This is a genomic window from Actinomycetospora succinea (genome assembly GCF_004363095.1).
Taxonomy (GTDB): Bacteria; Actinomycetota; Actinomycetes; order Mycobacteriales; family Pseudonocardiaceae; genus Actinomycetospora; species Actinomycetospora succinea.
Genome location: NZ_SNYO01000002.1, coordinates 786,529 through 841,089, shown reverse-complemented (window position 1 = coordinate 841,089; position 54,561 = coordinate 786,529). Strand labels below are relative to the sequence as shown.

58 protein-coding genes (2 of these 58 cut by a window edge) are annotated in these 54,561 nt (G+C 74.7%); 28 read left to right on the top strand and 30 right to left on the bottom strand.

Going from position 1 to position 54,561, the window contains the following annotated elements; all coding sequences use genetic code 11:
* Positions 1 to 633: the start of a xylulokinase gene (xylB, locus tag EV188_RS10455; RefSeq protein ID WP_133826137.1), read on the bottom strand. It extends 765 nt beyond the left edge of the window; the window shows 633 of its 1,398 coding nt (coding positions 1-633); its start codon is at positions 631 to 633; its stop codon lies beyond the left edge, outside the window.
* 33 nt (positions 634 to 666) lie between these two features.
* Between xylB and EV188_RS10450 the strand changes: the two genes are divergently transcribed.
* Together EV188_RS10450 and EV188_RS10445 are read left to right on the top strand one after the other, a co-directional pair.
* The gene (locus tag EV188_RS10450; RefSeq protein WP_133826136.1) at positions 667 to 2,346 is read left to right on the top strand and encodes an NAD-binding protein; all 1,680 of its coding nucleotides are present in this window, start codon (positions 667 to 669) and stop codon (positions 2,344 to 2,346) included.
* Positions 2,347 to 2,410: 64 nt separating this feature from the next.
* Positions 2,411 to 2,881 carry an SRPBCC family protein gene (locus EV188_RS10445; protein WP_133826135.1) on the top strand — a complete coding sequence of 157 codons (471 nt, stop codon included), beginning with the start codon at positions 2,411 to 2,413 and terminating at the stop codon, positions 2,879 to 2,881.
* On the opposite strand, the gene EV188_RS10440 is transcribed toward EV188_RS10445, so the two are convergent.
* Complete coding sequence (locus EV188_RS10440) at positions 2,878 to 3,876, bottom strand: LacI family DNA-binding transcriptional regulator (protein WP_133826134.1); 999 nt, start codon at positions 3,874 to 3,876, stop codon at positions 2,878 to 2,880. The two genes, EV188_RS10445 and EV188_RS10440, sit on opposite strands and share 4 nt — an antisense overlap.
* A 221-nt stretch (positions 3,877 to 4,097) precedes the next feature.
* Between EV188_RS10440 and EV188_RS10435 the strand changes: the two genes are divergently transcribed.
* From EV188_RS10435 to EV188_RS10420, 4 genes are read left to right on the top strand one after another with little or no spacing between them, the layout of a single operon-like run.
* A complete protein-coding gene (locus tag EV188_RS10435; protein ID WP_133826366.1) occupies positions 4,098 to 5,474 on the top strand; it encodes an ABC transporter substrate-binding protein in 1,377 nt (458 codons plus the stop codon).
* 34 nt (positions 5,475 to 5,508) lie between these two features.
* Positions 5,509 to 6,453 (top strand): carbohydrate ABC transporter permease, encoded by a 945-nt coding sequence (locus EV188_RS10430; protein WP_133826133.1) that lies wholly within the window; start codon positions 5,509 to 5,511, stop codon positions 6,451 to 6,453.
* Positions 6,453 to 7,334: a carbohydrate ABC transporter permease gene (locus tag EV188_RS10425; protein ID WP_133826132.1), complete on the top strand. Its 882-nt coding sequence runs from the start codon at positions 6,453 to 6,455 to the stop codon at positions 7,332 to 7,334. Before EV188_RS10430 ends, EV188_RS10425 begins: the two co-directional genes overlap by 1 nt.
* An 18-nt stretch (positions 7,335 to 7,352) precedes the next feature.
* On the top strand, positions 7,353 to 8,444 hold the full coding sequence (locus EV188_RS10420) for an ABC transporter ATP-binding protein (protein WP_133826131.1): 1,092 nt from the start codon (positions 7,353 to 7,355) through the stop codon (positions 8,442 to 8,444).
* Between the two features lie 6 nt (positions 8,445 to 8,450).
* On the opposite strand, the gene EV188_RS10415 is transcribed toward EV188_RS10420, so the two are convergent.
* Positions 8,451 to 9,584 carry an FAD-dependent monooxygenase gene (locus tag EV188_RS10415; RefSeq protein WP_133826130.1) on the bottom strand — a complete coding sequence of 378 codons (1,134 nt, stop codon included), beginning with the start codon at positions 9,582 to 9,584 and terminating at the stop codon, positions 8,451 to 8,453.
* Positions 9,585 to 9,684: 100 nt separating this feature from the next.
* Between EV188_RS10415 and EV188_RS10410 the strand changes: the two genes are divergently transcribed.
* The 3 genes from EV188_RS10410 to EV188_RS10400 all read left to right on the top strand — a co-directional run bounded on the left by EV188_RS10410 (position 9,685) and on the right by EV188_RS10400 (position 12,139).
* Positions 9,685 to 10,569 carry a GntR family transcriptional regulator gene (locus EV188_RS10410; RefSeq protein WP_208114099.1) on the top strand — a complete coding sequence of 295 codons (885 nt, stop codon included), beginning with the start codon at positions 9,685 to 9,687 and terminating at the stop codon, positions 10,567 to 10,569.
* Positions 10,566 to 10,865 (top strand): Dabb family protein, encoded by a 300-nt coding sequence (locus EV188_RS10405; protein ID WP_133826128.1) that lies wholly within the window; start codon positions 10,566 to 10,568, stop codon positions 10,863 to 10,865. The genes EV188_RS10410 and EV188_RS10405 overlap by 4 nt, the downstream gene beginning before the upstream one ends.
* A 110-nt stretch (positions 10,866 to 10,975) precedes the next feature.
* Positions 10,976 to 12,139 (top strand): macrolide family glycosyltransferase, encoded by a 1,164-nt coding sequence (locus EV188_RS10400; protein WP_133826127.1) that lies wholly within the window; start codon positions 10,976 to 10,978, stop codon positions 12,137 to 12,139.
* 42 nt (positions 12,140 to 12,181) lie between these two features.
* Here EV188_RS10400 and EV188_RS10395 read toward each other — a convergent pair whose 3' ends face one another.
* The 4 genes from EV188_RS10395 to EV188_RS10380 all read right to left on the bottom strand — a co-directional run bounded on the left by EV188_RS10395 (position 12,182) and on the right by EV188_RS10380 (position 15,294).
* Positions 12,182 to 12,565, bottom strand: coding sequence for a VOC family protein (locus EV188_RS10395; protein WP_133826126.1), 384 nt, complete (start codon positions 12,563 to 12,565; stop codon positions 12,182 to 12,184).
* A 105-nt stretch (positions 12,566 to 12,670) separates the two neighbouring features.
* The gene (locus tag EV188_RS10390) at positions 12,671 to 13,645 is read right to left on the bottom strand and encodes an aldo/keto reductase (protein WP_133826125.1); all 975 of its coding nucleotides are present in this window, start codon (positions 13,643 to 13,645) and stop codon (positions 12,671 to 12,673) included.
* Positions 13,646 to 13,687: 42 nt separating this feature from the next.
* Complete coding sequence (locus EV188_RS10385; protein WP_133826124.1) at positions 13,688 to 14,116, bottom strand: CBS domain-containing protein; 429 nt, start codon at positions 14,114 to 14,116, stop codon at positions 13,688 to 13,690.
* A gap of 74 nt (positions 14,117 to 14,190) precedes the next feature.
* Entirely contained in the window at positions 14,191 to 15,294 is a 1,104-nt protein-coding gene (locus tag EV188_RS10380) for an MFS transporter (protein ID WP_133826123.1), read from the bottom strand.
* Between the two features lie 177 nt (positions 15,295 to 15,471).
* On the opposite strand from EV188_RS10380, the gene EV188_RS10375 reads away from it, so the two are divergent.
* Together EV188_RS10375 and EV188_RS10370 are read left to right on the top strand one after the other, a co-directional pair.
* Complete coding sequence (locus tag EV188_RS10375; RefSeq protein ID WP_133826122.1) at positions 15,472 to 16,113, top strand: class I SAM-dependent DNA methyltransferase; 642 nt, start codon at positions 15,472 to 15,474, stop codon at positions 16,111 to 16,113.
* Positions 16,114 to 16,129: 16 nt separating this feature from the next.
* Entirely contained in the window at positions 16,130 to 18,106 is a 1,977-nt protein-coding gene (locus EV188_RS10370) for an acetoacetate--CoA ligase (protein ID WP_133826121.1), read from the top strand.
* Here the strand turns inward: EV188_RS10370 and EV188_RS10365 are convergent.
* The 9 genes from EV188_RS10365 to EV188_RS10325 all read right to left on the bottom strand — a co-directional run bounded on the left by EV188_RS10365 (position 18,103) and on the right by EV188_RS10325 (position 25,507).
* Positions 18,103 to 18,756, bottom strand: a complete 654-nt coding sequence (locus EV188_RS10365) for a PAS domain-containing protein (protein ID WP_133826120.1) — start codon at positions 18,754 to 18,756, stop codon at positions 18,103 to 18,105. The genes EV188_RS10370 and EV188_RS10365 overlap by 4 nt on opposite strands.
* A 138-nt stretch (positions 18,757 to 18,894) precedes the next feature.
* Entirely contained in the window at positions 18,895 to 19,551 is a 657-nt protein-coding gene (locus EV188_RS10360) for a CoA transferase subunit B (RefSeq protein WP_133826119.1), read from the bottom strand.
* Positions 19,548 to 20,327 (bottom strand): CoA transferase subunit A, encoded by a 780-nt coding sequence (locus EV188_RS10355; RefSeq protein ID WP_208114098.1) that lies wholly within the window; start codon positions 20,325 to 20,327, stop codon positions 19,548 to 19,550. Before EV188_RS10355 ends, EV188_RS10360 begins: the two co-directional genes overlap by 4 nt.
* A complete protein-coding gene (gene pcaD / locus EV188_RS10350; RefSeq protein WP_133826118.1) occupies positions 20,324 to 21,088 on the bottom strand; it encodes a 3-oxoadipate enol-lactonase in 765 nt (254 codons plus the stop codon). Before pcaD ends, EV188_RS10355 begins: the two co-directional genes overlap by 4 nt.
* Before the next feature lie 66 nt (positions 21,089 to 21,154).
* Positions 21,155 to 21,436: a muconolactone Delta-isomerase gene (gene catC, locus EV188_RS10345; RefSeq protein WP_133826117.1), complete on the bottom strand. Its 282-nt coding sequence runs from the start codon at positions 21,434 to 21,436 to the stop codon at positions 21,155 to 21,157.
* A gap of 9 nt (positions 21,437 to 21,445) precedes the next feature.
* Positions 21,446 to 22,546 (bottom strand): mandelate racemase/muconate lactonizing enzyme family protein, encoded by a 1,101-nt coding sequence (locus EV188_RS10340; protein WP_133826116.1) that lies wholly within the window; start codon positions 22,544 to 22,546, stop codon positions 21,446 to 21,448.
* The gene (locus tag EV188_RS10335; protein ID WP_133826115.1) at positions 22,543 to 23,457 is read right to left on the bottom strand and encodes a LysR family transcriptional regulator; all 915 of its coding nucleotides are present in this window, start codon (positions 23,455 to 23,457) and stop codon (positions 22,543 to 22,545) included. The genes EV188_RS10340 and EV188_RS10335 overlap by 4 nt, the downstream gene beginning before the upstream one ends.
* Before the next feature lie 5 nt (positions 23,458 to 23,462).
* Positions 23,463 to 24,326, bottom strand: a complete 864-nt coding sequence (locus tag EV188_RS10330) for a dioxygenase family protein (RefSeq protein ID WP_133826114.1) — start codon at positions 24,324 to 24,326, stop codon at positions 23,463 to 23,465.
* Positions 24,323 to 25,507 carry an FAD-dependent monooxygenase gene (locus EV188_RS10325; RefSeq protein ID WP_133826113.1) on the bottom strand — a complete coding sequence of 395 codons (1,185 nt, stop codon included), beginning with the start codon at positions 25,505 to 25,507 and terminating at the stop codon, positions 24,323 to 24,325. The genes EV188_RS10330 and EV188_RS10325 overlap by 4 nt, the downstream gene beginning before the upstream one ends.
* A gap of 190 nt (positions 25,508 to 25,697) precedes the next feature.
* Between EV188_RS10325 and EV188_RS10320 the strand changes: the two genes are divergently transcribed.
* Entirely contained in the window at positions 25,698 to 26,837 is a 1,140-nt protein-coding gene (locus EV188_RS10320) for a cobalamin-independent methionine synthase II family protein (RefSeq protein WP_133826112.1), read from the top strand.
* Here the strand turns inward: EV188_RS10320 and EV188_RS10315 are convergent.
* Positions 26,821 to 27,411 carry a TetR/AcrR family transcriptional regulator gene (locus tag EV188_RS10315; RefSeq protein WP_133826111.1) on the bottom strand — a complete coding sequence of 197 codons (591 nt, stop codon included), beginning with the start codon at positions 27,409 to 27,411 and terminating at the stop codon, positions 26,821 to 26,823. The genes EV188_RS10320 and EV188_RS10315 overlap by 17 nt on opposite strands.
* Before the next feature lie 130 nt (positions 27,412 to 27,541).
* Here EV188_RS10315 and EV188_RS10310 point away from each other — a divergent pair, with 130 nt between their 5' ends.
* Complete coding sequence (locus EV188_RS10310) at positions 27,542 to 28,033, top strand: flavin reductase family protein (protein WP_166659809.1); 492 nt, start codon at positions 27,542 to 27,544, stop codon at positions 28,031 to 28,033.
* On the top strand, positions 28,030 to 29,229 hold the full coding sequence (locus EV188_RS10305) for a CaiB/BaiF CoA transferase family protein (protein ID WP_166659808.1): 1,200 nt from the start codon (positions 28,030 to 28,032) through the stop codon (positions 29,227 to 29,229). Before EV188_RS10310 ends, EV188_RS10305 begins: the two co-directional genes overlap by 4 nt.
* 62 nt (positions 29,230 to 29,291) lie before the next feature.
* Here EV188_RS10305 and EV188_RS10300 read toward each other — a convergent pair whose 3' ends face one another.
* Complete coding sequence (locus tag EV188_RS10300; RefSeq protein ID WP_166659807.1) at positions 29,292 to 29,723, bottom strand: SRPBCC family protein; 432 nt, start codon at positions 29,721 to 29,723, stop codon at positions 29,292 to 29,294.
* A gap of 43 nt (positions 29,724 to 29,766) precedes the next feature.
* Between EV188_RS10300 and EV188_RS10295 the strand changes: the two genes are divergently transcribed.
* Both EV188_RS10295 and EV188_RS10290 read left to right on the top strand, forming a co-directional pair.
* The gene (locus tag EV188_RS10295; RefSeq protein ID WP_133826108.1) at positions 29,767 to 30,021 is read left to right on the top strand and encodes a DUF3253 domain-containing protein; all 255 of its coding nucleotides are present in this window, start codon (positions 29,767 to 29,769) and stop codon (positions 30,019 to 30,021) included.
* A gap of 106 nt (positions 30,022 to 30,127) precedes the next feature.
* Complete coding sequence (locus tag EV188_RS10290) at positions 30,128 to 31,201, top strand: alpha/beta hydrolase (protein WP_243741618.1); 1,074 nt, start codon at positions 30,128 to 30,130, stop codon at positions 31,199 to 31,201.
* 42 nt (positions 31,202 to 31,243) lie between these two features.
* Here the strand turns inward: EV188_RS10290 and EV188_RS10285 are convergent, their stop codons facing one another.
* The gene (locus EV188_RS10285; protein ID WP_133826106.1) at positions 31,244 to 32,236 is read right to left on the bottom strand and encodes an aldo/keto reductase; all 993 of its coding nucleotides are present in this window, start codon (positions 32,234 to 32,236) and stop codon (positions 31,244 to 31,246) included.
* An 87-nt stretch (positions 32,237 to 32,323) separates the two neighbouring features.
* Here EV188_RS10285 and EV188_RS10280 point away from each other — a divergent pair, with 87 nt between their 5' ends.
* The gene (locus EV188_RS10280) at positions 32,324 to 32,764 is read left to right on the top strand and encodes a hypothetical protein (protein WP_133826105.1); all 441 of its coding nucleotides are present in this window, start codon (positions 32,324 to 32,326) and stop codon (positions 32,762 to 32,764) included.
* A 7-nt stretch (positions 32,765 to 32,771) separates the two neighbouring features.
* Here EV188_RS10280 and EV188_RS10275 read toward each other — a convergent pair whose 3' ends face one another.
* The 4 genes from EV188_RS10275 to EV188_RS10260 all read right to left on the bottom strand — a co-directional run bounded on the left by EV188_RS10275 (position 32,772) and on the right by EV188_RS10260 (position 36,650).
* Positions 32,772 to 33,221, bottom strand: a complete 450-nt coding sequence (locus EV188_RS10275) for a hypothetical protein (protein WP_133826104.1) — start codon at positions 33,219 to 33,221, stop codon at positions 32,772 to 32,774.
* Positions 33,222 to 33,480: 259 nt separating this feature from the next.
* The gene (locus tag EV188_RS10270) at positions 33,481 to 35,133 is read right to left on the bottom strand and encodes an FAD-binding dehydrogenase (RefSeq protein WP_133826103.1); all 1,653 of its coding nucleotides are present in this window, start codon (positions 35,131 to 35,133) and stop codon (positions 33,481 to 33,483) included.
* A gap of 27 nt (positions 35,134 to 35,160) precedes the next feature.
* Entirely contained in the window at positions 35,161 to 35,544 is a 384-nt protein-coding gene (locus tag EV188_RS10265) for a transglycosylase family protein (protein WP_133826102.1), read from the bottom strand.
* Between the two features lie 266 nt (positions 35,545 to 35,810).
* The gene (locus EV188_RS10260; RefSeq protein ID WP_208114096.1) at positions 35,811 to 36,650 is read right to left on the bottom strand and encodes an SAM-dependent methyltransferase; all 840 of its coding nucleotides are present in this window, start codon (positions 36,648 to 36,650) and stop codon (positions 35,811 to 35,813) included.
* 343 nt (positions 36,651 to 36,993) lie between these two features.
* Here EV188_RS10260 and EV188_RS10255 point away from each other — a divergent pair, with 343 nt between their 5' ends.
* The 5 genes from EV188_RS10255 to mihF all read left to right on the top strand — a co-directional run bounded on the left by EV188_RS10255 (position 36,994) and on the right by mihF (position 41,360).
* Positions 36,994 to 38,154: a glycosyltransferase family 4 protein gene (locus EV188_RS10255; RefSeq protein WP_208114095.1), complete on the top strand. Its 1,161-nt coding sequence runs from the start codon at positions 36,994 to 36,996 to the stop codon at positions 38,152 to 38,154.
* A gap of 112 nt (positions 38,155 to 38,266) precedes the next feature.
* Positions 38,267 to 39,178, top strand: a complete 912-nt coding sequence (locus EV188_RS10250) for a GNAT family N-acetyltransferase (protein WP_133826100.1) — start codon at positions 38,267 to 38,269, stop codon at positions 39,176 to 39,178.
* Positions 39,175 to 40,098, top strand: a complete 924-nt coding sequence (locus EV188_RS10245; protein WP_133826099.1) for a lysophospholipid acyltransferase family protein — start codon at positions 39,175 to 39,177, stop codon at positions 40,096 to 40,098. Before EV188_RS10250 ends, EV188_RS10245 begins: the two co-directional genes overlap by 4 nt.
* A complete protein-coding gene (locus EV188_RS10240) occupies positions 40,088 to 40,741 on the top strand; it encodes a class I SAM-dependent methyltransferase (protein ID WP_133826098.1) in 654 nt (217 codons plus the stop codon). The genes EV188_RS10245 and EV188_RS10240 overlap by 11 nt, the downstream gene beginning before the upstream one ends.
* 307 nt (positions 40,742 to 41,048) lie before the next feature.
* Entirely contained in the window at positions 41,049 to 41,360 is a 312-nt protein-coding gene (mihF, locus tag EV188_RS10235; protein ID WP_133826097.1) for an integration host factor, actinobacterial type, read from the top strand.
* A gap of 99 nt (positions 41,361 to 41,459) precedes the next feature.
* On the opposite strand, the gene EV188_RS10230 is transcribed toward mihF, so the two are convergent.
* Positions 41,460 to 42,188 carry a hypothetical protein gene (locus tag EV188_RS10230; protein WP_133826096.1) on the bottom strand — a complete coding sequence of 243 codons (729 nt, stop codon included), beginning with the start codon at positions 42,186 to 42,188 and terminating at the stop codon, positions 41,460 to 41,462.
* 565 nt (positions 42,189 to 42,753) lie between these two features.
* Between EV188_RS10230 and EV188_RS10225 the strand changes: the two genes are divergently transcribed.
* The 4 genes from EV188_RS10225 (at position 42,754) to EV188_RS10210 (ending at position 48,743) form a co-directional block, all read left to right on the top strand.
* A complete protein-coding gene (locus EV188_RS10225; protein ID WP_133826095.1) occupies positions 42,754 to 43,479 on the top strand; it encodes a pyridoxamine 5'-phosphate oxidase family protein in 726 nt (241 codons plus the stop codon).
* Entirely contained in the window at positions 43,476 to 44,534 is a 1,059-nt protein-coding gene (locus EV188_RS10220; RefSeq protein ID WP_133826094.1) for an MBL fold metallo-hydrolase, read from the top strand. Before EV188_RS10225 ends, EV188_RS10220 begins: the two co-directional genes overlap by 4 nt.
* Positions 44,535 to 44,788: 254 nt before the next feature.
* Entirely contained in the window at positions 44,789 to 47,152 is a 2,364-nt protein-coding gene (locus EV188_RS10215) for a HelD family protein (RefSeq protein WP_133826363.1), read from the top strand.
* A gap of 193 nt (positions 47,153 to 47,345) precedes the next feature.
* On the top strand, positions 47,346 to 48,743 hold the full coding sequence (locus tag EV188_RS10210) for a serine/threonine-protein kinase (protein WP_133826093.1): 1,398 nt from the start codon (positions 47,346 to 47,348) through the stop codon (positions 48,741 to 48,743).
* A 4-nt stretch (positions 48,744 to 48,747) separates the two neighbouring features.
* Here the strand turns inward: EV188_RS10210 and eccB are convergent, their stop codons facing one another.
* Positions 48,748 to 50,190 carry a type VII secretion protein EccB gene (gene eccB, locus EV188_RS10205; RefSeq protein ID WP_133826092.1) on the bottom strand — a complete coding sequence of 481 codons (1,443 nt, stop codon included), beginning with the start codon at positions 50,188 to 50,190 and terminating at the stop codon, positions 48,748 to 48,750.
* A gap of 49 nt (positions 50,191 to 50,239) precedes the next feature.
* Positions 50,240 to 50,731: a hotdog fold domain-containing protein gene (locus tag EV188_RS10200; protein ID WP_133826091.1), complete on the bottom strand. Its 492-nt coding sequence runs from the start codon at positions 50,729 to 50,731 to the stop codon at positions 50,240 to 50,242.
* Positions 50,732 to 50,879: 148 nt separating this feature from the next.
* On the opposite strand from EV188_RS10200, the gene EV188_RS10195 reads away from it, so the two are divergent.
* On the top strand, positions 50,880 to 51,254 hold the full coding sequence (locus EV188_RS10195) for a DUF2795 domain-containing protein (RefSeq protein ID WP_133826090.1): 375 nt from the start codon (positions 50,880 to 50,882) through the stop codon (positions 51,252 to 51,254).
* A 3-nt stretch (positions 51,255 to 51,257) separates the two neighbouring features.
* Here the strand turns inward: EV188_RS10195 and EV188_RS10190 are convergent, their stop codons facing one another.
* The 4 genes from EV188_RS10190 to EV188_RS10175 all read right to left on the bottom strand — a co-directional run bounded on the left by EV188_RS10190 (position 51,258) and on the right by EV188_RS10175 (position 54,419).
* Complete coding sequence (locus EV188_RS10190; protein ID WP_133826089.1) at positions 51,258 to 51,923, bottom strand: response regulator; 666 nt, start codon at positions 51,921 to 51,923, stop codon at positions 51,258 to 51,260.
* On the bottom strand, positions 51,920 to 53,062 hold the full coding sequence (locus EV188_RS10185; protein ID WP_133826088.1) for a sensor histidine kinase: 1,143 nt from the start codon (positions 53,060 to 53,062) through the stop codon (positions 51,920 to 51,922). Before EV188_RS10185 ends, EV188_RS10190 begins: the two co-directional genes overlap by 4 nt.
* Before the next feature lie 20 nt (positions 53,063 to 53,082).
* The gene (locus tag EV188_RS10180; RefSeq protein ID WP_133826087.1) at positions 53,083 to 54,087 is read right to left on the bottom strand and encodes a DUF418 domain-containing protein; all 1,005 of its coding nucleotides are present in this window, start codon (positions 54,085 to 54,087) and stop codon (positions 53,083 to 53,085) included.
* Positions 54,088 to 54,164: 77 nt separating this feature from the next.
* A complete protein-coding gene (locus EV188_RS10175) occupies positions 54,165 to 54,419 on the bottom strand; it encodes a hypothetical protein (protein WP_133826086.1) in 255 nt (84 codons plus the stop codon).
* 109 nt (positions 54,420 to 54,528) lie between these two features.
* Between EV188_RS10175 and EV188_RS10170 the strand changes: the two genes are divergently transcribed.
* Positions 54,529 to 54,561, top strand: the 5' end (the start) of a protein-coding gene (locus tag EV188_RS10170; protein ID WP_133826085.1) for an MFS transporter. The gene runs 1,257 nt beyond the window's last position; 33 of the gene's 1,290 nt are visible here — the first part of the coding sequence; it begins with the start codon at positions 54,529 to 54,531; its stop codon lies beyond the right edge, outside the window.

Here is a 54,561-nt window from a genome sequence, read left to right as displayed (position 1 = left end):
GACCTCGCCCGGCCCGGCGACCCGCGGCACCGAGAGGCCCCGCCCGAACGCCATCTCGAGCAGGTCGGGGCGGTACTCGCCGGTGACCGTCGACCAGTAGCCAGTGCCCGAGGCGTCGCCGCGGTCGGTGGTCGGCTCGGCGGGCGCGCCGGCGAGGCGCCAGGTCAGCCAGTCGTGCGGCAGCATCACCGTGCGCGCCCGGTCGGCGTTCTCCGGTTCCGCCCGCGACGTCCAGCGCAGCTTGGTGGCGGTGATGCTCGCGACCGGCACGGTGCCGACCGCCTCCGCCCACGCCGCGGCCCCGCCGAGCTCGTCGATCAGGTCCCGCGCGTCGGGCGCCGAGCGCGTGTCGTTCCAGAGCAGGGCGTCGCGCACCGGCTGTCCCGACTCGTCGAGCAGCACCATCCCGTGCTGCTGACCGGCCACGCCGATCGCCGCGACGTCGTCGGTGCCGACCTCGCCGAGCGCGCCCGCGAGCGCGTCCCACCACGCCCGCGGGTCGACCTCCGTGCCGTCGGGATGGGGTCGCCGCGCCTCGCGGACCACGCTCCCGTCCGTGGGATCGACGACGAGGACCTTGGTCGCCTGGGTCGAGGAGTCGACCCCGGCGACGTACGTCGCTGAACGCGCCATGCGCGCAGTATTCCCACGATTAGGGTCCCCCACGTGATCGGCGGGGGGTTCCGGGAGCGGTTCGTCGTCTGCGGCGAGGACATGCTGTCGCTGCGCATGGTCGAGGCGCTGGTCAGCCAGGGACCGCGGGGGACGACGGACGTCGTCGTGCTCACCGCACCGGGCGGGGCGGTCGTCGAGCGTCTGCGCGCCCTGCGCGGGGTCGAGGTCGTCGAGGTCGCCGAGCCGGACGACGAGGCCTTCGAGGCCGCGTCCGTCGGGGAGGCGACCTCGGTCGCGCTCGTGCACCGCGACGACGTCGTCAACATCCACCGCGCGCTGCGCGTCCAGGAGCTCGCCCCGGCCACCCGGCTCGTCGTGCGCCTGCACGCCCCCGCGCTCTCGGGGCGCATCCGGATGCTCCTGCCGACGGCCACCGTGCTCTCCGTGTCGGCGACCGCCGCGCCGGCCTTCGTCACGGCCGCGGTCGGCACCAGCACGCGCCAGTCGGTCGACCTGCCCGGCCAGCCGATGGTCGTCGCCGACCGCGCGGGCGTGCGCCCCGGGCTCGTCGTCTGCGGTCTCGCCCGCCGTCCCGACCGCGGCGTCCCCGAGCTCCTGCCGCCCGACGACGACGCCGCCGACCTCGTGCTCGCCCGCGTCCCCGTGCACCGCGAGGGCCGGATCGTCGGCACGCGCCGCGCCCTGTGGCGCCGGGTGCTGACGCGGTGGTGGCGGCGGGCCCGCGCGAGCATGACCCGCTCGCTGGCCCGCGCGACGCTCGCGCTGGTCGGGCTGCTGGTGCTCGGCACGGTCGGGTTCGCGACGTTCGCCGACCTCTCGTGGGGCGACGCGATCTACCTGACGGTGCTCGACACCGCCGGCGCCGCCGACCCGGACACGCATACCTCGACGATCGCCCGTGTGATCCAGGCGCTGGTCACCGTCGTCGGCATCGCGATCATCCCGCTGGTCACCGCGGTGGTCGTCGACGCCGCGGTCAGCGCCCGGTTCGCCGGCACGCCCCAGCGCTCCCGCCCGCGCCGGGGCCACGTCGTCGTGGTCGGGCTGGGCAACGTCGGCGTGCGGGTCGTCGAGCAGCTCCACGAGCGCGGCGTGCCGGTGGTCGCCGTCGACGACGACGAGAGCGCCGGCGTCACCCAGATCCGCCGGATGGGGCTGCCCGTCATCGTCGGCGACACGACGCGGCGCCAGACGCTCGCCGAGGCGTCGGTCGACGACTGCCGCGCGCTCGTCGCCGTCGGCCGCGACGACGTCGCCAACCTCGAGACCGGCCTCGTCGGCCGGTCCCTGCGCTCGCGGCTGCGCGTGGTGCTGCGGCTGCGCGACGACGACCTGGCCCGCCGCGTCGAGCGCACCCTCGAGGTCGCGGTCTCGCGCAGCGTCTCGTTCCTCGCGGCCCCGGCCTTCGCCGCGGCGATGCGCGACCACCAGGTGGTGGCCACCGTGCCCGTCGGGCGCTCGGTGCTCCTGTTCGCCGACGTCCCGGTCGGCCGCAGCGCCCTGCTCGTCGGCCTGCCCGCGACCACCGCCGAGATCGGCGGCGAGATCCGGGTCGTCGGGGTGTTCCGCGGTTCCGGGGCGGACGCGGTGTTCGAGTGTCCGCCCCGGCCGCAGCGCAAGCTCAAGGTCGGCGACCGCCTCGTCGTCGCCGCCACCCGCACCGGGCTCGTCGACGTGCACGCCCGCTGCGCCGCCCGCATCTCCCTGTGATTGTCCTTCGTTGGTACCGCGCGATATCGTTCGAGGACCAACCGCGAGCGACGGGAGAGCGACCATGAGCACGGAGACCCTGAGCGTCACGCGGCGCATCGACGCGCCGGCCGGGACGGTCTTCGCGGTCCTCGCCGATCCGGCGAGCCACGCCGCGATCGACGGCACGGGCTGGGTCCGCGAGCCCCTCGAGCAGGAGCCGATCACGGGCGTCGGCCAGGTCTTCGGCATGGGCATGTTCCACAGCAACCACCCCGACGGCGACTACCGGATGCACAACCGCGTCGAGGTCTACGAGCCGTCGCGGGCCCTGGCCTGGCAGCCCGGGCAGTACGGCCCGGACGGCGAGATCGGCTACGGCGGCTGGACGTGGCGCTACGACCTGGAGACCGACGGCGCCGGCAGCCGTGTGACGCTGACCTACGACTGGTCGGCGGTCCCCGCGTTCCTCCGCGAGCACATCAGCTTCCCGCCGTTCGGCGACGAGCACCTCGAGAACTCGCTGGCACACCTGGCGGGCCTCGCCGAGGGTTAGGGAGGACAGCCGCACGACTCCCGGATCCGCAGCTGCGGGGCGATCCGCCGGGTGCTCGGCGGCGTGCCGGGGTCGCTGATCCGCGCCAGCAGCAGGCGCACGGCGGTCGTCGCGATCTCGTCGAAGGGCTGGGCGACGACGGTCAGGCGCGGCGAGAGGAGATCCGCCCAGGGGAAGTCGTCGAACGCGGCGACGGCGACGTCGCACGGCACCACCAGGCCCGCCTCGCGCAGCGCCTGCAGCATGCCGATGGCCATGCTGTTGTTGCCGGCGACGATCGCGGTGGGCGGGTCGCGGAGGGCCAGCAGCTGCCGCACCGCCGCCCGGGACGTCTCGGTGACCGACGCGCCGCTGACCTCCAGCTCGGGGTCGATCGGCAGGCCGCGCGCGCTGAGCGCGTCGCGGTGCCCGTCGCGGCGCTCGATGGTGGTGGCGAGCCCGTCGAGGCCGGTGATCAGCGCGATCCGCGTGTGGCCGTGGTCGGCGAGGTGGCCGGTCAGCGCCGCGGTGGCCTCGCGGTTCTCGGTGCCGACCTGGTCGTGCGCCGGGTCGATCAGCCGGTCGAGCAGCACGGTCGGCACCTCGTGGCGCCGGAGGTAGGCGAGCGCCTCGTCCGGCCGCGCCGAGGGTGCGAGCACCATGCCGTCGACGCGGTGGTGGTGCAGGCGCGTGACGACGGTCAGCTCGTAGTCCGGGTCCTCGTGCGGGTCGACCAGCAGCAGCGTGTAGCCGGCCGCCGCGGCCGCGTTCTCGGCGGCGGACAGCAGCTCGCCGAAGTACGGGTTGGAGATGGCCGAGAGGACCAGCCCCATCGTCGTGGTGCGCGCCGTGGCCAGCGACCGGGCCACCGTGTTCGGCGTGTAGTGGGTGGCCGCGACGGCCGAGAGGACCAGCTCACGCGTCCGCGCGCGCACCGGCCGGGTGCCGTTGAGGACGTGCGAGACCGTGGCCGTGGAGACGCCGGCCATGCGCGCGACGTCCGCCATCGTGACCATGCCGACTCCCGTCCTCCGACGACGTCTGCCTGACGGCGCGCGTTCGCTGGGGAGTTTGTACCCCCACCCGGCCCGTCGGCGCTCCTCCCGAAACTGACGCGGTTAAGCGCTTGCACGTCACGGAGCGCAGCTTTACGGTCACCCCACCGCACGTGGCACACATCACGGTCGAGCGCGCGGGACTTCTCGGAACGGGCGGACACGGCGTGGCGGGAGGCGCGATGCGCGGGGCGGCGCGACGGGGACGGACCCGACTGCCGGCGGTGCTCGGAGCGGTGGTGGCGACCCTCGGACTCCTCGCCGGCTGCTCCGGCGCGGGGGCGCTCGGGAGCGCGGAGGGCGTCGAGACCGTCACGGTCGCGATCGTGTCCAACCCGCAGATGGAGGACGCGATCTCGCTCGCGCCGGAGTTCGAGGCGGAGCATCCCGGCATCCGGCTGCGGTTCGTCTCGCTGTCGGAGAACGAGGCCCGCGCCAAGATCACCGCGTCGGTGGCCACGGGCGGCGGCGAGTTCGACATCGTCATGATCTCGAACTACGAGACGCCGCAGTGGGCGCAGAACGGCTGGCTCACGAACCTCGAGCCCTACATGGCCGCGACCCCGGGCTACGACCGCGCCGACTTCATCCCCACCGTGCGCGACTCGCTGTCCTACGAGGGCCAGATGTACTCGGTGCCGTTCTACGGCGAGTCGTCGTTCCTCATGTACCGCAAGGACCTCTTCGAGCAGGCCGGCATCCAGATGCCCGCGCAGCCGACCTGGCAGCAGGTCGCGCAGTACGCGGCGCAGCTCGACAAGGGACCCGGCCAGCAGCGCGGCATCTGCCTGCGCGGCAAGCCGGGCTGGGGCGAGGTCATGGCCCCGCTCGACACGGTCATCAACACCTTCGGCGGGCGCTGGTACGACCCGCAGTGGCAGGCGCAGCTCACCTCGCCCGAGGTGAAGGGCGCGGTGCAGTTCTACGTCGACCTGGTGCGCGAGCACGGCCAGCCCGGTGCCTCGCAGTCCGGCTTCTCGGAGTGCGCCACGCAGTTCGGCCAGGGCGAGGTCGCCATGTGGTACGACGCGACGTCGGCCGCGGGCACGGTCGAGGACCCCGCGGAGTCCACGGTCGCCGGCAAGATCGGCTACGCGCCGGCGCCGACCGTCGCGACGCCGTCCTCGGGCTGGCTCTACACCTGGTCGCTCGGCATCCCGCAGACCTCGCCGCGCAAGGACGCGGCCTGGCAGTTCATGTCCTGGATGACCAGCAAGGAGTACATCCAGCGGGCCGGCAACGACCCCGAGATCGGGTGGACGTCGATCCCGCCCGGGTCGCGCCAGTCGACCTACCAGATCCCCCAGTACCAGCAGGTGGCCAACGCGTACGCGCCGCTGATCCTCGACGGCCTGCAGCGGGCCAACCCGCAGCAGCCGACCGTGCAGCCGGTCCCGTACCAGGGCGTGCAGTTCGTGCGCATCCCGGAGTTCCAGGACCTCGGCACCCGGGTCAGCCAGCAGGTCAGCGCCGCGATCGCCGGACAGATCACCGTCGACGAGGCCCTCGAGCAGTCCCAGAACTACGCGGAGACGGTGGGGGAGAGCTACCAGCGATGAGCGACACGAAGCGAAGCGGAGCTGGAGCCCACCGATGACAGCAACCCTGGAAGAACGCCCCGCCGCGCCGGAGAACGCGGGCGGCAAGCCGGCGATCGACAAGGCCGAGGGGTGGCGGCGGCGCGGTCCGCTGCTCCCGGCGCTGATCTTCACGATCATCGTCACGCAGATCCCGTTCATCCTGACGCTCTACTACTCGCTGCAGTCGTGGAACCTGGTCCGGCCGGGCTCGCAGGAGTTCGTCTGGTTCTCGAACTACGGCGACGTCTTCGCCGACAGCCAGTTCCGGACGGTCGCGCTCAACACCGTGATCATGACGCTCGGCTCGGTGCTGATCGCGGTGGTCCTCGGCCTCCTGCTGGCGCTGCTGCTCAACCGGCAGTTCGCCGGCCGCGGGATCGTGCGCACGCTGCTCATCACGCCGTTCCTCATCACCCCGGTGGCGGCGGCGCTGCTGTGGAAGACGGTGCTGCTCGACCCGACGCTCGGTCTGATCAACTTCGTGCTGACGCCGTTCGGGGGGTCGGGCACGGAGTGGATCAGCCAGTTCCCCCTGGCGTCGGTGATGGCCGCGCTGATCTGGCAGTGGACGCCGTTCATGATGCTGCTGCTGCTCGCGGGCCTGCAGAGCATGCCGACCGACCAGCTGGAGGCGGCGCGCGTCGACGGCGCGAGCGCCTGGTCGACGTTCCGGGAACTGACGCTGCCGCACCTGCGGCGGTTCATCGAGCTGGGCGTCGTGCTCGGCACGATCTACCTGGTCAACATCTTCGACCAGGTCTACATGATGACCCAGGGCGGACCGGGCGTGGCCAGCGCGAACCTGCCGTTCTACATCTACCAGCGGGCGTTCCTGGGCTTCGACATCGGGCAGTCGGCGGCGATGGGCGTGGTCGTGGTGATCCTGACCTTGATCGCGGCGAACTTCGCCCTGCGCCTGATCTTCCGGTCGTTCAGTGGAGAGCAGGAGGCGGCCTGATGGCGGTCACGACGAGCACTCCACCCGACACGCAGGAGCCGGCGGCGCCGCCCGAGCCCCGGCGCCAGAAGCGCAGCGCCGCCAACGTGTGGCTGGGCGTCGTCGCCTGGATCGTGGGCATCGCGTTCTTCTTCCCGGTGTTCTGGATGGTGCTGACCTCCTTCAAGCAGGAGACCGACGCCTACACCACGACACCGAAGATCATCTTCGAGCCGACGCTGGAGCAGTACGAGGGCGTCTTCTCGGCCGGCGTCGGGCCGTACCTCGTGAACTCGGTGATCGCGACGGTGTTCTCGACGCTGCTCGTGCTGCTGCTGGGGATCCCGGCGGCGTTCGCCGTGTCGCTGCGCCCGGTGAAGAAGACGCAGGACGTCCTGTTCTTCTTCATCTCGACCAAGATGCTGCCGGTGGTCGCGGTGATCGTGCCGATCTACGTCGTGGTCAACCAGATCGGCATGCTCGACAACATCTGGACCCTGGTCGTCCTCTACACGGGCATGAACCTGCCGATCGCGGTGTGGATGATGCGCTCGTTCTTCCTCGAGGTCCCCGGGGAGCTGCTCGAGCAGGCCAGCATCGACGGCGCGCCGCTGTGGCGCACGCTGCGCGAGATCGTGCTGCCGATCATCTCGCCGGGCATCTTCGCCACGGCGCTGATCTGCGTGATCTTCGCGTGGAACGAGTTCTTCTTCGCGGTCAACCTGACCGCGGCCAACGCCGGCACCGTGCCGGTCTTCCTGGTCGGGTTCATCACCTCGGAGGGCCTGTACTGGGCCCAGCTCTCCGCGGCGGCCACGATGGCCGCGCTGCCGGTGGTCATCGCCGGCTGGGTGGCGCAGAACAAGCTGGTGCAGGGCCTGTCGTTCGGTGCGGTCAAGTAGGACAAGGGGAGCAGAACAGTGGCCGAAGTGGTGTTCGACCAGGCCTCGCGCATCTACACCCCGGGCGCGAAGCCGGCCGTCGACAGACTGGACCTGACCGTCGCCGACGGCGACCTCGTCGTCCTCGTCGGGCCCTCGGGCTCGGGGAAGTCGACGGCGCTGCGGATGCTGGCCGGGCTCGAGCCGATCGACGCGGGCTCGGTGCGCATCGACGGGCGCGACGTCGTCGACGTGCCGTCGAAGGACCGGGACATCGCGATGGTGTTCCAGAACTACGCGCTCTACCCGTCGAAGACGGTCGCGGAGAACATGGCGTTCCCGCTCAAGATGCGCGGGATGGACAAGGACGAGCGCGCCCAGCGGGTGCGCCAGGCCGCCGAGATGCTGGGGCTCACCGAGTACCTCGACCGCAAGCCCAAGGCGCTCTCCGGCGGTCAGCGCCAGCGCGTCGCCATGGGCCGCGCGATCGTGCGCGAGCCGCAGGTCTTCCTCATGGACGAGCCGCTGTCGAACCTCGACGCGAAGATGCGCGTGCAGACCCGCGCCCAGATCGCCGAGATGCAGAACCGGCTCGAGGTGTCGACCGTCTACGTCACCCACGACCAGGTCGAGGCGATGACGATGGGCGACAAGGTCGCCGTGCTCGCGAACGGGCAGCTGCAGCAGTACGCGACGCCGCCGGAGCTCTACGACCGGCCGAAGAACGCGTTCGTCGCCGGCTTCATCGGCTCGCCCGCGATGAACCTGCTCGACCTGCCGCGCTCGTCGAGCGGGGTGACGCTCGGCGGGGTCGAGATCCCGCTGCCGCGCGACGTCTCGGACGCCGCCGGCTCGCGCGACAAGCTGACGATCGGCATCCGGCCCGAGGACTGGGTGCTCGAGAGCACCGACGCCGACTCGAGCACGGTGGTCAAGGCCGTCGTCGACGTCGTCGAGGAGCTGGGCAGCGAGTCCTACCTCTACGCCCACCTCGCCGACGACACGTCGACCTCGGTCGTCGTGCGCGGCCCGGGCCGGGTGAAGGTGCGCTTCGGCGACCCGATCGCCGTGCGCCCCAACCCGGACGCCCTGCACGTCTTCGACGCCGAGACGGGCGAGCGGCTGCCGTAGCGGGGCTCAGTACTCGGGCAGGTCGATCGCCGTGGCCGCCGAGGCGACCCAGTGCGCGTCGAAGCCCTCGACGGCCTCCTCGGCGCCCGTCAGCTGGCGGGTCTTCTCGGCGTTGACGAGCGCGAGGTGCTGGTTGGCGTCGACGAAGCCCTGCATGCGCTGCTGGTAGGCACCCGCGCCCGTACCGCGGGCGAGCTCGCCGGCCAGGACGTAGGCGCCGACCATCGCGAGGCTCGTGCCCTGCCCGGACACGGCGGTCGCGCAGTAGGCGGCGTCGCCGACGAGGGCGACGCGCCTGCGTGACCACGACGGCATCCGGATCTGGGTCATGGGCGTCAGGTAGAAGTCGTCGGCGCCCGCCATGCCCGCGAGGATCTCGGGGATGCGCCACCCGCCCGCCGCGAAGGCCTCGGTGACGAGCCGGCGCTGCTGCTCGAGGTCACGGTGGTCGTAGCGCACCTCCGCGTCGGCCCAGCCCATGACGGCCCGGACCTCGGTGTTCCGCCGCGCCGTGTACAGCCCGACCATCGCCTCCGGACGCTGGAGGAACACCTGCCAGCGGTCGAGCCCGAAGGTGTTCGGCAGCGTGAACACCGCCATGTGCTGGCCGAGCGGGTACAGCCGGCCGTCGTCGTCCGGGCCGAACGCCAGCCGGCGCACGGTGGAGAACTGGCCGTCGGCGCCGACGACGAGGTCGACGTCGCGGCGGGCGCCGCTCGCGAGCTCGACGCGCACCCGCGCCCCGGTGTCGTCGATGCCGACGACCCGCTCGCCGTAGAGGTACTCCACGTCGCGGGTCGCGCGGAGCAGGACGTCGACGAGGTCGTCGCGCAGGATCTCGACGTCCGGACCGTCGACCGGCCCGCCGGTCAGCGTCAGCTCGGTGGTGCGCATCAGCTCGGTGCCGTCCTCGTCGACGACGGACATGCCGCGCATGTCGGTGCGCGCGGCGCGCAGCTCGTCGGCGACCCCCATGCGCTCGGCGACGGTCAGGGCCGGGCCGCGGACGTCGACGGCCTGACCGCCGTGCCGTGGCCTCGGCGAGGACTCCACGACGACGGGCGTGAAGCCGTGGTGGCGCAGCCAGTAGGCGGTCGTCGCACCGGCGACGCCGCCGCCGGACACCAGGACGTCGGTCATGGGGGCTCCTCCTCGGATACGGTGTACGAGCAGGGAATCTGCCTCCGAGATCAGGGTCCCTACCGATCTGTCCCGGCACAGGCAGCACAGGGAGGGCACGGTGGACGACGACCTCCCGTCCGCGCGGATCGCCGCGGAGCTGCGCTCCCGGATCGTCGACGGCGACCTCGCCCCGGGCGACCGCCTGCCCTCGACGCGCGCGCTGGCCACCGAGCACCGGGTGGCGCCGTCCACCGCGGCGCGCGCCCTGACGCTGCTGCGCGACCACGGCTGGACACGGACGGTGTCGCGCGTGGGGTCGGTGGTGGCCGAGCCGACGTCGCCGACGGCGCCTCACCGGATGGGCCCCGACGCGACCACCGAGGACGTCGTGGCGGTCGCGATCGCGCTCGCCGACGCCGAGGGGCTCGCGGTGCTCTCGATGCGGCGCGTGGCGGCGACGCTCGGGGTGCCGACGATGTCGCTGTACCGGCTGGTGCGCGGCAAGGACGACCTGCTGGTCCGCATGATCGACGCGGTGTTCGCCGCCGCCGCGCTGCCGTCGGCGCCGGGGCCCTGGCGGGCGCGGCTGGAGGCGCTCGCGCGGCGGCAGTGGCGGATCCACGGCCGGCACCCGTGGCTCGCGCGCGCCCTGTCGCTGAGCCGCCCGCAGGCCTCGCCCGCCCTGCTGCGCCTCGCCGACGCCGAGCTGGCGGCGCTCGAGGAGATCGTCGACGACCCCGTGACGCGCTTCGACCTGCACGTCGTCCTGACCAGCTTCGTGCGCGGCATGGCCGTCGACCTCGCCGCCGAGCTCGACGCCGCGGCCGACACCGGGCTCGACGCCGACACGTGGGCCGACCGCGACCCCGCGCTGCGCGAGGCCCTGCGCCGCCACGGCGGCCCGGCGCTGCGCCGCGTCGGCGACTACCCCTACGACCTGCAGCGCATCTTCGACACGGGCCTCACCACCCTGCTCGACGGGTTCGAGAGGATCGGGCGATGATCCGCAACGTGGTGGTGGGCCGTGTCCGCGAGGGTGTGCCGGCCGAGCAGGTGGAGGCCGCGATCCAGGCGCTGCGCGACCTGACCGTCGAGGGCGTCGACTTCCGCCTCGTCGGGGGCCGGGACCGGGGTCTGCGCGAGGGCAACGCGCACTTCGCGCTGACCGCGGACTTCGTCTCCGAGGAGGCCTACCGGATCTACGACGCCGACCCGGAGCACAACCGCATCCGGCGCGAGCTCTTCGCCCCGATCGCGGAGTCGATCGACCGCATCCAGTTCGCGCTGCCGGACCGATGAAAACCGGTCGTCGGGGGCGATAACGTCCCCACCGTGATCCAGCAGCTCTACGGCTGACGAGCCCCGGCTCCGCCCGTCCTCGTCCACCCTCTTTGCTCCTGGAGTCCTCGATGGCCCACGTCCTCATGGTCGGCGTCGCCGCGCACGGCCACACCAACCCCCACCTGCCCGTGATCGCCGAGCTCGTCCGGCGCGGCCACCGGGTCAGCTACGCGATCCCCGCCACGTTCGCCGACACGGTCGCGGCCACCGGCGCGACGCCGCTGGTCCACACGTCGGTCCTGCCCGACCAGAGTCGGGGCGAGCAGTGGCCGACCGACCCGGTCGCCGGCACCGCGCTCTTCCTCGACGAGGCGGTGCAGTCCCTGCCGCAGATCGCCGAGGCGCTGGGTGACGACGTCCCCGACGTCGCGCTCTACGACATCGGCGGCTACCCGGCGATCGTCATCGCGCGCCGCTTCGGCATCCCCGCCGTGCAGCTCTCCCCGGCGCTGGTCGCCTGGGACGGCTTCGAGACCGACCTCGCCGACGACCTCGCGTTCCGGGACACCGCCGAGTACCGGGCGTACCTCGCGCGGTTCGGCACGTGGCTCGCGGGGCTCGGGATCGACGACGAGCCCGAGCAGTTCGTCGGGCGACCGCGGCGCTCGATCGTCGAGATCCCGCGGGCGCTACAGCCGTTCGCGGACAAGGTCGACGAGACGATCTACACGTTCGTCGGCCCGGACCTCGCGCGGCGCGCGGCGCAGGAGGAGTGGCCGGCCTCGGAGCGCCCGCTCGTCCTCGTGTCGTTCGGGTCGGCGTACCACGACCGGCCCGACACGTTCCGCGCCTGCGTCGAGGCGTTCGCGCCGCTGGGCTGGGAGGTGGTGCTGGCGATCGGCCCGCACATCGACCTCGCGGACCTCGGCGAGCTGCCGGCGACCGTCACCGCGCACCGCTGGGTGCCCCAGCTCGGCGTGCTCGGGCGCGCGAGCGCGTTCGTCACCCACGCCGGCATGGGCGGGTGCTCCGAGGGGCTCTACCAGGGCGTCCCGATGATCGCGATCCCGCAGGGCGTCGACCAGTTCGGCAACGCCGCGCTGCTCGAGCAGCTCGGCGTCGCCCGCACGATCGCGACCGAGGACGCCACGCCCGCGGCGCTGCGCGAGGCCCTCCTCGCGCTCACCTCGTCCGACGACGTCGCGGCGCGCCTCGCCGAGCAGCGCGACGCGATCCGTCGCGCGGGCGGGGCGTCGCGAGCCGCCGACGTCGTGGAGGCCGAGCTGGCGTGAGGGCCGGCGGGGTGGCCCGTCACGCGCGGGCCACCCCGCTCCTCACATCTGGACGACGGCGAGGTGGTTGCCGTCGGGGTCGCGCATCATGAACAGCGTCGGGGCGCCCGGCGCGTCCATGACGTCGTCGACGTCGACCCCGGCGGCCAGCAGGCGCGCGTGCTCGGCGCGCACGTCCGGGGTCTCGACGCCGATGCCGCCACCGCCGGGCTCGTTGCCCATGGGCGGGTTGAGCGCGAGCCGCGCGGCGGAGCCCGGCGGGGCGACCTCGACCCAGCGGTCGGCCTGGTCCTCGCCGAAGCGGGTGTCGCCGCGCAGCTCCCACCCGAGGGTGTCGGTGTAGAAGGCGATGGCGGCGTCCTGGTCGGCGACGGTGAACATGGCGACGCCGATGTTGGTGACGGTGGTGGCGGTGGACGCGGTCATCGGGTGCTCCTTCGTCGGGACCCGTCGTACGGTAGAGCGACCACGTGATCCTGAACAAGGACTACGTTGGGTGCTCGTCCGGCTCCGCGCCGTCGCCACCGACCCTCAGGCCACGCCCTCGGGGGCGGCGCCCCCGACCTGCACGCCGTCGGCGGTGATCTTCTCGATCTCGGCGAGGTCGTCGCTGGTCAGCCGCACGTCGACCGCGGCCAGCGAGCGCTCGATGTTGCGCTCCGAGCGGGCGCCGACGATCGCGACGTCGATGCCCTCCTGCGCGAGGACCCAGGCGATCGCGAGCTGGGAGACCTCGCAGCCCTTGTCGGCCGCGAACGACTTCAGCCGCTCGACGACCTCGAGGTTCGTGCGGAGGTCCTCCCCGCGGAACGCCGAGGACTGGGAGCGCCAGTCGTCGTCCTCGAAGGTGGAGTCGGTGGTCAGGGTGCCGGTGAGCAGCCCCGAGCCGAGCGGGCTGTAGACCAGCGTGCCGATGTCGTTCCGGCGCACGTAGGGCAGGACGTCGTCCTCGATGCCCCGGCGGAACAGGTGGTACGGCGGCTGCAGCGTCTCCACCGGCCGCTTCGTGTCGAAGGCGGCCATCTGGTCGGCGTCGTAGTTCGACACCCCGACGTGGCGGATCTTGCCCTCGTCGACCAGCTCCTGGAGGTAGCCGGCGGTGTCGGCGAACGGCGTGTCCGTGTCGGGCCAGTGCACCTGGTAGAGGTCGATGTGGTCGATCTTCATGGCCTTGAGCGAGGACTCGACGCCGCTGCGCAGCCATTCGCGCCGCGAGTCGCGGGGGCGGTCGGTCCCGGGGTTGATGCCGCCCTTGGTGGCGATGACGACCGAGTCCCGGTCGCGGTCCAGCTCGCCGCGCAGCGCGTTGGCGAGGACCTCCTCGGCCTGCCCGAACCCGTAGGCCTGCGCGGTGTCGAAGAAGTTCACGCCCAGGTCCAGCGCGTGGCGGATGGCGCGCTGGGCCTGGTCGGCGTCGTAGGAACCCCACTCGCCCGAGACCTGCCACGTCCCGAACGCGATGCGCGACACCTGCAGATCCGTCTTGCCCAGCCTCGTGGTCTCCATACGGGTCGCGTACCCGGTGCGCCCGCGGCGAACCGGCCGCCGCTAGCCCGAGATGTAGGCCTCGAGCTGGTCGCGGTGCTCCTCGAGCTGGTCGATCCGGCTCTTGACCACGTCGCCGATGCTGACGATCCCGGCCAGGCGGTCCTGGTCGTCGACCACCGGGATGTGCCGGATGCGCCGCTCGGTCATGGTGCGGCTCAGCGCCTGGAGCTCGTCGCCGCGGCGGCACGTCGCCACCACCGTCGTCATGATCTCCGCGATCGGCACCCCGAGGAGCTCGGCGCCGCGGGAGTGCAGGTGGCGCACCACGTCGCGCTCCGAGACGATCCCGGCGATCCGGTCGCCCTCGACGACGACGGCGGCGCCGACGTTGCGCTCGGCGAGCACCGAGAGCAGCTGCGAGATCGGGGCGTCGGGCGGGACGGTGAGCACCGCCGTGCCCTTCCGTGCGAGCAGGTCCGCGATGCGCATGCCGGCCCCCTTCGTCGGGTTCGGATCGTGACGAATATGACAGGCACCGTCCGGGTTCGGCCAGACCCGGACGGTCACTGTCGCCCCACGAGCACCGCGACCACCAGAAGGGGGACGGTCAGGGCGGCGACCAGCACCGGGAGCGCGAATCCGACCGATCCCGCGGCGATCGCGGCGAGCACCCCGAGCGCGACGGCCTCCGAGCCGAGCCCGGCCACCGACGTCACGGTGGCGCGCGCGTCGCCCTCGACGGCGTCCTGCACCCGGGTCTCGACGACGACCAGGAGCATCTGGAGCACGCCCCAGCCGACGGCGATCAGCGCGAACCCCGGACCCAGCGGCAGCAGGGCCCCGGCGCCGACCGCGACGGCCGCGAGCCCCAGGAGCCCGCCCAGCACCGGCCCGCGCGCCCGGGCGACCCGCCCCGCGAGGGCGGCGCACACCGACTCGGCGATGCCGACGCCGGTCAGCGCGAGCGCGGCCACCGCCGGCGTCGCCCCGTGCGCGGCGGCGAGCAGGGGCAGGTACTCGTCGAGCGCCATGAGGCCGGTGAGCAGGGCCGTGGTGATCACGGCCCGGCGCAGCAGGGCGGTCCGCGAGACCTCGCCGACGCCCTCGCGCAGCGTCGCCCACCAGTCGGCGAGCGCGTGCCGGGCCGTGCCGCGGACCCGTCGCGGGCGCTCCTCCTCGGGCAGCGTCAGCGCGAGGGCCGCGCCGGCCAGCGAGGCGCCGGCCCCGACGAGACCGGGCAGCACGTAGCCCCCGACCGGGACCAGCGGCGCGGCGAGCGCGGTCGCCCCGAGCGTGGCGGCGAGGTAGCCGGCGCGGGCGCGGCCCATGAGCGTCGCGTACCGCCCGGTCGCGTCCCACCGGGCGAGCGCGTCGTACGTCAGCGCCTCGAGGGTGCCGGAGCTCATCGCGCCCGCCACGCCCCAGAGCACGAAGCCGACCGCGAACACCGGCGTGCTCGGGACCAGGACCCACAGCGCGAACGCCGCGGCCGACAGGGCGCCCGAGGCCGCGAGCATCCGGGCCCGCGAGCTGACGTCGGCCCAGGCGCCCGAGGGCACCTCGAGGAGCAGCGTGGTCACCGACCACAGCGCGAACAGCGCCGAGATCGCCGCGTCGGACAGGCCGTGGTCGGCGAAGAGCAGGGCGTAGAGCGGGTAGAGCGGCACGAACTGGCCGAGCGCCTCGACGGCGACGACCCGGGCACCGAACCCGCGAGGGACCCGCGTCGGGCGCGGGGTCCCCGGTCAGCGGCGGCGGAAGAGGTTCTGCACGTCCCCGACTCTATGTGAGCGAAATTCCCGGGTATAGCCGGGAATTTCGCTCACGTAGAAGACTGCCGAGCCATGACCGAACCCACCACCCCGTCCGGCGACAACCCCTACGTCGAGCGGGCCTACCGCCTCGGCAGCCCGGACGACGCCCGCGCGCTGTACGACGAGTGGGCGAGCGAGTACGACGCCGACCTCGCCGGGGAGAGCCAGGGCTACGTCGCCCCGGTCCTCGCCGCCGAGACCGTCGTGCGCGTCGCCGGCCCCGACGTCACCGTGCTCGACGCCGGCTGCGGCACGGGTCTGGTCGGGGCGGCGCTCGCCGAGCGCGGGGTCCGGGTGATCGACGGGATGGACGTCTCCGAGGGCATGCTCGAGCAGGCCCGCGCGACCGGTGCGTACCGCTCGCTGGAGCCCGTCGACCTCACGCAGGCGCTGCCCACGGACGCGGACGTCTACGACGTCGTCGTCTGCGTGGGCACGCTCACGCACGGTCACGTCGGCCCGGCGGTGCTCGCCGAGTTCGCGCGCGTCACCCGGCCCGAGGGGTGGATCGTCGCCACGGTGCTCGACGACGTCTGGGAGTCCGGCGGCTACCGCGCCGAGGTCGACCGCCTCGTCGACGCGGGCACCGTGGCGTTCGTGTCGGCGGAGCTCGCGCCCTACCGCAGCGGGGTCGGCGTCGAGGCGCGGATGCTGGTGCTCACCGCCCGCTGAGGGATAGAACGGGGCCATGACCAACGACGAGCCCGAGATCCTCTGGCGACCCGACGAGACGACGGTGCGGGACGCGCGGATCACGGCGTTCGCGCAGCGGGCGGCCTCGGAGCACGGGGTGACGGTCGACACGTACGAGCAGCTCTGGGCATGGTCGACGTCCGATCCGCGCGCCTTCTGGGGGACCGCCGTCGACTTCCTCGGCGTGCGCTTCCACGACGCCCCGCGCGAGGTCCTCGGCGCCGAGACCATGCCGGGCGCGGAATGGTTCCCGGGCTCCACGCTCAACTACGCCGAGCACGCTCTGTGGCCGTCCGAGGGCGGCGCCGACGCCGACCCGGCCATCGTCGCGGTGCGCGAGGACGGGCGCCGGGTCGCGCGGACCTACGGCGAGCTGCGCGCCGACGTCGCCCGCGCGCGGGCCGGCCTCGTCGCGCTCGGCGTGGGCCGCGGCGACCGGGTCGTGGCGCTGTCCCCGAACACCGTGGAGACCCTCGTCGCGTTCCTCGCCGCCGCCTCGCTCGGCGCGACGTGGTCGTCGTGCTCGCCGGACTTCGGGGCGCGCGCCGTCGTCGACCGCTTCGCGCAGATCGAGCCGTCGGTGCTCGTGGCCGTCGACGGCTACCTCTACAACGGCAAGTCCTACGACATCCGCAGGAACGTCGCCGAGCTGCGCGAGCAGCTGCCGACCCTGCGCGCGGTCGTCGGCGTCGACTACGTCGGCGACGGCGCGTGGTCCGACGGCGACGACGTGCTGCGGTGGTCGGAGTTCACGCAGGACGGCGACGCCCCGCTCGCGGTCGACCCGGTGCCCTTCGAGCACCCGCTGTGGATCCTCTACTCCTCGGGCACCACCGGGCTCCCGAAGGGAATCGTGCACTCGCACGGCGGGATCGTCGTCGAGCACCTCAAGTCCCTGGCCCTCCAGCACGACCTCGGTCCCGGCGACCGGTTCACGTGGTTCACCACCACCGGCTGGATGATGTGGAACCTGCTGATCTCCGGGCTCCTCGTGGGCTCGACGGTGATCGCCTACGACGGCAGCCCGGGCCACCCCGACCTCGACGTCCTCTGGAAGATGGCCGCCGACGAGGGCGTGACGCTGTTCGGGACGTCGGCGTCGTTCGTGCAGTCGTGCCTCAAGGCCGGCCTGCGGCCCAAGGACGCGTTCGACCTGTCGGCGATCCGGGCGGTCGGCTCCACGGGCTCGCCCCTCTCGCCGGAGGGCTTCGACTGGATCCTCGACGCGATCGGCCCCGTGCAGATCGCCTCGGTCTCCGGCGGCACCGACGTCTGCGCCGCGTTCGTGGGCGTCGCCCCCACCGTGCCGGTGTGGCGCGGCGAGATCTCCTGCCGCGCGCTCGGGGCGTCGGTCGAGGCCTACGACCCGCAGGGCAACCCGCTGATCGACGAGGTCGGCGAGCTGGTGATCACCCGGCCGACGCCGTCGATGCCCGTGACGCTGTGGAACGACGCCGACGGCAGCCGCATGCGGGAGTCGTACTTCGAGGACTTCCCCGGCATCTGGCGCCACGGCGACTGGATCAGCATCACCCCGCGCGGCTCGTGCGTCATCCGCGGCCGCAGCGACTCGACGCTCAACCGCGGCGGGGTGCGGATGGGCACCGCCGAGTTCTACGAGGTCGTCGAGTCGTTCGACGAGGTGCTCGACTCGCTGGTCATCGACACCACGGGCCTCGAGGGCGCCCGCGACGGCGGCGAGCTGCTGTGCTTCGTGGTGCTCGCCGAGGGCGTGGCGTTCTCCGACGTCGAGTCGCAGCTCAAGAAGGCCCTGCGCGCCCAGCTCTCCCCGCGCCACGTGCCCGACCGGTTCCTCGTCGTCGACGACGTCCCGCGCACGCTGAACGGGAAGAAGTCCGAGGTCCCGGTCAAGCGCATCCTCGCCGGCACCCCCGCCGAGAAGGCCGTCAGCAAGGACGCGCTGCGCAACCCCGAGGCGCTCGAGAACGTGGTGTCGCGGGCCCGGGGCTAGACGGGCCGGGGCTGGACCGGCGCGGCGACGGCCTCCGAGAGCGTCACGGTCGCGCCGAGCACGCGGCCGTGGTCGTCGCGGCGCGACGAGATCAGGACGTCGAAGAAGCGCGGGCGGGTCGGGGCGTGGCACGGCACCTCGACCCGCGTCGGGGCGGGCAGGTCACCCTCGAGCGCCGCCCGGATGGCCGCGGCGACGACGCCGCTGTGGTCGTCGGTGGCCGCCGCCTCGTCACACAGCGCGAGGAACGACCGGCCGACCCCGGTGCGGGCCGGGTCGCCGCCGTTGGCCAGGCAGAACTCCTCCCACGTCTCGTCCACCCAGACGATCACGCCGTCGGCGTCGAGCAGCGCCGTCTCGACGGGCGGGTCGGCGGGCGCCGGGGGCGGCCCCGAGCACGAGAAGATGATGTCGCGCGCGGCCCGGACGGCGGCGTCGAGCTCGTCGGCCTCCGCCCGCAGCGCGACGCGCGTCGCGCGGTCGGACAGGCTCGCGCGCGCCAGGAGCCGCAGCAGCACCCGCTGGACGCGGTCGAGCGAGCCGGCCATGAGCCGGTGGGCCAGGCGTTCGCTCATCTCCGCGCGGGCGGCGTCGAGAGCGGCGCGGGCGACGTGTCCGGGGATGACGGCGAGATCGCGGTTGGTGATCATCGGTCTCCTCGGCGGACCGGATCGGTGGTGGTGGTCTCCCGACGGAAGACGGCAACGATCGCGCGGAGCACCAGGGACGACAAGCCGAGGCCACGAACCGTGCGTTGTGGGTCCGTCGCGCTCGGTTGACGGCCAGTCTCAGGCGGCGATCTCGGTCAGGTCGTCGGCGTCGGCCAGCGGGGCGCCCGTCTGCTCGCGCACCTCCTCGGCGGTGACGCCCGGCGCGAGCTCGCGCAGGACGAAGCCGCTGGGCGTCACGTCGACCACGGCGAGGTCGGTGATGACGCGCGAGACGACGCCGCGCCCGGTCAGGGGCAGCGAGCAGGACTCGACGAGCTTGGCCGCGCCCTTCTTGGTCACGTGCTCCATCACCACGAGGACGCGGCGGGCGCCGTGGACCAGGTCCATCGCGCCGCCCATGCCCTTGACCATCGCGCCGGGCACCGCCCAGTTGGCGATGTCGCCGGTGACGGCGACCTGCATGGCGCCCAGCACCGCGGTGTCGACCTTGCCGCCGCGGATCATCCCGAACGACAGCGCAGAGTCGAAGAACGAGGCGCCGTCGCGGACGGTGACGGTCTCCTTGCCGGCGTTGATGAGGTCGGGGTCGACCTCGTCCTCGGTCGGGTACGGGCCGACGCCGAGCAGCCCGTTCTCCGAGTGCAGCAGCACGTCGACGCCCTCGGGCAGGTGGTTCGGGATCAGCGTCGGGAGCCCGATGCCGAGGTTGACGTAGGTGCCGTGGGTCAGCTCGCGCGCGGCGCGGGCGGCCATCTGCTCGCGGGTGAGGCTCACGAGTTCTCCCGTGTCGTGCGCTTCTCGATGTGCTTGGTGGTGATCTGCTCGCCGGTCAGCTCGACGACGCGGTGCACGAAGATGCCGGGCACGTGGACGTCGTCGGGGTCGATCTCGCCGGGCTCGACGAGCTCCTCGACCTCGGCGATCGTCGTGCGCCCGGCCATCGCCGCGAGCGGGTTGAAGTTCCGCGCCGAGCGGTGGAAGACGAGGTTGCCGTGCCGGTCGCCCTTCGCGGCGCGGACCAGGCCGAAGTCGCAGACCAGGGAGAGCTCGAGGACGAACGGGACGCGCTGACCATCGACGTCGAACTCCCGCACCTCCTTGGGCGGCGAGGTCACCGCGACCGAGCCGTCCGCGGCGTAGCGCCACGGCATCTCGCCGTCGGCGACCCAGGTGCCGACCCCGGCCGGGGTGTAGAACGCCGGGATCCCCGAGCCGGCGGCGCGCAGGCGCTCGGCCAGCGTGCCCTGCGGGGTCAGCTCGACCTCGAGCTCGCCGGCGAGGTACTGCCGGCCGAACTCCTTGTTCTCGCCGATGTAGGACGCGACGACACGGGCGATGCGGTGCTGCTCGAGCAGGATGCCCAGGCCCCAGCCGTCGGTGCCGCAGTTGTTCGACGCGACGTGCAGGTCGGTCGCCGAGCCCCGCGACAGCGCGTCGATGAGCACGATCGGCACGCCGGACAGGCCGAACCCGCCGACCGCCAGCGACGCCCCGTCGGTGATGTCGGCGACGGCCTCGTCGGCCGAGGCGACGGTCTTGTCGATCGTCATGACGCTCCCTTCGCGTGCTCGCGCAGCAGCGGCGTCACGACGTCGGGTCGCTGGAACGAGGCCAGGTGCGCGGCGTTGGTGACGGTCTCGAGGCGCGCGCCCGGGATGCCGTCGGCGAGGATCTGCTGGTTCTCGGGCGGGGTCGCCGGGTCCTCGACGCCGCCGACCACGAGCGTCGGCACGGCGATGCCGCCGAGCTCGTCGACGACGTCCCACGCGGCGACGGCCTCGGCGCACCCGGCGTAGCCCTCGGCCGGGGTGGCGGCGATCTGGTCGCGCATGCGGGCCACGGTGTCGGGCTCGGCCTCGGCGAAGTCCTCGGTGAACCAGCGCGCGACGACCGCGTCGGCGATCGCCGCGGTGCCCTCCGCGCGGACCTTCTGAGCACGGTCGCGGAACGTGTCGGCGTTCGGGAAGCGCGCCGCGGTGCACAGCATCGCCAGCGTCGCGGCGCGCTCGGGGGCGTACAGGCCGATCCACTGGGCGATCGCCCCGCCGAGCGAGACGCCGGCGAACGAGGCGCGCGCGACGCCGAGGTCGTCGAGGGTCTCGAGGACGTCGCGGGCGAGGTCCTCGACGGTGTACGGGCCGTCGGGGACCGGCGAGTCACCGTGGCCCCGGGTGTCGAGGGAGATCACCCGGAACTCGTCGGCCAGCTCGGCGCGCTGCGGCGCCCACATGTCGATCGTGCTGCCCAGCGAGCACAGCAGGACCAGCGGCGGCCCGTCGGCGGGACCCTCGGCGGCGTGGTGGAGCTTCACGCCCTCACCGTGCCCGTCGGCCGGGGGTGGCGAACCGTGTGCTTCCGTTGGACAGGAGGCAGCTCATCAGGACTCGAGCTTCGACGGGTGCACGGTCAGCGCCGTGACCTCGACCTGCATGTACGGGAACAGCGGCAGGCTCGTGAGCAGCTGGTGGAGCTCGTCGCCCGACTCGACGTCGAACCGGCTGACGTTGGCGTACTGCCCGACCACGCGCCAGAGCTCCGGCCACTTGCCCGAGCGCTGGATCTCGTGGGCGCGGGCCTTCTCGCGGCTGCGGAGGTCGTCGGCGACGTCCGGCGGCATGTCGTGGGGGAGACGGACGTCCATGCGGACGAGGAACTGCACGGGGTGCTCCTAGCGATCGGCGCGGTAGTGGGCGAGCTTGTCGGGGTCGATCGTGACACCGAGGCCCGGACCCTGGCGGGCGGCGATGCGGCCGTCGGCGATCGTCGGGGGCTCGGTGAGGACGTCGTCGGTCATCAGCAGGAACGTGGTGACCTCGACGGGGTGGCGGGCGAGCGAGCGCAGGCCGCAGCCGAGCGCGGTGGAGGCGACGGTGCCGAGCATGCCGTCGATCTGGTTGCCGATCGTCGTGGCGACGCCGAGGCCCTCGCACAGCCCGACGATCTTGGCGGAGTCGGTGAACCCGGTCCGCGCGACCTTGACGCTGATCGCCTGCGAGTCGCCGTCGAGCAGGGACCGGGCGACGCCGCCCAGCGAGATCGTCGACTCGTCGCCGACGATCGGGATCGGGCTCTCGCGCACGATCCGGCGCCGGCCGAGCACGTCGTCGGCGGGGTTGGGCTCCTCGAGCATGGTGACGTGGAAGTCGGCGAGCCGGCGGGCGGCGACGACGGCGGTGTCGGCGTCCCACCCACGGTTGGCGTCGGCGTAGAGCTCGATCGAGTCGCCGAGCTCGCGGCGCAGCTCGCGCACCGCGGCGAGGTCGTGCGCGAGGTCCCGGCCGACCTTCACCTTGAACGCCTCGACGCCGTACCGGTCGTTGACCTCGAGTGCGTCGGCGACCATCTCCGACGGCGTGCCGAGCCCGATCATGTGGGCGGCCGCCACGTCGTCGGCGGCGTGCCCGAGCAGCACGTGCACCGGCTGCCCGCAGGCCTGGCCGACGAGGTCCCAGAGGGCGACGTCGACGGCGCCCTTGGCGGCGTTGTTGGCGACCGTGCGGCCGAGGTCGGCGCGGATGCGCTCGCGGGCGAACGGGTCGGCGCCGATGAGCACTGGCGCGAACAGGTCGCGCACCACGGAGACGATCGAGCCCGCCGTCTCGCCGTAGGTGTAGGGCCGGGGCGGCGCCTCGCCGTGCCCGACCAGCCCGTCGTCGGTGGTGATCCGGACGAGGACGTGGTCGGCGGCGGTGGCCTGCCCGCTCGCGAACGCGAACGGCCGGCTGAACGGGACGGCGAGGGGGATGGCCTCGACTTCTATGATCTTCATGCCTGTCGGGTCTCCGGGTGGTCGGGGCGGCACAGCACGGCGAGCGCGCGCGTCAGGGCCGGTTGCGGGTCGTCGCGCCGCCAGGCCAGGGCGACGTCGGTGGTCACGGGTTCGGCTTCGTCGAGCTCGACGTAGCGCACGCCCTCGACGGCCACGGCGAGCACCGACGACGGCAGCAGCGCCACGCCGACGCCGGCCGCGACGAGCGCGAGGACGATCGAGGTCTGGTCGGCGTCGTGGGTGCGCCGCGGCGTGAACCCGGCGGCCCGGCACGCCCGCGCCGCCGCCTCGCCGACCACCGAGCCCGGCGCCGCGTAGACGACGAAGTCGTCGTCGGCGAGCTCCGCGAGGTCGGCCGGGCGCGAGGGCCCCGAGGCCGGTGCCAGCCAGTGGTCCGCCGGGACCGCCAGCACGAGGCGCTCGCGGGCGAGGACGTGCTGGGCGAGCCCGGCGTCGCCCACCGGCGGGCGCAGGACCGCGAGGTCGATGCGGTGGTCGGCGAGCGCGGTCTCGAGCGACGGGGTGAGCATCTCCGTGGTGAACGCCAGCGCCAGACCGGGCAGGTCGGCGGTGAGGCGCCGGACGATCTCCGGGACGTGCCGGTAGGTCGCCAGCCCCGTCGCGCCGATGCGTAGCCGCCCGAGCGCGCCCGCCGCCACGCGGCCCACCTGGTCGCGGGCCGCGTCGAGCGAGGCGAGGATGCGCACGGCCTCGGGCAGCAGCGCCTCGCCGGCGGCGGTCAGGTCGACCCGCCGGGTGGTGCGCTCGAACAGGGGAGCGCCCAGCTGCGCCTCGAGCTGCCGGATCGCCTGGGACAGCGGCGACTGGGCGATGTGCAGCCGCTCGGCGGCCCGCCCGAAGTGCCGCGTCTCGGCGACCGCGACGAAGTAGCGCAGCTGGCGCGTCTCCACCGGTGCTAGTCCTGCCCCGGCTCCAGCACGAAGTCGCGGTCGGAGCGCACCTCATCGCCGTTGCCGGTGGGCTGCGGGTCGAGGGTCAGCTCCGGCTTGTCGGCCGAGGCGACGTCGTTGCCGAGGTAGGGGTCGCCGGTGAAGAACAGCTGGCTGGTCAGCGTCCGGTGCCCGGGGGCGGCGACGAGCAGGTGGATGTGGGCGGGGCGCCACGGGCTCCAGCCGGCGGCCTGGGTCATCTGCCCGGTCGGGCCGTCGAGCGGGATCGTGTACGGCGCGGGCTTGCGGGTGTGGATCTCGAAGCGGCCCTCGTCGTCGCAGGCCACGACGCCGCGCAGGTTGCCGGCCGGCGGCTTCGAGGCGAAGCCGGAGTACCAGCCCTCGTCGTCGGTGTGCCAGATGTCGACGGTGGCCCCGCGCAGCGGCGTGCCGTCGGTGTCGGTGACCTGACCGGCCAGGATCATCGGCGTGCCCGGCTCGTCGTCGCGCATCGGCAGCGTGGCCGGGGTCGTGAGCTGGGCCTGCCCGTCGAGCCAGAACGGCCCGAGGATCGTGCCGACCGAGCCCTGCTGGGTCTGCGCGGCGACCTTCTCGACCTCGAACTCCAGGTAGACGTCGAGGAACAGCGGCCACTCGCCGGTGTCGGAGACCGCGATCAGCCACTGCTTGAACGCGTCGAACTCCTCGTAGGTGACCTTGTTGTCGCGGATCGCCGCGCGGATGCCCTCGAGGGCGGCGCCGACGACGGCGGACACGCGGGCGGGGTCGGCCTGCCCGGTGCCCTGGCCGCGCAGGTTCGAGAGCCCGGCGCGGGCGGAGTCGGTGGCGTTGGCACCGGCGAGGGCGGCGCCGGCTTCGGTGGTGGTCATGCGGGGACTTCTCCTCTGGGGGTGGTGGCGGCGTCGTGGTCGTGGACCCAGGCGTGGTCGGGCAGGTAGCCCGCGAAGCGCTTGTCGCGCTCGGCGATCCGCGGGTGGTCGTCGTCGAGGTGGAGCAGCGTCCCGGTGTCCCAGGCGCTCGCGGCGATCGCGCGGGTGCGGGCGCGGCGCTCGCGCGGGTAGGCGGCGAGCGCGCTGGCGGGGTCGTGCTCGGTGAGCAGGCGGGCGAGCGTGACGGCGTCCTCGATCGCCTGGTTCGCGCCCTGGCCGTGGTGGGGCAGCATCGCGTGGCAGGCGTCGCCGAGCAGGGCGATCCGGCCCCGTGTCCAGCGCGTCATCGGCTCCTGGGCGAGCAGCGGCCAGCGCGCGCTCTGCGGCACCGCGGTGATCATCTCGCGCACCGCCGGGTGCCAGCCCGCGAAGCCGTCGAGGAGCTCCCCGGCGGGGACCTCGTGCTGCGCGCCCTCCCAGGTCGCCGGGCCGCAGAGGACGGCGAGGAAGTTGATGGTGTCGTCGTCGCGGCCCAGCGCGTAGTGCAGCAGGTGCGCGCCGGGGCCCGCCCAGAACTGGATGGCGTGCGGGTCGGGCAGGCTCGGCAGGGCGTCGATCGGCACGAGACCCCGGAACCCGCTCGTCCCCGAGTAGGTCGGGCCGGTGCCCGGTCCGGTCACGGCGTCGCGCAGCAGCGAGCGGACCCCGTCGGCGCCGACGACGACGTCGCCGACCGCCTCGGTGCCGTCCGCGAGCAGCAGCGCACCGCGCTCGGCGTCCACGCCGGTCACCGCGGTGCCGAGGTGCAGGTGCTCGGCGCCCGCGGCGTTCGTGAACGCGGCGGCGAGCGTCTGCTGCAGGTCGACGCGGTGCACGCCCCAGTACGGCGCGCCGTGGCGCTCGCGGTAGCTCGCGCCGCCGGTGTGCGCGGCGATGCGCGCGCCGGTGCGCCCGTCGCGGTAGATCAGCTCGGTGGGCTGGGTGGACACGGCGTCGAGGGCCTCGCCCACCCCGAGGCGGTAGAGGTGGCGCGACCCGTTGGCCGAGAGCGCCACGGCGGCGCCGACCTCGCGCAGCTCGTCGGCGCGCTCGTAGAGGTCGACGGCGACGCCGGCGCGGGCCAGGGCGATGCCGAGCGTCAGGCCACCGATGCCGGCCCCGGCGACGACGACGCGGGTCATGTCGCGTGCACCTCCGCTCCTCCTCGAACGTCCGCGGTCGAGCGTGACACAAGCCATCCCTGACGAGAAAGCGCCGAATACAGAACGATCGAGATGCCTGGAGTCTCAATTGACGAGCCGGTTGACCGTCCGCACCGACCGGGCCACTCTCCACCTGAACCCGTCAGTACAGGAAATACGAGGAGCGGCCGTGACCATCCGCACCACCCACGTCGGCAGCCTGCCCCGCCCGAAGCCCCTGCTCGACCTCCTCGCCGCCCGGCAGCGGGGTGACGACGTCGCCGACGACGTCCTCGCCGACGCCACGCGCACGGCCGTCGCCGACGTCGTCGCCGCGCAGCGCGAGCACGGCGTCGACGTCGTCACCGACGGCGAGATGGGCAAGCTCGGCTTCTTCAGCTACGTCACCGAGCGCCTCGGCGGGCTCGAGCGCCGCCCCGGCGCCGAGACCGTCTACAGCTTCGCGGCCGAGCAGGAGGCGTTCCCGGACTACTACGAGCGCTACTTCGCGCAGGCGATGATGGGCGGGACGGTCGGCACGATCGAGCCGGTCGTGTGCACCGGGCCGCTGGTCTACCAGGGGCAGGCGGCGCTGCAGCGGGACCTCGACAACCTCGCGGCGGCGGTGGATCCGTCCGAGGCGTTCGTGCCGTCGATCGCCCCGAGCGGCGTCGGCGTCAACGAGTACTACGGCTCCGAGGAGGAGTACTACTTCGCGGTCGCCGACGCGATGAACGTCGAGTACCGCGCGATCGTCGACGCCGGCTTCACGCTGCAGGTCGACGACCCGTTCCTCACCGAGATCTACAGCTTCCACCAGTACGACCAGCCCACCCGCGAGCGCCGCGGGCGGATGTACGTGGAGGCGATCAACCACGCGCTGCGCGGGATCCCGACCGAGAAGGTCCGCTTCCACACCTGCTACTCGATCAACGAGGGCCCGCGCGTCTTCGACGTCCCGCTCGCCGACGTCATCGACCTCGTGCTGGCGGTCGACGCGCGGTACTACTCCTTTGAGGCCGCCAACGCGCGCCACGAGCACGAGTACCACCTCTGGGAGACCGTGACCCTGCCCGACGACAAGGTGCTGATCCCGGGCGTGATCACGCACGCCTCCAACATCGTCGAGCACCCCGAGCTCATCGCCGAGCGCCTGGAGCGCTTCGCGCGGCTGGTCGGCCCGGAGCGCGTCATGGCCGGCGCCGACTGCGGGTTCTCGTCGCAGGCCTCGTTCGTGCCCGAGGTCGACCCGACGGTGATGTGGGCGAAGTTCGACGCGATGGCGGCCGGGGCGCGGCTGGCGTCGTCGCGGCTCAACGCAGTCCGGTGAGGGCGAGGTCGACGACGGCGCCGGGCCAGTCCGGCGCCGTCGTGTCCCGGCCCGCGAGGTGGTCGGCGTAGAGGGTGCCGACGACCAGGCTTGTCGCGGCCTCGACGTCGAGGTCGGCGCGCAGCTCGCCGCGTCGCACGCCGGCCTCGAGCACGGCCGCGAACAGCGCCCGGCGCGGCAGCAGCGTCGCCTCGCGGACGATCCCGAGCAGCTCGCCGGAGCCCGGCTCGTCGGCGAGGCACGTGCCGAGGATGCTCATCGCGCCGACCTCGACGTACTGCTCGCGCATCGCCTCGAGCAGGGCGACGAGGTCGTCGCGCACCACGCCGACGGGCTCGGGCACCCGGCCCAGGCGCAGGTGGGCCAGCGCGGCGCCGATCAGGTCGTTCTTGGTCGCCCAGCGGGTGTAGACGGTGACCTTGGAGACCCCGGCGGCGGTCGCGACCCTGTCCATCGAGGTACGCGCGACCCCCTCGCTGGCGAGCAGGCGCACGGTCGCGTCGAGCACGGCGGCGTCCTTGCTGCGGTCGCGGGGCCGTCCCCGGCCGCTACGGCGCTCCGTCTCCGAGTGCATGGGTCGAGCTCCGCTGCGCTCCGTCTCCCGCACGTGTCGAGACTACGGCGGGCGTGGCCGGGCTCATGTCTGCGCGGCACGCCCGGGAGCAATACGGTTCGGGTACCGCCGTCACCTCGGGAGGCCGTGAATGAGCGAGGGCACCGACGCCTCGACGATGCGCCAGGTGCTGGGGCACTTCCCCAGCGGCGTCACGATCGTCACCGGCACCACCCCCGAGGGGCCCGCCGGCTTCACGTGTCAGTCCTTCTCCTCGCTGTCGCTGGACCCGCCGCTGGTGCTCGTGCTGCCCGGCCGCTCGTCGTCGAGCTGGCCGAAGATCGAGGCCACCGGCCGCTTCGTCGTCAACGTCCTCTCCGCCGAGCAGGAAGCGCTGTCGACGACGTTCGCGGTGTCGGGCGGCGACAAGTTCGCGGGCGTCGAGTGGCACGCGTCGGGCCTCGGCTCGCCGATCCTCGGCGGGGCCACGGCATGGATCGACTGCACGCTGCACGCCGTGCACGACGGCGGCGACCACCTCATCGTCGTGGGCGCGGTGCACGACCTCGGCGCGCCCGGTCTCCCGCCGCTCGTCTTCCACCGGGGCGGATACGCGCGGACCAGCCCGGCGGCCGCGGAGTGAGCTCTGGGCCACTGGCGGACCTGCGGGTCATCGAGCTGGGCACGATCGTCGCCGGCCCGTTCGCCGGGCGTCTGCTGGCCGACTACGGCGCGGACGTCGTCAAGATCGAGCCGCCGGGCGGGCAGGACCCGATGCGCGACTGGGGCCAGGAGTCCTACAAGGGGCACCGGCTCTGGTGGACCGTGCACGCCCGCAACAAGCGCTGCATCACCCTCGACCTGCGCTCCGAGCGGGGCCAGGAGGTGTTCCTGCAGCTCGTCGAGGGTGCCGACGTCATCGTCGAGAACTTCCGGCCCGGCACGCTCGAGCGCTGGAACCTCGGCTGGGACCGGCTCTCGGCGGTGAACCCGCGCCTCGTGCTCGCGCGGGTGTCGGGCTACGGGCAGACCGGGCCGTACGCCGATAAGGCCGGCTACGCGTCGGTCGCCGAGGCGCTCTCGGGCCTGCGATACATCAACGGCTACCCGGGCGAGGCGCCGCCGCGGCAGGCGATCTCGCTGGGCGACTCGCTGGCCGGGATGGTCGCCGTGCAGGGGGTGCTCGCCGCGCTGCACCACCGCTCGGTGACGGGCGTGGGCCAGGTCGTCGACGTCGCGCTGACCGAGGCGTGCCTCTCGGTGCTCGAGTCGATCATCCCGGAGTACGACAAGCTCGGCCGCGTGCGCCAGCCCGGCGGCACGAAGCTCGAGGGCATCGCCCCGTCGAACGTCTACCGCACGGCCGACGAGCTGTGGCTGGTCGTCGCGGCCAACCAGGACACGGTGTTCCGCAGGCTCTGCGGGGCGATGGGCCGCCCGGAGCTCGCCGACGACCCGCGCTACGTCGACCACCGCGCCCGCGGCGAGCACCAGGACGAGCTCGACGGGATCGTCGCCGACTGGGTCGGCGCGCGGCCCGCGTCCGAGGTGCGGGCCCTGCTCGACGAGGCCGGCGTGATCTGCGGGCCGATCAACACGGCCGCCGAGGTCGTCGCCGACCCGCAGTTCCGCGCCCGCGGGATGCTCGCGCCGCACTATGACGAGCGGTTCGGCGAGGACGTCCTGGGCCCCGGCGTGGTCCCGGTCTTCTCCGACACCCCGGGCGAGGTGCGGTGGGCCGGGCCGCCGGTCCCGGGGCACCACAACGCCGAGGTCTACGGGGAACTGGGGCTCTCGGACGCGGACGTCACGGCGCTCGCCGACGAGAAGGTGATCTGAGGGGCCTGCGGCCCACGTGAGTGGAACGGGTCGCCAGGGCGACCCATTCCACTCACGTGGCGTCAGCCCTCGGCGTCCTTCTTGATCGAGGCGAGGTTCTTCTCGGCACTGGAGCCCATCGCGCGCTCGAGGCCCCAGCGCGGGACGCCCTTGACGGTGACCTCCATCGTCGACGACATCACCAGCCGCGTGCGCTCGCCCTCGGGGTGGGCGCGGTAGTCGATCGTGCTCTCGCGGATGAGGCGGGCGTCGACGCAGGTCAGCGTGATGGCGCTGTCGCCGTAGGACACGTCGTAGGTGGCGTCGGTGGTGAACTTCAGCGCCCCCAGCGTGACGACGATGCGCGTCGGCCGGCCCTGGTCGTCGTGCGCCTTGACCTTGGCCGACTTCGCCTCGTTCGCCCACCGGTCGGTGTTCTCGAGGTCGGCGACCACCTCGAGCACCCGCGCGACGGGCGCGTCGATCGTCACCTCGCGGACCACCGGATCAGTCACGCACACCCGATACCCCGTGAGGAGGGACGGGTATCCGACTGTCGTGGCCGACACGGACCGGGCGCTCGCCGACGCGATCGTCGACCTGCTCGACCACCGCGCGGCCGGCACGACGATCTGCCCCTCGGAGGCGGCGCGCCGCGTCGACCCGGACGCCTGGCGCGACCTGATGCCCGACGCCCGCCGCGTGGCGAGCGGGCTGGTCGACGACGGGACGATCGAGATGACCCAGCGCGGCGAGGTCGTCGACCCGGCGACCGCCCGCGGCCCGGTCCGTCTGCGGTACCCGGGCGGTTGAGGCGTGTGTCAGCGTGGCGGCCACGCTGACGTTCAACGTCAGGAAATCCCCCACGTGGGGAGCGGTCCCGACCGTCGCCGGTGCCCGCCCCTAGGCTCGCCGGGTGATGTTCGCAGTCCTGCGGCGCATCCTGCGCGCCCTCATCGGCCTCCCCCGACCCCTCCGGCGCCTCCTGGCCGGTCCGACCGTCTCGCGGGACGGGCAGGTCCTCGACATCGACGTCCAGCTCGTGATCCGCATGCTCGGCCTGATCGCCGGCGGCGAGGAGCCGTCGCTGGTCGAGCAGCGCCGCGCCACCGACCGTGCCGCCGGACTGGCCTGGTCGGCGACGCCGGGCGTGGCGACGCTGCCGGTGCGCCTGCCGGTCCCGGCAGGACCCGGACGTGACGAGCCCGGCACCCTCGACGCACGGCTCTACACGCCCGCCGAGGTCAACGGGCACCCGGCGCCGCTGCTCGTGCACTTCCACGGCGGCGGCTTCGCGCTGGGCAGCATCGCGTCGAGCGAGCCGCTGTGCCGGGTGCTCGCGAACCAGGCGAGCGTGCGCGTGCTGTCGGTCGAGTACCGGCTCGCGCCCGAGAACCCGTTCCCGGCCGGCCTGGCCGACGCGGCGGCGGCGCTGCACCACGTGCTGACCCACCGGGACGAGTTCCACGCCACGACCGTCGCGGTCGGCGGCGACTCGGCGGGCGCGAACCTCGCCCTCACCGCCGCGCACCAGCTCGCCCGCCACCGCGACGAGACGGCCGCGTTCGTGCTCGCGCTCTACCCGGTCACCGACGCCGGACGGGCCGGCGGGTCGCGGGAGCTCTTCGCCGAGGGCTTCGGCCTGCGCACCGTCGACATCGAGGTGTTCGAGCGCTACTACCTGCCCGACGGCATCGAGCCGATCCGGCCCACCGGCCTGCTGGAGGTCGACGACCTCGCGATCATGCCGCCCGCCTACATCTCGACGGCGGGCTTCGACCCGCTGCGCGACGAGGGCGAGGAGCTCGTCGCGGCGCTGCGGGCCGTCGATGTCCCGGTCGTCGCCCGCCGCTTCCCCGGGCTGATCCACGGCTACGCGGGGATGGCGGGCGTCGTCCCGACCGCGCGCGACGCCGTCCTCGACGCCGCCTCGGCCCTGCGCGCCGGTCTGGCCCTGACGACCGAGCGGGAATCGGCTGTCCGGGGTACGTGAGCGAACTTCGGGGCTATAGCACCGAAGTTCGCTCACGGACGACTACTGGTGCAACATCCGCATCGCGGCGGCCGGGTAGCGCTCGCCGCTGGCGACGCCGACCGGGGCGACCTTCTCGATCGCCTCGAGCTCCTCGGCGGTGAGGGTGACGTCGGCGGCGCCGGCGTTCTCCTCGAGGTAGCGGCGGCGCTTGGTGCCGGGGATCGGCGCGACGTCCGAGCCCTGCGCCAGCACCCACGCCAGCGCGAGCTGGGTCGGCGTCACGCCCTTGCGCTCGGCGAGGGCGTTCACCTCGTCGAGCACCCGCAGGTTCGCCTGCAGCGCCTCGCCCTGGAACCGCGGTGAGTTGCGGCGCCAGTCGCCCTCGGGCAGGTCCTCGGTGCGCCGGATCGTGCCGGACAGGAAGCCCCGCCCGATCGGGCTGTAGGGCACGAAGCCGATGCCCAGCTCACGGCACGTCGCGAGCACGCCGTTGTCCTCGACGTCGCGGGTGAACAGCGAGTACTCGGTCTGCACCGCGCTCATCGGCGCCGTGGCGTGGGCGCGGCGGATCGTGTCGGGCGCCGCCTCGGAGATGCCGAGGTAGCGCACCTTGCCGGCCTCGACGAGCTCGCCGAGCGCACCCCACGTCTCCTCGATCGGGACGTCCGGGTCGACGCGGTGCTGGTAGTAGAGGTCGACGTGGTCGGTGCCGAGCCGGGCCAGGGAGCCGTCGATCTGGCCGCGCAGGTAGTCGGGACGCCCGTTGACGCGCCCGGTGCCCTGGCCGTCGGGACCGATCTCGTTGCCGAACTTGGTCGCGAGGACGACCTCGTCGCGGCGGCCGGCGAGCACCGACCCGAGCAGCTCCTCGTTCGTGTGGGGTCCGTACATGTCGGCGGTGTCGAGGAACGTGACCCCGAGCTCGATCGCGCGCTCGATCGTCGCGCGCGACTCGGTGTCGTCCTGGCCGCCGTAGGCGAAGGTCATGCCCATGCAGCCGAGGCCGAGCGCGGACACGCGCAGGCCCTGGCCGCCGAGAGTGCGTTGCTCCATGGGCGCTGGCTGCCCGGGGTCAAGGCGCCCTGAACGTGTGCTGTCGGGCTGACCCGTTCCGTGACCGGCAGGTGGCACGGTGAGCCCATGCGCCTGCTGCTGACGACGCTGGTGGCCGCCCTGCTGGCCCTGGGTGCGGGGACGGCCCTGGCCGACCCCGGTCTGGTGATCGGCGACGGGGCGCCGGCCGCGCCCGGCACGTCGCTGCGCGCGCAGATGGGCTGCGAGGAGCCGGCGACGACCCCCGTCACGGGCCCCGGGGTGACCGGCGGGGCGTGGGAGCGCGACGCCGACGGTCACCAGCCGTGGGCGGTGTTCTCCGCGGTGACGATCGCCGCCGACGCCGCGCCCGGCCCGGTCACCGTCACCGCGACCTGCGGCGGACGCCCCATGGAGGCAACGATCACCGTCGCCGCGCCCGACACCGGCGACATGACCTGGCGCATCGTCGGCGGCGCCGCGGTCCTGCTCGTGATCGTCGCCGCGATGGTGCTGCTGCAGCGGCGTCGTCGTGAGCAGAAGGTCTAGAGGCGACTCAGCCGCACTCGTCCTCGGGGATGTAGCCCTGCTCGCAGCCCCACTGCGTCTGGGTCTCGCCGGAGCTCGGTGCCCGGCCGGCGGACGTGCCGGGGTCGAGGTAGCCCTGGTACTCGTCGCACGACGCGTCGAAGCGGCCGGCATCGACGGCGCGCTGGCCGCAGCCGGACGCGCTCGCGCGGGTGCTCCGGGTGCGGGGGCGGTCGTCGTCGTGGGACACCCGCTTGCGGGTCGTGGGCTCGGTGGTGGGCGCCGGACGTGCGGTGACCGGGGCCGCCGCGGCGAGCGGGGCCGGAGCGACCGGGGCGACGACCGCGACGGCGGGCTCGGCGGCGACGGACGCGGCCGGCGCCACCGACGTCAGCACCACCGTCGCCGCGGCCATCACCCCGACGATCGTGCTGCCCAGCGCGTACCGCGCGGCGTTGCGTCCCCCCGACTGCGTCATGCACCGCGCATCGCGGCGGATCGGCCCGGTCGTTAGCGGTCCGGACCGTTGCGGAACGCAGACCACCCGGACGAGCTACCGGCGTTGATCGTGGGGGCTTTCCTGACGTTGAACGCCAGCATGGCCGCCACGCTGACTCACTCCGTGCGTCGCCAAGCTCGGCGTGTCGCGCGAGCGAGCATGTGGCGATCCTGGCGTCAGACGCCAGCGAAGCCGCATCGCTCGCACCGGACGGTGCGCGTCCCCGGGCGTCGAGCACCTAGGACAGGGCGCGGCCGACCTGGCGGCCGGAGAACAGGCAGCCGCCGAGGAACGTGCCTTCCAGCGAGCGGTAGCCGTGGACGCCGCCGCCGCCGAAGCCCGCCGCTTCGCCGGCCGCGTAGAGCCCGGGCAGCGGGGAGCCGTCGGCGCCCAGGACACGGCCGTCGAGGTCGGTCCAGAGCCCGCCGAGCGTCTTGCGCGTGAGCACGTGCAGCTTCACGCCGACCAGCGGGCCCGCGGCGGGGTCGAGGATGCGGTGCGGCGGGGCGACGCGGACCAGGCGGTCGCCGAGGTAGCCGCGCGCCGTACGGATGGCGGCGAGCTGGCCGTCCTTGCCGTACGGGTTGGCCAGCTCGGCGTCGCGGGCGAGGACCTCGCGCTCGACCTTCGCCGCGTCCAGCAGCGGCTCCGGGGTGAGCGCGTTCATCTTCCCGACGAGCTCGCCCAGCGAGTCGGCCGCCACGAAGTCCTCGCCCGAGCGCTGGAAGGCGGCCACCGGCTCGGTGGGCCCGGGGCGGACGCGCTGGAGGGTCAGGCGGATGTCGCGGCCGGTGAAGTCGGGGTTCTGCTCGGAGCCCGAGAGCGCGAACTCCTTCTCGAGGATCCGCTGGTTGAGCACGAACCACGTGTGGTCGTGGCCGGTGCGCCCGATGTGCTCGAGCGTCGCGAGCGTGTCGAACCCGGGCCACAGCGGCGGCGGCAGCCGCCGCCCCTCGGCGTCGAACCACAGCGACGACGGCCCGGGCAGGATGCGGATGCCGTGCAGCGGCCAGACCGGGGAGTGGTTGACGATCCCCTCGGTGTAGTGCCACATGCGGTCGCGGTTGACGACGCGCGCGCCGGCGTCCTCGCTGATCCCGATCATCCGCCCGTCGACGTGGGCGGGCACCCCGGAGATCATCTGGCGCGGGGGAGGGCCGAGGCGGTCCGGCCAGGCGGCGCGCACGGCCTCGTGGTTGCCGCCGATGCCGCCGGAGGTGACGACGACGCTGCCGGCCGCCAGGGTGAAGGAGCCGACGGGCTCCCGGGAGCTCGCCTCGCCGCGGGTCACCGCGGAGGGCTGGAGCACCGTGCCGGACACGCCGGTGACGGCGCCGGCGGTGGTCTCGAGGGCGTCGACGCGGTGGCGGCAGCGGATGGTGACGCGGCCGTCGGCGACCGCGGCGTGCACGCGGCGCAGGAACGGCTCGAGGATGCCGGGGCCGGTGCCCCAGACGATGTGGAAACGGGGCACCGAGTTGCCGTGGCCAGTGGCCGAGGCGCCACCACGCTCGGCCCAGCCGACCACGGGGAAGAAGCGCACGCCCATCGCGTGCAGCCAGGGCCGCTTCTCGCCGGCCGCCCACTCGACGTAGGCGCGGGCCCACTCGCGGCCCCAGCGGTCCTCGTCGGCGCGGTCGAAGCCGGCGCTGGAGGTCCAGTCGGACCAGGCGAGGTCGAACGAGTCGCGGACACGGAGGCGGCGCTGCTCGGGGCTGTCGACGAGGAACAGGCCGCCGAACGACCACCAGGCCTGCCCGCCGAGCGACGCCTCGGGCTCCTGGTCGAGCAGGATCACCCGGCGTCCCGCGTCGGCGAGCTCGGCGGTGGCGACGAGACCGGCGAGACCGGCCCCCACCACGATGACGTCGGCGTCGGACACAACGGGCATCGTGGCAGGAGCGGGGACCCCGCGGGGTTACTGCAGGCCGAGCTTCTCCGAGCAGGTCGGCCAGGCGTTCCAGCCCTGCTCGTCCTGGACCTTCTTGGCGACCTTGATCTGGCTCTCGCGGCTCGCCTCGTCGGGCGAGTCGGCGAACTGCTCGCCACCGAACTCGCTCCAGGTCGAGTCGGTGAACTGCAGGCCGCCCTTGAAGCCGTTGCCGGTGTCGGCGTCCCAGTTCTGCGTGCTCTCGCACATGGCGAGGCGGTCCCACGTCGCGTTCGAGTCCGGCGAGACGGACGGCGCGGCCATGGCGGTGCCGGTGATGGCCAGCGGGCCCGTCACGGCGGCTGCGGCGACGACGCCGACCTTGAGCATCGGACGGGACGGGGCGGACGGCAGGTGGTGGCGACCAGACATCGGGGCTCCGGTTCGTCTCGGGGTGGGTGGGCGGGAACCCGACAGGGTGACCCGGCGTCGCCCGGGGTCGAGCTGGGGAGCGGAACGACGCGGTGGAGGACCGTAACCGAACCGAGACCTTTTGTGACAAGCCGTGACCGAGCATCCGCTCTGCGTCGCGGTGAGTGGTCGACACATCGCGTCGGGCGGCGAACGGCCTAGTGATGAGCTGTCACGGCTGCTCCGTTCGGTGCGACCACGAGGCCGGGGACCGAGGCGAGCGGGGCCTACCCGCGCGCTCCGGCGGGCAAGAACCCGACGGCGGCGCGGTGCCCGCAGCACGGCTCGGCGAGAGGCCCCCGGTGCCGCCGCGCCTCGGGCCGCCACTGCGCGGCGTAGACGAGGCCCGGCTCGACGAGGTCGACGCCCTCGATCAGCGCCGCGAGCTCGGCGGCCGAGCGCGTCGTGGCTCGACCGCTGAGGTAGGCGTCGGTCGGCCCGAGGATGGCGTCCATGTCGATGCGCGGGTCGTCGGCGGTGAGGTGCGAGACGGCCAGCGCGCTGCCCGGCGCGACCCGGGAGAGGAACCCGGCGACCACCGCGGCCGGGTCGTCGGCGGCCGAGACGTGCTGGAGCACCGAGAACATGAGGACGCCGACCGGCCGCGAGAAGTCGAGCACCTCGGTGACGGCCGCCGCGCCGAGCACCTTGTCCGGGTCGCGCATGTCGGCGTGCGTGACCGACACGCCCCGGGCCTCGCCGAGGAGCAGCTCGCCGTGGGACACCGCGACCGGGTCGATGTCGACGTACGCGACCCGCGCGTCGGGGTTCACGCGGCGGGCGACCTCGTGGGTGTTGCCCATCGTCGGGATGCCCGAGCCGAGGTCGAGGAACTGGTCGACGCCGGCGTGGGCGAGGAACGTGACGGCGCGACGCAGGAACGAGCGGTTCTCGCGCACGATCGACACGACCAGCGGCTCGGCGCGGGCGAGGTCCCGTCCCATCACGCGGTCGACGGCGCCGTGCGACGTGCCGCCGAGCAGGAAGTCGTAGACGCGCGCGGAGCTCGGGATGTCGAAGTTCGCCGCCCCGGGCGGACCGAGAGGCCAGCGGAAGTCGTCGCCCACGGTCCTCCCTCCGCCGTGCCGATGACCGGGCTGGTGACCCGGGTTGCGGCAGGTCTGCCACATCTCCGTGGTCCAGTAGCCGCCAGCACCCCGGCGCTGTCAACACGGCAGGTTCCCCCGACTCGCGCAGCGGATACTCCCCTCTCCACCGTCCGTGTCCGACACGCCGACGCCACCCGCCGGGACACGCCGTGACCGGGCCTGTCGTCCGGGCGCGATCTGACGGTGGGTGATCTCCGAAGGGATCTCGGGAAGCGGGGCGTCCACAGTGTTGGGTCGGTGTTAGGACGAGGGACACGTCGTCGTCGGCCGACGGGGCCCCCGGGCCAGCCACCGTGCGGTCGTGCGCGTCGCCGTCGTGACCGAGTCGTTCCTGCCCGCCGTGAACGGCGTCACCAACTCCGTGCTCCAGGTCGTCGCCCACCTGCAGCGGCGCGGCCACTCCGCCATGGTCATCGCCCCCGGGGCGGGGCCGGACGAGGTGCCCGGGGCGCCGCACGTCCCGGTGGTCCGGGTCCCGGCGGTCGACGTGCCCGGGGTCGACTCGCTGCCGGTCGGGGTCCCGACGCCCGCCGTGCGCGCGGCGCTCGAGGAGTTCCGGCCCGACGTGGTGCACCTCGCCTCGCCGTTCGTGCTCGGCGCGCGGGCGCTCACGGTCGCCCGGCGCCTGCGCGTGCCCTCGGTGGCCGTCTACCAGACCGACGTCGCCGGCTTCGCGTCGTCGTACGGGGTCGGCCTGACCGCCCGGGCCGCGTGGCGCTGGATCCGGCGCCTGCACAGCGGTGCGTCGCGCACCCTCGCGCCGTCGCGGTGGGCGGTGGACGCGCTGGAGTCCCACGGCGTGCCCCGCGTGCACCGCTGGGGCCGGGGCGTCGACACCACCCGCTTCCACCCCGACCGCCGCGACGACGCCCTGCGCGCCGAGCTCGCCCCGCACGGCGAGATGCTCGTCGGCTACGTCGGCCGCCTGGCCCCGGAGAAGCAGGTGGAGCGGCTCGCGACCCTCGAGGGCCTGCCCGGCGTGCGCGTCGTCGTGGTCGGCGACGGGCCGTCGCGGGCGCGGCTGGGCGAGCTGCTGCCCTCGGCGCACTTCCTCGGCTTCCGTGGCGGCACCGAGCTGGCCGAGGCGTACGCCTCGTTCGACGCCTTCGTGCACACCGGCCCGCACGAGACCTTCTGCCAGGCCGTCCAGGAGGCCCAGGCCTCGGGGCTGCCGGTGCTCGCCCCCGACGCGGGCGGCGTGGCCGACCTCGTCGACCCGGGCCGCACGGGCTGGCTCTACGACCCGGCGTCGCCGACCGCGGGCGCCGAGATCGTCGGGCGGGTCGCCGCGTGGCGCGACGACCCGGAGTCGCGGCACACCTTCGGTGCCGCCGGGCGCCGCCGCGTCGCGGGGCGCACCTGGCCGTCGGTCTGCGAGGAGCTCCTCGGGCACTACGCGGCCGTCATCGCGGGCGACGACACCGCCGAGGGCACGCCCGACGTCGCGACGCCCGCGGCCTGAGGCGCCGGTGGAGCACCAGGTCACGGTGCCTCCCGCCGAGTTCACCCGGACCACACTCGACCGTCACGCCGGGGTGGGCCTGCGGGCGATCTCGGCCCGTAGACACCGCCCCATGGCCACATCCCAGGTGCTGGCGCGGTCCGCGGGACCCGCCTCCGAGAGCCAGGACGAGCGGGACGCGGCGGCCGCCGCCGTGCCGCCCACCGGGCCCGCTCCCGTCGCGGTCGGCGGCGACGGAGGTGCCGCCTCCGAGGCCGCCGGCCGCTACAGCCTGCTGCTGACGCGCGAGCCCGAGCACGTCGCCGCCGCCCAGCGGCTGCGCCACGAGGTGTTCGCCGGCGAGCAGGGCGCCCTGCCCGCCCCCGACGACGCGGTCGCGGTGGCGGCCGCCGCCGAGGGCCGCGACGCCGACGCCTTCGACGCGCACTGCGACCACCTGGTCGTGCGCGAGGACGCCACCGGGGCGATCGTCGGCACCTACCGGATGCTCACCCCGGAGGGTGCCCGCGCCGCCGGCGGCCTCTACTCCGACACCGAGTTCGACCTCTCCGCCCTCGACGGCCTGCGCGACGAGATCGTCGAGGTCGGGCGCTCCTGCGTGCACCGCGACCACCGCCACGGCGTGGTGCTCTCGCTGGTCTGGGCCGGGATCCTGCGCTACATGGTGCTCACCGGCCGCCGGTGGGTCGTCGGCTGCGCGAGCGTGCCGCTGACGGGCGAGGGCGCGATGCCGGGCGGGGTCTGGTCGCTCGTCGCCTCGAAGCACCTCGCCCCGGCCGCGCGGCGGGTCCGCCCGTGGCGCGAGGCCCCGATCGCCGGCCACGACCCCGAGGCGCCCGGCGCCAGGAAGGCCGCGCGGGCCGGGCTGCCGCCGCTGCTGTGGGGCTACCTGCGCCTCGGCGCCGAGATCGGCGGCGTGCCGGCGCTCGACCCCGACTTCGGCGTCGCCGACCTGTTCATCCTGCTCGACCACACCGCCATCGACCCGCGCTGGCGCCGCTACCTCGCCGGGGAGGGCGGATGAGTCCCTGGGCGCCCACGTCGCCGTGCGACCCCGGCTGCCTGCCGGTGGCCGCGGCCGGCACCGCGCGGGCCCGCGCGGTGCGGGCCGTCCGGCTGGGGGTGCGGGGCACGGCGCTGGTCGTCGTGCTGGTCGCGGGCCTCCTCGCGGCGATCGTGGTGCCCTTGCTCGGCCCGTCGGCGACCGGCTGGGTCCAGCGGCTGTGGGCGGCCGCGGTGCTCTCCGCCTGCGGGGTGCGCGTGCGGCACACGGGCCCGGTCGCCCCGCCCGGCGCGCTCGTCGTCGCCAACCACGTGTCCTGGCTCGACGTGTTCGCCCTGCACGCCGTCGCGCCGGTCCGGATGCTCGCCAAGACCGAGGTGCGGCAGTGGCCGCTGCTGGGCCTCATGGCGGCGCGGGCGGGCACCGTGTTCCTCGACCGCGACCGGCTGCGCGACCTGCCGGGCGCCGTCGCCGGGCTCGCCGACGCGCTGCGCGCCGGCACCCCGATCGGCGTGTTCGCCGAGGGGACGACCCGCTGCGGGCGCGACCTCGGCCCGTTCCGCCCCGCCGCCTTTCAGGCCGCGTTCGACGCGAGCGCCCCGGTGGTGCCGGTGGCGCTGCGCTACCGGCGGCGCGGCGACCGGCCCGGCGCCGCCCCGCTCGACGCCACCGCGGCCTTCGTCGGCGACGACACGCTCGCCTCGTCGCTGCTGCGCGTGCTCACCGTGCGCGGGGTCGACATCGACGTCACCGCGTGCGCGGTCCTCGACAGCCGGGCGGCTCCCGCCGGACCCGCCCGCGCCAGCGCCCGCCGCGCGCTCGCCCGCGCCACCGCCGGCGCGATCGCCGACGCCCTCCCGCCCGACCTCGACGGACATCCCGCCGCCGTGCGCCCCGTCACCGCCCTGCCCGTCGTCCCGGACCTCGACCGTGTCGCCTGAGCCGGGTGCCACGGAGCCGGAGGCGCCCGGACCTCCGCGCGACGCCTCCCTCGCCGACCGGGCCGTGTTCGCCGCGCAGTTCGTCCGCGCGCCCGTCGCCACGGCCTCGGTGTGGCCGAGCGGCACGGCGCTGGCCCGCGGCATGGCCGACGCCGCCCTGAGCACCGACCACGCGGCCCCCGTGGTGGTCGAGCTCGGCGCCGGCAGCGGCGCCTTCACGGGGCTGCTCGCGCACCGCCTGGCGGGGCGCGGACGCCAGCTCGCCGTCGAGATCAACCCGGTGCTCGCCCACCGCCTCGCCGAGCGCTTCCCGTCGGTCGAGGTGGTGCCCGCCGACGTCGCCGAGCTCGGCGCGCTCCTCGCGCTGCGCGGCATCCACGGCGCGCAGGCCGTCGTCAGCGGCCTGGGCTGGTCGGCCACCCGCCCGGGCCGCGAGGACTCCCTGCTCCCGGTCGTGGCGCGTGCCCTGGCCGACGACGGGGTGTTCGTCCAGTTCGCCTACTGCGCGACGGCGTGGGCGGCGCCGGCGCGGGCGCTGCGCGAGGAGCTCGCGGACTGCTTCGCCCGGGTCGAGACGTCGCCGGTCGTCTGGCGCAACCTGCCCCCGGCCGTCGTGTACCGGGCGTCGTCACCGCGCCGATGAGGGTCGGTGAGCATCCGTTCCCCCGGGGTACCGCTGATGCGCACGTGGGTGATGCGGGTCGCCCGGATGTCACCGCCAGCGGTGCTGCGGGGGACGGAGCGGTGATCCGCCCAGGTCAGGGGCAGGGCACCCGTCGGGAGGGTGTACGGTCCCGCAACCATCGGCCCGGGCGTCCGGATCGCGGCACCGTCGCGGCGTGGCGTGCGGTGCCGACCGACCGTCCGTGTGACCGTCTGTTGCGACCGGTCCGACCGACGTCGTGGTCCCTCCGCGACGAACCCGCATCACAGAGAGGGGAGACACCGCGATGGCCCTCCCGACGTTGACCCCCGAGCAGCGCGAGGCCGCCCAGGCCAAGTCCCGCGAGGCCCGACAGGCCCGTTCCGCGCTCCTGGCCGGCATCAAGAGCGGCGAGGAGAACATCCCCGCCGTCCTCGACCGCGGCAAGAGCGACCCGATCGCCGGCAAGACCAAGGTCTCCCAGCTCGTGCGGGCGCTGCCCGGCTACGGCCCGGCGAAGGCCTCGGCGGTGCTCGAGCAGGCCGGGATCCCCGAGGACCGGCGCGTCGCCGGCCTCGGCTCCCGTCAGCGCGAGGCCCTGGTCAGCGCGCTCGGCTGATCTGCGCGCGCCGCACCCGGCACGAACGACGACGGGGCGGTCGGTGATCCGGATCCCCGGACCACCGGCCGCCCCGTCGTCTGTCCGGAGCGCGGTGGCTCAGTAGCCGCCGCTGTCGTACGAGGCGCTGTCCTCGGCACGGTGCCGGCCGCCCTGCTGCTCGCGGGGCTCGTCGGCCGGAGCGGGCAGCTGCGCGGCCGCGGCGCCGCTCTCGGCGGCGTTGGCGACGTCGCCCGTGCGGAACTCGCCGGTCGTGGGCGTCGGGTCGGCCGTCATGACGGCGTTGCCGCCCACCACGGCGACGCCGCCACCCGCGAGCGCGCCGACCAGGGCGAGGGCCCCGGCGGTGCGGGTCGGGAGCGGCACGCGCCGTCCACCGCCGCGCCCGACGGCCGGGACGGCGTGCGACGGCGTGACCGGCGCGAGCGCGCTCGGGACCGCCGCGGGGAACGCCGGGCGGGGGGTGCCGCCGGTGGTGGGGTCGGCGGCCGAGGGCCCGGTGATGGGGCCCGAGGCGGGGTGCGCGGGGCCCGTGGGCAGGCTGCCCGCTGGGCCCGCGCTCGCGGCCGCGAGGGCGATCGCGGCGAGGTCGAGCGCGGCGGTGTCGGCGTCGAGGGCCGCGTCGCGGGGGGCGCGGCGGGCCGGGCGCTCGCGGCCCGCTCGGGGCAGGGGCCCCGACGGGTGGGCCTCGGTGAGGCCCTGGCGGGGCATGGCCGCCGCGAGGTCGGTGGCGCGCTGCCCGCCGGTCAGGACCGCGGTGCCGGCGCGTGCCGTCGGGGCGGGGGTGGGCGTCGCCGCTCGCGCGGACGCCGCACGGTGTCGTGACATGCGAGGTCTCCGTCGCGCCGCCGATCGACCTGGCCGAGGGGGAGCGAACCAGGTGCCGCGTCGCCGGGGGGAGCTCCGGTGCGTGGCGTTCGGCCTGTCGCCGCAGGGTCGGGGGCCGTGCTCGCCGGACAGGCCCGGGCGGGACGAGCGCGGGTCCGGCACCAGCTGCCACGGGTGTCCGGACGCCCCCGAGACTAGGTCGCGGGGGAAGACCCGTCACCGGACGCGGTCCCGGCGGGACGCTCGGTGTCCGCGCGCGTCACGGCAGCTCAGGCCGTCGCCGCCGGGTCACGGCCGCGGCGCGGCCAGGTCTCGGGTCGGTCACGCAGTGACGTAGCTCACACCGAAGTGCGGCTGTTCGGCCCACGGACCCGTGGGGAGGTGCGGATAACGGCTGCGCCGAGCGAGGGTTGCACTACGCAGCGCCTCGACAGCATCTGGACGACAGGGTTCCATCGGACCGGTCCCCCGAACACAGCGGCTCCCGGGGCGGGCGCTTCGCGGCGTTCCGCCCGATTCCACCGCCCCGACACGGCGGCCCCGACCGGGCCGCGGAGAGGCGTCGATGAGCGACCGGGTCACCCCCCAGCCCGATCAGCCCGACCCCCACCCCGAACGTCCCGGTTCCGCCGGCGAGCGCGTCCTGCAGGGCGCGCTCGGGACGTCCGCGCGGGCCGAGCGCTTCTACGGCGACCAGATGTGCGATCGCCTGGTGCCGTCGATGCAGGACTTCGTGGCGAAGATGTCGATGATGTTCGTGGCGACCTCGGACGCCCACGGCGAGTGCGACAACACGCTGCGGGCCGGCCCGCCCGGGTTCCTGCGGGTCCTCGACGACCGGCACGTCGCGTGGCCGGAGTACCGCGGCAACGGCGTCATGGCGAGCCTGGGCAACATCAGCGAGAACCCGCACGTCGGGCTCCTGATGGTCGACTTCACCGACGAGCTCATCGGGCTGCACGTCAACGGCTCGGCGCGCCTCGTCGACGACGCGACGCTGCGCGCGGAGCACCCGGACGTCCCGGAGGAGACGGCGCCCGGCCGGCGGGCCGAGATGTGGGTCGAGGTCACCGTCGAGGAGGCCTACATCCACTGCCGCAAGCACATCCCGCGGATGGTCCCGGTCGACCGCACCGTCGCCTGGGGCACCGACGACGTCAAGCGCAAGGGCGGCGATCACTTCGGCGTCGCCGGGGCGCGACGCGCCGAGGCGGCCGAGCGCGCCGGCGCGCCCTCGGGTGACCCCCGCACGGCGGAGCACGCCGGGGCAGGGGCATCCTCCGGGGAGTGATCTCCGACCGGCACGCGTGGACCAGACCCGAGCTCGAGACCGTCGTCCCGGGCGTCCACCGCCTGCCGCTGCCGCTGCCCAACGACTCGCTCCGGGCGGTCAACGTCTACGCGCTGGCCCCCGACGGTGACGGCCCTTCCGACGGTGCCGAACTGACGCTCATCGACGGCGGCTGGTCGATCGACGAGTCCCGCGACGTCCTGGCGCGCCTGCTCACGGGGATCGGCGCGGAGCCGGGCGACATCCGGCGCTTCCTGGTCACCCACGTCCACCGCGACCACTACAGCCAGGCCGTCGCGCTGCGCCGTGCCCACGGCGCGCGGGTGGCCCTCGGCGCGGGCGAGGCCGACTCGCTCGAGACGGTCCGCGGGCGCGACACCGGCCTCGACGCGCAGATCGTCGGCCTCCGGCGCGCGGGCGCCCCCGAGCTCTCCGCCGAGATCCACTCCTGGGTGGCCGCCGCCGAGGCGCCGCCGGCCGACGACTTCACCGACCCCGACGAGTGGCTCGCCGACGGGCAGGAGCTGCGGGCGGGCGGGCGCTCGCTCGTCGCCCGCGAGACGCCGGGCCACACGCGCGGGCACCTCGTGTTCGTCGACGAGACCAGCGCCGAGGGCCCGATGCTCTACGCCGGCGACCACGTCCTGCCGCACATCACGCCCTCGATCGGCTTCGAGCCCGCGGCGCGGCCCGGGGCGCTGATCCGCTACCTCTCGTCGCTCGCGGCCCTGCGCGCCGAGCCGGACCGCCTGCTGCTGCCCGCGCACGGGCCCGTCGCGCCGAGCGTCCACGAGCGCGTCGACGAGCTGGTCGCCCACCACGACAAGCGCCTCGACGAGATCGCCGCGGCCGTGGAGAAGGGCCTGCCGACCGCGGCCGAGATCGCGGGCGCGCTGCGCTGGACGCGCCGCGAGCACCGTCTCGAGGACATGGAGGCCTTCAACCGGATGCTCGCGGTCCTCGAGACCGACGCCCACCTGGAGGTCCTCGCCGCGCAGGGCCGGGTCACGCGCACGTCCGGCGAGGACGAGGTGTTCCACCACGCGCCGTCGTGACCGGAGACGTCACCTCGCGGTCATGATCCCGACACCTCGGTGCGCCGAGGTGCGCCTCGACGGCGGCGCGCGGTCGGGTGACGGGACTACGGTGGAGGGTCGTCCCGGCACACCCCGCGCCGGACCGTCCGCTGGAGAAGGCCTGCGTGACCCGTACGTCACCGTCCGCCGCCGACACCGACCCCGGCGCGCACGATCCCGACGGCGATCCCGTGGCTGCTGACCCCGTCGTGGCTGAGCAGCCGTACGTGAGCATGCTCTACGGCAAGCTCGACGAGCGCCGGACCGAGACCGCCGCGCTGCTCGCGCGCGTGCTGCGCGACGAGACCACCGGCACGCCGCAGGCGGTCTCCGAGCGGGACGCCGCCGCGCAGATGTACTCCGAGCAGCTCGCCACGCTCTCCGCGGTCGAGCAGGGCCTGTGCTTCGGGCGCCTGGACCTCGACCCGGACCGTCCGCCGCCCCCGCCGATCGACGGTGACCCCGGGCCGATCGAGGGGCTCGACCAGGACGTGCTCTACGTGGGCCGCCTCGGGCTGCTCGACGACCAGCACGACTACGAGCCGCTGCTCGTCGACTGGCGCGCGCCCGCGGCCCGGCCGTACTACACCGCGACCGCCGCGTCTCCCGACGGCGTGCGCCGCCGCCGGCACATCCGCTCGCGCAGCCGCCGGGTCACGGCCGTCGACGACGAGATCCTCGACCTCGAGGAGGCCGCGCGGGTCGGGGCCACCGCCACCCAGCGCACCGGGCTCACCGGCGAGGCGGTGCTCCTCGCGGCCCTGTCGGCCGGTCGCACCGGGCGGATGGGCGACATCGTCGCGACGATCCAGGGCGAGCAGGACCGCGTCATCCGCTCCAGCGCCAACGGCGTCGTCGTGGTCGAGGGCGGGCCCGGGACCGGCAAGACGGCCGTGGCGCTGCACCGCGCGGCGTACCTGCTCTACACCCACCGGCGCCAGCTGGCCCGCCGCGGCGTGCTCGTGGTCGGGCCGAACCCGACGTTCCTGCGCTACATCGAGCAGGTCCTGCCCTCCCTCGGCGAGACGAGCGTGCTGCTCTCCACGGTCGGCGAGCTCTACCCGGGCCTCGCCGCGCACCGGTCCGAGCCGCCGGCCGCCGCCGCGCTCAAGGGCCACCTGGACATGGGCAAGATGCTCGCGACGGCCGTGCGCGACCGCCAGGAGCTGCCGCGGCGCCCGATCCGGCTCCACGTCGACGGCGAACCGGTGGTGATCGACCGCGACGTCGTCAACCAGGCCCGCACCCGCGCCCGGCGCACCCGCCGGCCCCACAACGACGCCAAGCGGACCTTCGTGCGCGAGGTCGTCGACCAGCTCGCGCGCCGCGAGGTCGACCGGGTGGGCCGTGACCCTCTCGACAGCAGGGAGGGCGGCGGCAACCTGCTCGACCGCGGCGACCTCGCCGACGTCCGCGCCGGGCTGCGCGCCGACCCCGACCTGCGGGCCGTGCTCGACGAGCTGTGGCCCACGCTGACGCCCCCGCAGCTGCTCGCCGACCTCTGGACGAACCCCCAGCGCCTCCGGGCGGCCACGCGCGGCTGGTCCGAGGCCGACCGCGAGCTGCTGGCCCGCTCCGGCGGGCGCCCCGACGACCTGCTCGACGGCGCCTGGTGGAGCCCCGCGGACGCGGTGCTGCTCGACGAGGTCGCCGAGCTGCTCGGCGAGGACGACACCGCGGCCCGCGAGGCCGAGGAGCGCAAGCGCGAGGCCGACGAGGCCTACGCCGCCGGGGTGCTGGAGATCCTCGCGATGGAGGAGGACTGGGACCCCGAGCTCCTGCGTCCCACCGACGTCGTCGACGCCAGCGTCCTCGCCGACCGCACCCGCGAGGCCACCTACGCCTCGGCCGCCGAACGCGCCGCCGACGACCGGACGTGGACCTTCGGGCACGTCATCGTCGACGAGGCCCAGGAGCTCTCGCCGATGGCGTGGCGCGTGCTCATGCGGCGCTGCCCCAGCCGATCGATGACGCTCGTCGGCGACGTGGCGCAGACCGGGGCGCGGGGCGGGGCGTCGTCGTGGGCCGAGGTGCTCTCGCCCTACGTCGCCGCGCGCTGGCGCCGCGAGGTGCTGACGGTCAACTACCGCACCCCCGCCGAGATCATGGCGGTCGCCGCCGACGTGCTCGCCGCCATCGACCCCGGCGCCACGCCGCCCGAGTCGGTGCGCGAGTCCGGCGTGGCGCCCGTGGCGGTGGCCGCCGACGAGCCGGGACTGGTCGAGGCGGCCGTGGCGCAGGCCCGGCGGGCGCGCGAGGCGGTCGTCGACGCCGAGGGTGCCGGCCGTGTCGCGGTCCTCGCGCCGGGGGCGCGCGTCGACGGGCTCGCCGCGGCGCTGGGCGTCGCGGCCGGGCCGACCGGTGCCGCCGAGGGCGACCCGGCCGTGGACCTGGCGTCGGAGATCGTCGTGTCCGAGGTCGCCGACGCCAAGGGCCTCGAGTTCGACGCCGTCGTGCTCGTCGACCCCGCGGGCGTGGTGGACGCCTCACCGCGCGGTCTCAACGACCTCTATGTGGCCCTGACCCGTGCCACCCGGTCGTTGGTGGTCGTGCACCCGGACGTCCTACCGCCGGTGCTCGGGCGCCTGATCGGGTAACGCGGGCACGCCCGGCGTCGAACCACCGGGCAGGGGCCGTCCGTGTCTCCGGACGTGTGGCGTCGCCGACCACCGGTCGCGCGCCACGGGCAACCCGCCGTTCGGGCGACGCGCCGCCCGGGACGTCACGCAGACGAGGGACCCTGTCATACGGGATGATCGGGGCGACCGCACACCGGGAGGGGGGCGGACAGTGAGCACCGACACCGGTCCGCCCGCGATGGTGGGCGGTCGCTACACCGTCGGCGACCTCATCGGGCGCGGCGGCGCCGCCGACGTCTTCCGGGCGCGCGACGAGCTGCTTGGCCGCGACGTGGCGATCAAGATGTTCAACGCGGCGGGCTCGGTCACCCCCACCGACGTCGAGCCGGGCGACCCCGCCGACCCCGCCGAGAAGATCGGCGACATCGAGGAGGGCCAGGAGGCCCGCCACCGCCGCGAGGTGCTCACGCTCGCCGGCCTGTCGCACCCCGGGCTCGTCACCGTCTACGACGTCGGCGACGAGGACGGCCGCGCCTACTTCGTCATGCAGCTCATCGAGGGCGACACGCTCGCGCAGCGCGTGCGCGCGGGCCCCCTCCCGGTCGTCGACGTCGTCGCGCTGGGCGCCGCGCTCGCCGACGCGCTGGCCTACGTGCACCGCCGGGGCGTCGTGCACCGCGACGTCAAGCCCGGCAACGTGCTGCTCGACGCCGAGGGCCGCGCCCACCTGTCGGACTTCGGCATCGCCGCGGTCCACGACGCCGCGCCGGTCACGGCCGCCGGCATGGTCATCGGCACCGCGTCGTACCTCAGCCCCGAGCAGGTCCGCGGCGAGCCGATCGACGGCGCCGTCGACATCTACGCGCTGGGCCTCGTGCTCATCGAGTGCCTCACCGGGCGCCGCGAGTACCCGGGCAACGCGCTCGAGGCGGCGGTCGCCCGCCTGCACCGGCGTCCCGTGGTGCCCACCGGCCTCTCGCCCGGGCTCGAGGCCCTGCTCACCGCCATGACCGCCGACGACGCGGTCGACCGCCCGACGGCCGAGGAGGTCGTCGCCGGGCTGCGCGGGGTCTCCCGCGAGGTCGGGATGGACGCCGAGACCGTGCTGTCGCCGGTGCTCATGACCGCGCCGACCAGCATCGTCGCCGGCTCCGGGCCGATGGCCGTCGGGCCGCCGCCCGTCGCCGAGCCGCTGCCGACGGGCGCCTCGCCGCTGGCCCGCCCCGAGGGGCGCCGGCGCCGCCGGCTCGCCGCCGCCGTGGCCGCGGCGGCCGCGACGCTGCTGGTCGCGGGCTCCGCGGTGGCGTACGCGGTGCTCTCCGACGAGCAGCCCCTGCCGCCGGTGCCCTCGGCGACGCTCGCGCCGCCCCCGCCGCCGCTGCCGGTCGCCCCGCAGGTCACCACCACCGACGAGACCGAGGCGGCCACGGCCCCGCGCACCCGGCGCACCACCACCGCGCGCCGCACGACGACCACCACCACGACCACGACGACCACCACGACGACGGTGCGCCCGCCCGTGGTCGTGCCGCCGCCGGTCGAGGAGCCCGACACCACGACGACCACGACGGTCGCGCCGCCGGGAGCGCGCCAGAACGGCGTGCAGTAGCCGCTCAGCCGCCGCCCGGCAACGGGTTGAGCGCCGCGGGCACCGAGAGCACCGGACCCGCCGGCAGCAGGCCGACCACCGCGCCGGGCGCGGGCGGGAACGCCTCGCCCAGCCCGAGCGCCGCCGCGGTCTCCGGGTCGGGCACCGCCGACGCGAGGCCCGAGCCCGAGATCACCGTGGGGCTGCCCGGGGCGTCGTCGCGCCCGATCGGGACCGCGCGGACCGTCACCCCGCCGCCGGGCAGGGCGACGGCGTCGACGCGGTCGCCGGAGCCGTCGGCCTGGGCGAGGGTGGTCGGCGGCGTGGCGGTGGAAGGCGGGTCGGTGCCGACGGTGAGCTGGACCGGGCCGCCGCCCTGCGCGCCGGCGCAGGTGGTGGGCGCCTCGTCCATCGGCACGGCGCGGGGCACCGGGTCCGGGTAGGCGGCGACGGCGATCCCGCGGGCGGTGGCGAGCGCGCGCAGCTGGCCGGGCGAGACGATCGGCACGGGGGCGCCCGCGCGCGCCGGGTCGGGGTCGTCGAGGCGCACGAGCCGGGCGACGACCTCGGGGACCTCCTGCACGCCCTCGCGCGCCACCACGTACCAGCGGTCCGGGGTGCCGGGCCCGACGAGGCGCACGACCCCGCCGACGGGCTCGCCCGCGAGCAGCCCGGACGGCGGCACCTCGCCGCGCCCGGCGATCTGCGGAGCGACGATCGGCGGGCCCTCGGTCAGCGTGTTGAGCAGGCTCGTGCTCACCGGGCGCGGGGTCTGGCCGGCGAGGTCGAAGGCGAGGACCACGGCGGGGTCGCGCAGGTCCAGCCGCGAGCGGATGCCGTCGTGGACGAGCCAGGTGCCGTCGAACCGGTCGCGCAGCAGCAGCCCGCGCCCGGGGTCGAGGGGCCGGGCGGGCGGGGCTGCGCCGGCGAGCACCGTCGTCCAGACCCGCGGCTGCTCCCACGGGCGAGCCGCCCCGGGCTGCGGGCTCCCGGTGTCGCAGACCGACCACACCGGCGGCACCGGCGCGCCCGCGGGCGGCAGCGGCGGGGCGTCGACGATGCCGACGCCGCGCTCGCGGGGTGCCGTGGCGATGTCCTCGTCGGCGACCTCGACGGGCTCCGGGTCGCCCTGACCGCCGGCCGCCGCGAGCGCGAGGCGTGCCGACGCGAGGTTGGGCACGGGCACCAGGCGGTCGGGCTCGTGCACGACGACGTAGAGCGCGCCGGACCCCTCGGCCACGACGATGCCGGCGCTGCGCCAGTCGGCCGGCGTGTCGAGCAGGCCCCACACCGCCGCGACGCCCAGCGCGAGCGCGGCGATCAGCACCCCCGCGACCGTGGCGCGCTGCTGGCTGCGCAGCGGGTCGCTCCCCGGCACGCCCTGCCGCCGGACCAGCGCCGACTGCAGGCGGCGCAGCCCGAAGCGGTACGCGTGGACCTGGTCGGAGGTCGTCGTCGGGGGAGGCATCTCGCCGCGGATCGTGGCACGTCGCGGCGGGCCGAGGGGTCCGTTCCGGTCAGGCGGCGACGGGCAGGCGCGCCGGGCGCGGCGCGATGCGCAGGGTGATCGTCGCGTGCACGACCTCCTGCCCGCGGGCGTCGGTGATCGTGATGTCGGCGTCGGCGTCCTCGCGCTCGGCGGAGAACGCCGGCGGGTGAGGGAAGGTCGCGACGGCGAGGAGGTCGGTGTCGGCCTTCGCGAGGTACTGCACGCTCATGCCGCGCGGGATCCAGCGGTGCGTCGCCGGCGTCGTCGCCTCGGCGAGCACGCCCATCGCGTACTCGGCGAGGTTGCAGGACGCGATGGCGTGCACGGTGCCGAGGTGGTTGTGCACCAGCCACCAGTTGCGCAGCGACACCTCGGCCCGCCCCGGCTCGAGGCTCCGGATCATGGGCGCGGCGGTGAGGAAGTACGGCGCCCGCAGCCACACGGCCGCGCTGACCAGCAGGCGGCCCGGCCAGGACCCGGAGAGGCGGCGCCACGTACCCAGCACGCTCGGAGTGCTCACGGGGCACAGGTTACCGGGCGGTAGCAAGCGCGAGAACCCGTACGGACCCGAACGATCATCCACTCAGGGGTGACGTCCCGGATTCACGAACGAGCATTCGGGGAACTCGTGTGTCTGCGCGACCAGGCGCTCCTGCTCGGAGGAACCGATGACCGCTCAGCACGGACACCCCGCCTCGCCCGCTCCCGGGGCCTCCGGCCTCCCCGACCGACTCGCCGCGGTGCTCGGCGACCTGGTCTTCCCGGCCGACCGCTGGCAGGTGCTCACCGCCGCCGAGATGTACGGGGTCGACACCGTGTCGCGCACGCTGATCGAGCGTCTCCCGGAGCGCCGCTACCACTCGCTCGGCGAGATCGTGGCCGTCCTCGCCGCCGTGCTGTCGGGGCGTCCGGTCGCGGCCGTCGGCCAGGCCGGGCCGCCGCGCCTCCCGCGCACGGCACCGCGCCGCGGCCCGGTGGTCGCCCGCCCGGCCCGGCCCGTCGCCCGGCCCGCCGGGCACCGGCCGGTGCGCCCCGTCGCCTGACGGTCAGCCGCCGGGCGCGCCGCCCAGCCCGACCAGCCCGGCGGCGAACGCGAGCAGCCCCGCCTGCGTGCGGTTGTCGCAGTCGAGCTTCTCCATCAGCCGCGACACGTAGCCCTTCACCGTCGCCTCCGAGAGGTGCAGCCGGGCCCCGATCGCGGCGTTGGACAGGCCCTCACCGAGCGCGGTGAGCACCTCGGTCTCGCGCGCGGGGAGATCGCGGATGCGGGCGCGGGCGGCCTCGCGCGTGCGGTCCTCGCGGCTCGAGGCCGTCGCGAGCCGCCGGGCCGCCTCGGGGGAGAGCACCGTCTGCCCGGCGGCGGCGACCGCCACGAGACGGCGCAGGTCGGCGGGCGGCGTCGACTTGAGCAGGAACCCCTGGGCGCCGGCCGCGAGGGCGCGCAGCACGTAGGTGTCGACGTCGAAGGTCGTCAGGACGACCACGGCGGGCCGGTCCTCGAGCGCGGCGATGTGCCCGAGGGCGGTGAGCCCGTCGACGCCCGGCATGCGGATGTCGAGCAGCACGACGTCGGGGCGGTGGCGCACGACCTGCTCCACGGCCTCCGCGCCGTCGTGGGCCTCGCCGACGACGGTGATCTCGTCGGTCGCGAGGATCGTGCCCAGGTGGGTGCACACCATGGGTTCGTCGTCGACGACGAGCACCGTGATCACGCGGGTTCTCCCGTCGGCACGTCGGCGGGCAGGACGACGGCGACCCGGAAGCCGCCGTCGTCGGTGGGGCCCGCCGCGAACGTGCCGCCGACCAGCCCCACCCGGCGCCGCAGGCCGTCGAGACCCACTCCGCCGCCGGTGGTGTCGGGGACCGCCGGGGTGTCCGCCGGCCCGTTGGTGATCGTCGCGCACACGCGCCCGTCCTCGTGGCGGACCCCGACCCGGACCGCGGCACCCGGGGCGTGCTTGCGGGCGTTGGTCAGGGCCTCCTGGACCACGCGGTGCAGGGTGCGCCGGACGGTGGGGGCGGGGCCCGCGGGGTCGCCGGTGACCTCGAGGGCGGCGTCGACGCCGACCCGCCGGGACTCCCCGATCAAGCCGTCGAGCCCCTCGAGCTCGTCGGCGGGCACGTCCGCGGCGTCCGAGCCGGGGGTGCGGCCGGCGCGCAGCACCCCGACGAGGTCGCGCATCTCGGCCAGCGCCTGGACGCCCGCCCGGCGCAGGTCCTCTGCGGCGTCGTGCACGGCCGGGTCGTCGCTGCGCACGCCGAGCGCGCCGGCCTGCAGCACCATGAGGTTGATCCGGTGGGTGACGACGTCGTGCATCTCGCCGGCGAGGCGGACGCGCTCGTCGGCGCGCGCCTGCTCGGCGAGCAGCTCCTGCTCGCGCTCGGCCCGGTCGGCGCGCTCGACGGCGCCGGCGATCGCCTCGCGGCGCGTGCCGACGTAGAGCCCGGCCAGCGTCACGAGCGAGGCGACGAACAGCAGGAACGCGTGGTCGTTGAACCGGAAGTCCACCCACCCGCGGTCGCCGACGAACGACGCGGCGACCACCAGCGGCGCGAGCAGCCACAGCGTCCAGCGCCGCGCGTAGGCGCCCGCGGAGTACAGCGCGACGTAGCCGAACCAGGACCCGGGGAACAGCACCGAGAGCAGCGCGACGACCACCGTCACGGCCACCGGAGCGCGCCGCCGGAACACCAGCACGACCGTCGACAGGACGACCACCGCGAGCAGCGCCGGCGTCCCGAGGTCGAGCAGCGTGCCGATCTGGCGGGGGAAGAACAGCACGATGCCGGTCATGAACACGCCGGTCAGCAGCGCGACCCCGAGGTCGACGGCCCACTGACGGCGGGTCATGACCGGCACCGTAGCCGTGATCACTTCATGATCGGCGCGCGCTGCCACCACGTCAGGCAGCGCCAGAGCCACTCGACGGGCCCGTAGCGGAACCGTCGGAGCCACCAGCTGCTCCACACAGCCTGGACCACCAGGATGCCGACGGTCAGCCCGGCGATCGCCGCGCCGTCGTCGAGGGAGTCGATGCCGAGCGCCGGGCCGAGGGTCACGAACAGGACGGTCGCGGTGAGGTAGTTGGTGAGCGCCATCCGGCCCATCGGGGCGATCACGCGCCCGATCACCGCCCCGACCGGGGTGCGCAGGAGCAGCAGCAGCGCGGCGGCGTACGCGACGGCCGTCGTCAGCGCGGCCAGCGGCGGCAGGAGGCTCTGCGCTCCGCCGAGCCCGCCGCCGAGGACGTTGACCTGCGGCGGCGTCCAGCCCGCGGTGACCGCGAGCGCCCACGCGAGGTCGAGCGTGCCGGCGACGGCGAGCACCACGGCGGTGCGCCCGGGGTGGCGGCCGAGCGCGGAGGGCAGACCGAGGCGCGCCAGCGCGAAGCCGAGCGCGAGCAGAGCCACCGTGAGCCCGTAGCTCTGCTGGACCTGCGGGGCGACGAGGAGCAGGACGAGCGCGACGACCAGGCACGCCCGGGGCGCCAGGATGCTCATCGGCAGGAGGAGCACCAGCCCGACCAGCGCGTACGGGACCAGCGCCTCGCCCGGCTGCAGGAACTGGTGCGCGATCCCGATCAGCAGCAGCACGCCGAGCCGGCGGGCCAGCACGACCCGCGGGCGGGCGGTCCGCGTCGCGGCGCGGTCGAGGAAGAGCCCGAACCCGACGCCGAAGAGCAGCGCGAACAGCGACAGGAAGCGCTCGACGAAGAGCAGGTCGATCGCCGGCGGGAACGGGCGCCCGACGAGCTGCTGCAGGATGTTCACGACCAGGATCCCGCACAGCGCGAAGCCGCGGAGGACGTCGAGCTCGGCGATCCGCCGGCCCGGGGTGGAGACGTCGGCGGCGTCGACCGTGCTCGGCGCGTTCATGCCCCGGACGCTAATGATCAGGGCGGCCCCGTCGTCAGCGCCGGACGTCGGCGGGCGGACCGACGAAAGTCGTGTGCCTAGCCCTCTTCCTCGAGCTCGAACGCGTCGTCGCCGACCCACACGCGCAGGCCGTCGCCGTCGTCGGTGATCGCGCCCTCCTCCTCTTCGGAGAGCTCGCGCGCGGCGCCGAGGGAGCGCTCGTCGTAGCCGACGCGGCCGTCGCCGAGGTCGCGCGGCCGGTACTCGGAGGCGAGCACCGCGGTGCGACTGCGCGTCGCGAGGAACGCTGCGTTCTCCGGTCCGACCTCCGCGACCCACTGTTGCCTGCGCACCCGTGAGTGCCTACCCGGGTCGGCTCGTCGGAGCAACGGAAACCGGTGGACCTCCACCCCGGTCGAGCACCTACCGTCGCGCTCGTCGCCGACGAGGAGGTCGAGTCCCATGCGCGCCCTGCGCCCGCTGCGCCGGTCCGCC

What these genes read in the sequence shown, in the direction of transcription:
- EV188_RS10445 (WP_133826135.1), top strand. Translation starts at nt 2,411, where the DNA reads ATGAGCACGGAGACCCTGAGCGTCACGCGGCGCATCGACGCGCCGGCC.
- EV188_RS10440 (WP_133826134.1), bottom strand. Translation starts at nt 3,876, where the DNA reads ATGGTCACGATGGCGGACGTCGCGCGCATGGCCGGCGTCTCCACGGCC.
- EV188_RS10435 (WP_133826366.1), top strand. Translation starts at nt 4,098, where the DNA reads ATGCGCGGGGCGGCGCGACGGGGACGGACCCGACTGCCGGCGGTGCTC.
- EV188_RS10430 (WP_133826133.1), top strand. Translation starts at nt 5,509, where the DNA reads ATGACAGCAACCCTGGAAGAACGCCCCGCCGCGCCGGAGAACGCGGGC.
- EV188_RS10425 (WP_133826132.1), top strand. Translation starts at nt 6,453, where the DNA reads ATGGCGGTCACGACGAGCACTCCACCCGACACGCAGGAGCCGGCGGCG.
- EV188_RS10415 (WP_133826130.1), bottom strand. Translation starts at nt 9,584, where the DNA reads ATGACCGACGTCCTGGTGTCCGGCGGCGGCGTCGCCGGTGCGACGACC.
- EV188_RS10405 (WP_133826128.1), top strand. Translation starts at nt 10,566, where the DNA reads ATGATCCGCAACGTGGTGGTGGGCCGTGTCCGCGAGGGTGTGCCGGCC.
- EV188_RS10400 (WP_133826127.1), top strand. Translation starts at nt 10,976, where the DNA reads ATGGCCCACGTCCTCATGGTCGGCGTCGCCGCGCACGGCCACACCAAC.
- EV188_RS10395 (WP_133826126.1), bottom strand. Translation starts at nt 12,565, where the DNA reads ATGACCGCGTCCACCGCCACCACCGTCACCAACATCGGCGTCGCCATG.
- EV188_RS10390 (WP_133826125.1), bottom strand. Translation starts at nt 13,645, where the DNA reads ATGGAGACCACGAGGCTGGGCAAGACGGATCTGCAGGTGTCGCGCATC.
- EV188_RS10385 (WP_133826124.1), bottom strand. Translation starts at nt 14,116, where the DNA reads ATGCGCATCGCGGACCTGCTCGCACGGAAGGGCACGGCGGTGCTCACC.
- EV188_RS10375 (WP_133826122.1), top strand. Translation starts at nt 15,472, where the DNA reads ATGACCGAACCCACCACCCCGTCCGGCGACAACCCCTACGTCGAGCGG.
- EV188_RS10370 (WP_133826121.1), top strand. Translation starts at nt 16,130, where the DNA reads ATGACCAACGACGAGCCCGAGATCCTCTGGCGACCCGACGAGACGACG.
- EV188_RS10365 (WP_133826120.1), bottom strand. Translation starts at nt 18,756, where the DNA reads ATGATCACCAACCGCGATCTCGCCGTCATCCCCGGACACGTCGCCCGC.
- EV188_RS10355 (WP_208114098.1), bottom strand. Translation starts at nt 20,327, where the DNA reads ATGACGATCGACAAGACCGTCGCCTCGGCCGACGAGGCCGTCGCCGAC.
- EV188_RS10340 (WP_133826116.1), bottom strand. Translation starts at nt 22,546, where the DNA reads ATGAAGATCATAGAAGTCGAGGCCATCCCCCTCGCCGTCCCGTTCAGC.
- EV188_RS10330 (WP_133826114.1), bottom strand. Translation starts at nt 24,326, where the DNA reads ATGACCACCACCGAAGCCGGCGCCGCCCTCGCCGGTGCCAACGCCACC.
- EV188_RS10325 (WP_133826113.1), bottom strand. Translation starts at nt 25,507, where the DNA reads ATGACCCGCGTCGTCGTCGCCGGGGCCGGCATCGGTGGCCTGACGCTC.
- EV188_RS10315 (WP_133826111.1), bottom strand. Translation starts at nt 27,411, where the DNA reads ATGCACTCGGAGACGGAGCGCCGTAGCGGCCGGGGACGGCCCCGCGAC.
- EV188_RS10310 (WP_166659809.1), top strand. Translation starts at nt 27,542, where the DNA reads ATGAGCGAGGGCACCGACGCCTCGACGATGCGCCAGGTGCTGGGGCAC.
- EV188_RS10290 (WP_243741618.1), top strand. Translation starts at nt 30,128, where the DNA reads ATGTTCGCAGTCCTGCGGCGCATCCTGCGCGCCCTCATCGGCCTCCCC.
- EV188_RS10285 (WP_133826106.1), bottom strand. Translation starts at nt 32,236, where the DNA reads ATGGAGCAACGCACTCTCGGCGGCCAGGGCCTGCGCGTGTCCGCGCTC.
- EV188_RS10280 (WP_133826105.1), top strand. Translation starts at nt 32,324, where the DNA reads ATGCGCCTGCTGCTGACGACGCTGGTGGCCGCCCTGCTGGCCCTGGGT.
- EV188_RS10275 (WP_133826104.1), bottom strand. Translation starts at nt 33,221, where the DNA reads ATGACGCAGTCGGGGGGACGCAACGCCGCGCGGTACGCGCTGGGCAGC.
- EV188_RS10270 (WP_133826103.1), bottom strand. Translation starts at nt 35,133, where the DNA reads ATGCCCGTTGTGTCCGACGCCGACGTCATCGTGGTGGGGGCCGGTCTC.
- EV188_RS10265 (WP_133826102.1), bottom strand. Translation starts at nt 35,544, where the DNA reads ATGTCTGGTCGCCACCACCTGCCGTCCGCCCCGTCCCGTCCGATGCTC.
- EV188_RS10250 (WP_133826100.1), top strand. Translation starts at nt 38,267, where the DNA reads ATGGCCACATCCCAGGTGCTGGCGCGGTCCGCGGGACCCGCCTCCGAG.
- EV188_RS10245 (WP_133826099.1), top strand. Translation starts at nt 39,175, where the DNA reads ATGAGTCCCTGGGCGCCCACGTCGCCGTGCGACCCCGGCTGCCTGCCG.
- mihF (WP_133826097.1), top strand. Translation starts at nt 41,049, where the DNA reads ATGGCCCTCCCGACGTTGACCCCCGAGCAGCGCGAGGCCGCCCAGGCC.
- EV188_RS10230 (WP_133826096.1), bottom strand. Translation starts at nt 42,188, where the DNA reads ATGTCACGACACCGTGCGGCGTCCGCGCGAGCGGCGACGCCCACCCCC.
- EV188_RS10225 (WP_133826095.1), top strand. Translation starts at nt 42,754, where the DNA reads ATGAGCGACCGGGTCACCCCCCAGCCCGATCAGCCCGACCCCCACCCC.
- EV188_RS10215 (WP_133826363.1), top strand. Translation starts at nt 44,789, where the DNA reads ATGCTCTACGGCAAGCTCGACGAGCGCCGGACCGAGACCGCCGCGCTG.
- eccB (WP_133826092.1), bottom strand. Translation starts at nt 50,190, where the DNA reads ATGCCTCCCCCGACGACGACCTCCGACCAGGTCCACGCGTACCGCTTC.
- EV188_RS10195 (WP_133826090.1), top strand. Translation starts at nt 50,880, where the DNA reads ATGACCGCTCAGCACGGACACCCCGCCTCGCCCGCTCCCGGGGCCTCC.
- EV188_RS10185 (WP_133826088.1), bottom strand. Translation starts at nt 53,062, where the DNA reads ATGACCCGCCGTCAGTGGGCCGTCGACCTCGGGGTCGCGCTGCTGACC.
- EV188_RS10180 (WP_133826087.1), bottom strand. Translation starts at nt 54,087, where the DNA reads ATGAACGCGCCGAGCACGGTCGACGCCGCCGACGTCTCCACCCCGGGC.